The organism is Roseivivax halotolerans (assembly GCF_900115815.1).
GTDB lineage: Bacteria > Pseudomonadota > Alphaproteobacteria > Rhodobacterales > Rhodobacteraceae > Roseivivax > Roseivivax halotolerans.
Genome location: NZ_FOXV01000002.1, coordinates 270,339 through 324,390 on the forward strand (window position 1 = coordinate 270,339; position 54,052 = coordinate 324,390).

The window sequence follows — 54,052 nt, forward strand, 5'->3', positions numbered from 1 at the left end:
CGCCTTGCCGATCTTGTGGATGCGCCCGTCCCGGAGGCCCACATCCGCCTTGTAGATGCCCGTATAATCGACGATCAGCGCGTTGGTGATGACTGTGTCGACCGCGCCAGCTTCGCGGGTCGCCTGGCTTTGGCCCATGCCGTCGCGGATCACCTTGCCGCCGCCGAACTTCACCTCCTCCCCATAGACGGGCGCGTTGCCGGTGCCGGAGGCTTCGGCGATGAGGTCGCGCTCCACCTCGATGATGAGATCGGTATCGGCGAGCCGGAGCCTGTCGCCGATCGTCGGACCGAACATCGCGGCGTAATCCGCGCGAGAGATGGTGGCGGGCATGGGTCGCGGGCTCCTTGGATGCGTCGGATCAGAGCCTTGCCGGGGCGCGTGATCTTGTCAAATCCACTCGGAGCAGCGGCACAGAAGCCCGCCTCGCGCGATAGATCACGCAAGACGCTGACAAAATTATATAATTTTGTCAGCGCGCTCGATCACTCCACGCGAAACTCCTCATCCACCGGCACCTGCATCGCCGTGACGAGGCCGTTCGTCTGCATCGCCATCCCGATGACGCGCAAAAGTTCAGCATATTGCGCCTCGCTCATGCCCTTCGCCCGCGCCGCGGCGGTGTGGGAATGGATGCAATAGGTGCAGGAATTGGCCGTGGAAACGGCAAGATAGATCATCTCCTTCGTCAGAGGATCGAGCGCGCCTGGCGCCATCACCGTCTTCAACCGCGCCCAGGTTGCGGCCAGAAGCTGGGGATCATGCGCCAGCGCACGCCAGAAATTGTTGATGAAATCGGTGCCGCGGGTGGCACGGATATCCTCGAAGACGGCCAGCGCTTCGGCGCTGGCCTCCTCGTCGCTCAAGAGCCTGACGGTCGCCATCAGACCAGCGCGAAAATGCGTGCGGGCCCGCCCGTGCCGCCGACGTGGTTGGGCGCACCGACGACAAGCGTCGCCCCGGCAGCCGGCACATTCTCGAGCCCGGCAAGATTCTCGATCCCGTAGCGCCCCTCGGGCAGCCAGGCGTAATGCGTCGCGAAATCCGCCGAGGGCCCGTGATCGAGCGAGAGCGTATCGACGGCGATCGCCCCTGCACCGGTTTCGAGCAGCATCTGCGTGGCCTCGACGTGAAAGCCCGGCCAATGACCGACACCGTCATCGTCCCGCCCCACGAATTGCTCCGCATTGCCGGACTTCGCGGCCCAGCCTGAATGCATTGCAACGCAAGCGCGATCGGGAATGTCGCCATTGGCGTCGATCCAGGCTTGCAGGTCGTCGGGCGTCACCTGCGCGTCAGGATTTTCGGCGGCCTTGGCGGCGATGTCGATCACGCACAGGGGCACAACGAGGTCCGTCACCGGGATCTCGTCCACCGACGCCCCGTCCGCCGAGAAGTGCAAAGGCGCGTCGATATGGGTCGCGGTATGCTCGTTGATCGAGAGGTTGAAGAGGTTGAACCCATCACTCTCGAAGGCGAATTCCTGCTCCATCGAGATACCGGGCGGGCCGAAAAAGGTCGGGAAGTCAGGGCTGAGCTTGTGGCTCATGTCTACGACGCTGCCATGCCCCTGGGCCATCGCGGGCGGCGCGGCCACGACCCCGCCCAGGGCCGCACCGGCGGCAAGCCCCGCACTGGCGGAAAAGAATTGCCGGCGTGACAGCATCCGCTCCTTCACGCGGTTCATCACACAGATATCACACATCTTGACGCTCCCTGTCTGGTGGATGCTCGACAGGAGCCTGCGCTGCCTCTGAGGGTCAGCCTAGCACGGATCGCCTCCGCTGGAAGATCAGACCGGCGTTGCGTGCCCCTTGCGCGGCGGCAGGCCCGGCGGCACGGAAGGCTGTCGGCGCGCGCTGCGCCGCGGCTCTGCGGGCACCGCTTCGAGCTTGCGGCGCCCGGGTGCAGCAGCTTTGCGCGGTGCTGCGCCAGGCGTCACGCCGCAGGCGTTCATCGGCATCTTCACGCCCCAGAACGCCTCGGCGGAGCTTTGCGCCATCGCGCCCAGCAGGATCTGCGACATCTTGATCTGCTGCGCCCAGATCGCGCCTGTCCAGGCGCACCAGAGCTGCGTTGCGTGGATCGGTGTCAGCATATTTCTCACTCCCTTGTCGATCTGCGGCCGCAAACTGCGCCCGCACCGGTCGGAGGCGCGAACCCGCGAGGTCCAAGCCGTCCTCGCGTCACTCCAATCCGAGGTTTCGCAGATCCTCGGTCCGTACCTCCGTCAGCCGCGTGAGGCACATGTAGAACAGCATGTTCTGCATCGTGCCGCCCCGTGCGGCCAAGCTTTCCGCTTCGCAGGCCTGGTCGCGAAACGGGATCCAGGCGCGCTGTGCGTCGCGCAGAATATCGGCGGCGGGCACCTGATCCGCGGGCAGGCCCTCGTCCATCCGCCGGGCCCAGGCCATCGCTTCGCCCCAGGCGGCGTTCAGCTCCGCATCCGCGGCCTCGTAGTCGCGGGCCGCACAGCCTGTCATCCCCACCTGGGTTTGCGGATCGCGGCAATCAAGCTCCTGTGCGTGCCCCAGCGTCGCATAGGCGGCGGTCAGCGCAATGATCCCGAGACCCGTTCGCATCAGAGCGCCCCCATGACCTTCTGGTTGAAGCCGAAAACCCGGCGGTCCCCCTGATACGGGATGAGCGAGACCTCTCGGCGCTGGCCTGGCTCGAACCTGACCGCGGTGCCCGCGGCGATGTCGAGACGCAGGCCCCGTGCCGCGTCCCGGTCGAAATCGAGCGCCGGGTTGGCTTCGGCGAAATGGTAATGCGAGCCCACCTGCACCGGCCGATCGCCGGTATTGGCGACCATCAGCGTGATCGCCTCCCGGCCTTCGTTCAGCGTGAGGCCGCCCGGCGCGGGGAAAAGCTCGCCCGGGATCATCGCCGCCGGTCCTTGCGCGTCTCGGCCCGCCTGCGCGCGACCATCAGCTTGCCCGCGAGCGCAATCACGGCAAGGGCGCCCGCGACGGCCAGCCAGCTTGCCCCGTCATGGGGGTGCAGGTGCGGGCCTGGATGCGCGGCAGCCGGACCGGCAAGGATCATCAGGGGAAGGGCATAGCGCATGAAGGTCTCCTATCGGATCGGGTTGTGAACGGTGACGAGCTTGGTGCCGTCGGGAAAGGTTGCCTCGACCTGGACCTCGTGGATCATCTCGGGCACGCCTTCCATGCATTGCTCGGCCGAGATCACCTCGGCTCCCGCCTGCATCATCTCGGCGACGCTGCGCCCGTCGCGCGCGCCTTCCACGACCGCGTCGGTGATGAGCGCGATCGCCTCGGGATGGTTGAGCTTCACGCCGCGCTCGAGACGGCGGCGGGCCACTTCGGCGGCCATGGCGACAAGCAGCTTGTCCTTTTCGCGCGGGGTCAGATTCATCAAATCATCCAGGGTCGGGGCAGTTCGCTGCCGGAAAGATATCGTAACAGAGGCACAAGTCTTTGACGGATGTCAAAACCGTCATCGGCGAGGATCCGCGCCACGACAAGTCCCGGAAGGGGCGCGGAGGCACCGCCGCGCGCGGGCAGGAAATCCCGGATCGCGGGCAGCCGCGCGTCGATCCCCGGCGCCGCGATCACCAGCGACGCCATCGCCCGCGCACCGCCCGCCACGTGAGCGCCCCCCAGCCGGGCCCGCGCATCTCCGCGAAGTGCAAGACGATCGGAATGGATAAGCCGGCCCGCGCGCCGCAATTCGATCCGGTCGCGCAAGTTCAGCTGCGTAACATCTTCCCCCATCGCGGCACGTCCGAAGATCAGCGTCTCGATCCCGAGAAAGGTCGCATCCTGAGCCATCTCCACCTGCAGATTCCGGTCGAGCGCCGCTCCCTGGAAGAAGATCGTCTCCTGCGGCAACCAGTGCAGGCGCGCGCCCGCGCCAAGGCTGAGCCGCGTCGTCATTCGCCCCGTCTCGGCGCCGCGCGCGCGGTAGATCCGCTCCGCCGCCTGGCTCGTCAGCGAGAGCGCGGCCCCGTCTTCCGCGCACGCATCCAGAGCGAACCGGTCACCCCCGGTAATCCCACCCGCGGTGTTGAGCCATGTCGTCTGCAACATCTCTCCGGCACCATGCGGAAAGAGCAGCTTCGCCGATCCCGATTGGCCCAAAGCGCGGAGTCGACTCGCGCCCCGCGCATGCCTGACCGAGAGGCTGGCCCGCCCCCTCGCGCGGGTCAGCGCCGCGCCGTCATGTGATCTGTCGTAAGGGATCGCCACGCTCCCGGCCCTGTCCTCAGCCATACCGCCTCCTCGCGGCCGCCGCGTGCAATCCACCCGGCGCAAGGCCCCGCGCGAGCCGGTTCCCTTCCGCCGCAGCGCTCAAAGAATGAGCAGTGCAAGAGCCGGATTGCCCGCTTTCCGTGCAGGCTGAGATCACGCCCGGTCTGCCGCCTTCTCGGGCGCGAGCGGCGTGTAGGCGCAACGCTCGGGCTTGATGTCGAGAAGCGGCGTGCCGTCGATGCAGTCAAGGCCGCGCACATGCAGAACCGCGTTTTCGCGCCCGATCAGCGCGACCCGCGCGAGACCGATCGGGTTTGGCCGCACCGGGGAGCGCAGCGAGAATGTGCCGCGCACCGCCCCATCCGATTTCGGGCTCTGCGTAACGAGATCCCTCCGCGACCGGTCGAGCCAGTATAGGACATCGAGTTCCGCGAATGCCTCGATCCCGTCGAGCGCCCCAGCCCAGCGCGGCAAAATCTCGAGCCTGCACACCGGCCCGTCACGCCGCCCCTGCCTCGGGCAATCGGCACGCGTGGCGAAGGGCGTCCGGCAGATCCCGATGAAATAGAGCCCCGCATCCGGCGCGTCGGGCAGATCCGTGCGCGTCTCGTTCTCTCGGATCCCGGTCATCCCGTCGCTCTCCCGCCGTGGTATTCATCCGGCACTCTAGACCGGCCCGCATCGCTTGCGCCACATCCGCTTGCCGCGCGCCGCACCTGCCGCCATAGTCCGCCCGGCCCGCCACCCAATGCAAAGCTTGCCGCATGCCCGAATTCCTGACCGTGAAAGAGCTCGCCGAGCTTCTGCGTATCAAGGAGCGCAAGGTCTACGACCTCGCCGCTTCGGGGTCCGTTCCGGTCTCGCGCGTCACCGGCAAGCTGCTGTTTCCCGAAAACGAGATCCGCGCCTGGATCGCGGGCGAAAGCACCCGGCCCGAACCCGACCGCACGCCGCGTCCGCCCGTCTTCCTCGGAAGCCACGATCCGCTGCTCGAATGGGCCCTTCGGCAAGCGCGGCCCGGTCTTGCGACGCTGTTCGACGGCTCGGGCACGGGATTGGCCCGGTTCGCGCGCGGTGACGGGTCGGCGACGGGTCTGCATATCCCCGGCGCGGACGGCGATTGGAATATCGCCGCGGTCGAAGACGCGGCCGCCGGGTGCGATGCGGTGCTGATATCCTTCGCGCGCCGCCGCCGCGGCCTGATCCTGCGCCCTGACATGGCCGGCCGCGTGACATCGCTCGCGCATCTCAAGGATCTCTGGATCGCGCCGCGTCCCTCGGGCACCGGGACCGACACGCTCTTTCGCCAGACGGTCGAGGAGGCAGGCCTCGCCCATGACGCCCTCCTCTTCACCGGCGTCGCCCAAAGCGAGGAAGACGCGGTCTTCGCGGTCAAGCACGAGGAAGCCGATACCGCATTCGGCCTCGAGGCGCTCGCCGCGACGCACGGGCTTACCTTCCTGCCCATCGCCGAGGAACGCTTCGACATCCTCGTCGACCGGCGCGCGGCCTTCGAGCCACCGCTTCAGGCCCTCTTCGCGGTGATGCGGTCGGAGCCGTTCCGCGCCCATGCAGCGCAATTGGCCGGCTACGATGTCACCGGCGCCGGCGAGGTGCGCTGGAACGCCTGACCGGCGCGCCCGGGTCAGCAGACCCGCGATCCGCTCCTTGGGTTGGCGCAAATACCGCGGGGTGAATTGGCGGCTCTGCCGCCAAGAGGGGCAGCGCCCCTCAGACGCCGACATCGGGGCCGAGGCACACCATTTCCTGCGCCTCGTCCGCCTCGTAGAGTTCCGTTCCGAACTCACCACCCTCGAAGACAGCGCGCAGGCCAGATCCTTCCTCGAAGAAGCTCCAGCATTGCGGCGCGGGATCGTCCTCGTAGACAAAGCAGATCTGGTCACCCTCGGGATACCAGATACCGTCCTTGCAGCGCCCATCGAGGAAGGACCAGCGCACGCGGCGGCCGGGCATATAACGCTCGATCCCGTAGGGAACGCCCGCTTCCGAGAAGGTCAGCGTCTTGCCGGCGACGTAGTCCTGGAACTCTTGGGCGCTCATCGGGCTCTGGGCCGAGACCGGGCCAGAGAGGAGCAGGGCACAGAGGGCGGCGGCATATCTCATGGCCCTCATTCTGCCAGCACCGGCTCCGGCGCGAAAGACGCGGCGCGCGTCCAGGCCCTTGCCCGCCGGTCCATCACCCGCCGCCAGAGCGGCGGAACGAGCGCGAGGACCGCCATGACCGGCAGGGAATGCGGCAGGATGGGCATCGCCTCCCGGTCAAGGCGCAAACCGGGATAGGCCCGGCCCGGATTGGCGTGGTGATCCGAATGGCGCGGTGCGTTCAGCATGAGGCCCGAGGAAAAGCCCTGCCGCGCGTTCCACGAATGCCGAGCCCCCATCGGCTCGAGCCGCCCGCCCTCGCGCGGCGCACGCATCAGCCCGTAATGCTGCACGTAATCGGACAAGAGGAGTTGCAGCTGCGCGTAGATGCAAAGACCGACATAGGCGAGAAGGGCCGAAGGGCCGCCGAGCAGGCCCACCCCGACGAGCGCCGCCAAAGCCCCGCCTCCATAGATCGCGTAAGGATGCAGGCGGCGCTTGCGGGCCGACAATGCCTGCTCCGCCCGAAAGCCCTGCCGGAACGAGCCGGCCCAGGCCCGCGCCGCGTAGCGCCAGAACCCCTCCCCGAGCCGCGCCGTGTTCGGATCGCGATCCGTGGCCGCGTGCACGTGATGCACGAGCCGGTGCGCCGAGGCGTGATGCCCGAATAGAAGGCTGGTATAGACCGCAACCCCAAGCGCGCGCGGCGCGCGGGCGCCGCGATGAATGAGCTCATGAGCGTTCGAATTCGACACCTGCCCCAGAAAGAGCGCGAGCCCGAAAAAGAGCGCGATCCCCTCCCAAGCCTCGAGCCTGCCACTGCCAATCGTCAGCGCCCCGCCGAAAAGAAGGGGGAAATGCACAAGGCCCAAGACAACCGACAAGCCGAGGCCCGCGGGAAACTCCGCGCCCTTCGGCGCATCCGGCGCGGCAAGGCCCGCGATCTTGTCCATGAAGAACGTGAAGACGGTGATGTAGAAAAGGGCCGCCCCGGCATATCCCCCGCCCAGCACGAGACCGGCCGCGAGAAGCGCGACCAGCGTCAGCGTGATGATGGTGAACCGTGTCATGCCTCTGCCCTGCTGCCCCGGTATTCGCCTCGAACGTCCTCTATAGGAAAAATCCGCCGCCACTAAGACCGGATCAAGGCACCATGACGTCGCAACGGGACGGAAATTCGCCGCATCGCGCCTGACAGCCCCCACCTCGACCCTGTATTCGGGGCCGCGAGAGGCTCGTTCGAAGGACAGGTTCATGGCGCTCGATGACAGCAAGACACCGTGGAAATCCGGCCGCGGCAAGGGGCGCCCGATCCCCAAGGGCCGCGCGCTCGACGATACCGCCCACGACGAGGTCCGTGCGCTTCTCGGCGACCGGCCGCGGCGCCGCGACCTGCTGATCGAATTCCTGCATCTCGTCCAGGACACTTACGGTCATATCTCGGCGGCCCATGTCCGGGCTCTCGCCGAGGAGTTGAAGCTCGCGCAGGTCGAGGTCTACGAGGTCGCGACCTTCTACGCGCATTTCGACATCGTGAAAGAAGGCGAGACGCCGCCGCCCGCCCTGACCGTGCGTGTCTGCGATTCGCTCTCCTGCGAGCTGGCCGGGGCCGAGGCGCTGCGCGCGGCGCTCGAGGAAGGACTCGATCCGTCGGAGGTCCGGGTTGTCCGCGCACCCTGCATGGGCCGCTGCGACACCGCGCCCGTCTGCGAGCTCGGGCACAACCATATCGATCATGCCACGCCCGAGCGGGTAGAAGCCGCCATCGCGGCGGGCGAGACCCATGTCCATCTTCCCGATTACGAGGCGCTCGACGCCTACCGCGCGGAGGGCGGCTATGCCGCGCTCGGCATGTTGCGGAAAAGCGGCGACTGGGAACAGGTTCAGGACATGATGCTCTCCGCCGGTCTGCGCGGCCTTGGCGGGGCAGGCTTTCCCTCGGGCAAGAAATGGGGCTTCGTGCGCGCCGAAGCGGGCCCGCGCTACCTTGCGGTCAATGGCGACGAGGGCGAACCCGGCACGTTCAAGGACCGCTACTATCTCGAGCGCGTCCCGCACCTCTTCCTCGAAGGCATGCTGATCGCCGCCTGGGCGGTCGAGGCCGATCGCGTCTATCTGTATATGCGCGACGAATATCCGGCCGTCCTCGAAATCCTGCGCCGCGAGATCGCCGCGCTGGAAGAGGCAAAGATCGTCGTGCCGGGATATATCGAGCTGCGCCGCGGCGCGGGTGCCTATATCTGCGGCGAGGAAAGCGCGATGATCGAATCGATCGAAGGCAAGCGCGGCCTGCCCCGGCACCGCCCGCCCTATGTCGCGCAGGTCGGCATCTTCAATCGCCCTACCCTCGTCCACAACGTGGAGACGCTCTACTGGGTGGCACGCGTCTGCCGAGACGGCCCCGAGGTTCTCTCCGGCACCGAGAAGAACGGCCGCAAAGGGCTGCGGAGCTACTCGGTCTCGGGCCGCGTCGCCAAGCCCGGCGTCTACCTTCTGCCGGCGGGCTCCACGATCCGCGACATCGTCGAGGCCGCGGGCGGCATGGCCGAGGGTCACGTCCTTAAGGCCTACCAGCCGGGGGGGCCGTCCTCGGGCCTTCTGCCCGCGACGCTCGATGACATCCCGCTCGATTTCGACGTCCTGCAGGAGCACGGCTCCTTCATCGGGTCGGCGGCGGTCGTGATCCTGTCAGACAAGGACAGCGCGCGCGGGGCCGCGCTGAACATGCTGCGCTTCTTCGAGGATGAAAGCTGCGGGCAATGCACGCCCTGCCGGGTCGGCTGCGAGAAGGCCGTGAAGCTGATGCAGGCCGAACGCTGGGACCAGGACCTCCTCGAAGAGCTGAGCCAGGCAATGGTCGACGCCTCGATCTGCGGTCTCGGCCAGGCCGCGCCGAACCCGATCCGGCTGGTGATGAAGCACTTCCCGGGCGAGGTTTGATCCGGCAGTCGCCCGCCTTGCGGGCGGCATGTCTGGCGCGATGAGCCCTTGGCTCATCGCGCGGTGCGAGGGCCCTGCCCTCGCGCTCCCGCGGTATTTAGGCCAACCCAAATTATCAGATCAGCCGTATTTCGAGACCGGGGTCCCCGCCAGCGCGGCCATGTTGAGCAGCCCTCGCGTTGTGATCGAGGGAGTCACGATGTGCGCGCGGTTGCCCATCCCCATGAGGATCGGACCGACCTCGAGCCCTTGCGCGGTCATCTTGAGGATGTTGCGCACGCCCGAGGCCGCATCGGCATTGGCGAAGATCAAAACGTTCGCCTTTCCGCTCATGCGGTTGTCGGGCAGAAGGCGCTGGCGCAGCTCGGGATCGAGCGCCGCCTCGACGCTCATCTCGCCTTCGTACTCGAATTCGCGCGGCGCGGCATCGAGCACGGCCAACCCCGCGCGAATTCGCTCCGCCGCCTCGCTGTTCTGGTTGCCGAATTGCGATTGCGAACACAGCGCGATCTTCGGCTCGAGGCCGAAGCGCCGCACGTGCCGCGCCGCACCGAGGGCCGCTTGCGCGATCTGATCGGCCGTCGGGATGAAATGCACATGGGTGTCGGCGATAAAGAGCGGCCCGTCCTCCAGAATCATCATCGAGAGCGCGCCGTGCGGGTATTGCGTCTCGCTGCCGAGAACCTGCGTGACGTAGTTGAGGTGCCAGCGATATTCCCCGAACGTGCCGCAGATCAGGCTGTCGGCCTCGCCGCGATGCACCATCACCGCGCCGATCGCCGTCGAGTTCGTACGCATGATCGCGCGGGCAAGGTCGGGCGTGACGCCGCGCCGGGCCATGATCTCGTGATAGGTCTTCCAATAGTCACGGTAGCGCGGATCGTTCTCGGGGTTCACGATGTTGAAGTCGCGCTCGGGCCGGATCTCGAGGCCGAGCCGCTCGCAGCGCATGTTGATGACCTCGGGCCGGCCGATCAGGATCGGCTGCTCCGGCGTCTCTTCCAGCACGGCCTGGGCGGCGCGAAGGACGCGCTCGTCCTCGCCTTCGGCAAAGACGATGCGGCGGGAGGCTTCGGCGGCGGCATCGAAGACCGGCCGCATCAGGAGCGCGGAGCGATAGACGCTCGCGCGCAGCTTGGCCTTGTAGGCATCCATGTCCTCGATCGGGCGCTCGGCGACGCCCGAGGCCATCGCGGCTTCAGCCACCGCGACCGAGACCGTGGCCGAGAGGCGCGGATCGAAGGGTTTGGGGATGAGATAGTCGCGCCCGAAGGTCAGGCTTTCGCCGCGATAGGCCGCCGCGGCCTCGGCGCTCGTGGTCGCACGGGCCAGCGCGGCGATGCCCTCGACGCAGGCGATCTTCATCTCGTCGTTGATCGTCGTCGCGCCCACGTCGAGCGCGCCGCGGAAGATGAAGGGAAAGCAAAGCACGTTGTTGACCTGGTTCGGAAAGTCCGACCGGCCTGTCGCGATGATCGCGTCGGGCGCCACCTGGCGCGCGAGATCGGGCAGGATCTCGGGATTGGGATTGGCGAGCGCGAAGATGATCGGTGTCTGCGCCATCTTCTCGACCATCTCGGGCTTGAGGACATTCGGCCCCGACAGCCCGAGGAAGAGATCCGCGCCCTCGATCACGTCACCGAGGGTCTTGGCGGTGCTGCCCTGAGCATAGGCCGCCTTTTGCGGCGTCATCTCGGTCTCGCGGCCCTCGTAGACGAGCCCGTCGATATCGCAGAGCCAGATGTTCTCGCGCTTGACGCCGAGCTTGACGAGCATGTTGAGGCACGCGATCCCGGCCGCGCCCCCGCCCGTCGAGACGACCTTCACGTCCTCCAACGTCTTTCCCGCGAGCTTCACCGCGTTCAAGGCCGCCGCCGAGACGACGATGGCGGTGCCGTGCTGGTCGTCGTGGAAGACGGGGATGTTCATCCGCTCGCGGCAGATCTCTTCGACCACGAAGCAATCGGGCGCCTTGATGTCCTCGAGGTTGATCGCGCCAAAAGACGGCTCAAGCGCGCAAACGATGTCGGCAAGCTTCTCGGGGTCGCTTTCGTTCACTTCGATGTCGAAGCAATCGATGCCGGCGAATTTCTTGAAGAGAACCGCCTTGCCTTCCATCACGGGCTTCGAGGCGAGCGCGCCGATATTGCCGAGGCCGAGGACCGCTGTTCCGTTGGACACGACAGCGACGAGATTGCCGCGCGAGGTGTAATCACGCGCGGCTTTCGGGTCGCTTTTGATTTCGAGACAGGCCTCTGCAACGCCGGGCGAATAGGCCCGCGCAAGGTCGCGGCCATTGGCGAGCGGCTTGGTCGCGCGGATTTCGAGCTTTCCGGGTTTCGGAAACCGATGATAATCGAGCGCCTGCTGGCGCAGCGTGTCGCTGGTCTGGTCCGACATGAAAGCCCTCGTCCTCGTGTATCGAAACGAGGGCTAGCTCAATTCCCGCGCGACGGGAAGGTCGGGCTTACTTCGCCAGTTCCTCGAGATACGCAATGCGCCGTGCGGCTTCACGCTTGGTCAGCGCCATGTCGAATTCCTCACCGGTTTCGTCGGTGAGCTGGCGCAGGGTCGCGGCCTGCTTGTCGGTCATGGGCTCGCGGGGATCGGCGGGAAGGTCCGCGCCGGGGTCGAGAACGAGATGGCTCTGGGTCATGCAAGCCTCCTTTCGATTGAAATGGAAACGCGCTTACCGCGCGCCGGTTCCCCTTGCTCTTGCTTCGCGCCGCAGCCACGATGACCGTTACCAATAGCCCCCGGAGGACCCGATGACCTTACGCGATGATGCGCTTGCCGTCCGCGAAAACGCCTATGCCCCCTATTCGGACTTCAAGGTCGGCGCGGCGCTTCGGTCAGCATCGGGCGCGGTCTTCAGCGGCTGCAACGTCGAGAACGTGGCCTATCCCGAGGGCACCTGCGCCGAGGCCGGGGCCATCGCCGCGATGGTCGCAGCGGGCGAGACCGAGATCGCAGAGCTTTACGTCGTCGCGGGCAGCGCGGCCCCGGTGCCGCCCTGCGGCGGCTGCCGCCAGAAGATCGCTGAATTCGCGGCGCCCGCCACGATGGTGACGCTCGCCACGCTCGACGGAACCGAAACCCGCCTCTCCGTGGGCGAGCTTTTGCCGGGCGCCTTCACGCAGAGCCACATGGACGGCAGCTGATGGAGCCCGCGCGGCTCATCGCGGGTCTTCGGCGCGGGCAAGAACCGGACGGTGCCGCGCTCGCCACGTTCGCGGCAGGTCTTGCGGACGGATCCGTCTCTGACGCGCAAGCCGGGGCCTTCGCGATGGCCGTCTGCCTGCGGGGCCTGAGCGAGGCAGGGCGCACCGCGCTCACCGAAGGCATGCGGGATTCGGGGCGGACGCTGAGATGGGATCTGCCGGGGCCCGTCCTCGACAAGCATTCCACGGGCGGTGTCGGCGATTGCGTGAGCCTCGTCCTCGCCCCGGCGCTCGCGGCGCTCGGCGTCTACGTTCCGATGATTTCGGGGCGCGGGCTCGGTCATACCGGCGGCACGCTCGACAAGCTCGAGGCGATCCCCGGCTTTCGCACCGCGCTCAGCGAAGCCGAGTTCGACCGCGCCGTGCGCGAGGCGGGCGCGGCCATTGTCGGCGCATCGGCCGATATAGCGCCGGCCGATCGGCGGCTCTACGCGGTGCGCGACGTGACCGGCACGGTGGAAAGCATCGACCTCATCACCGCGTCGATCCTGTCGAAGAAGCTGGCGGCAGGACTCGAAGGGCTCGTGCTCGACGTGAAGGTCGGCAGCGGCGCCTTCATGAAGACCGAGGAGGCCGCGACGGAGCTCGCCGAGGCGCTGGCAGAGACGGCCAATGCCGCCGGCTGCCCGACCGTTGCATGTCTGACCGACATGAACGAGCCCGCCGCCCCGGCACTCGGCAATGCGCTCGAGGTGCTGGAGGCGGTGCATGTCCTGAAAGGCGGCGCGCCCGAGGGGCGTCTGGCTGGGCTTACCGCGCTACTCGGCGGCGCGCTCCTGGCGCGCACGGGCCAGGCCGAAGACGCCGGGCAAGGTGCGGACAGGCTGCGCGCAACGCTTGCGGATGGGCGCGCGGCCGACGCCTTCCAGAAAATGGTCTATGCGCAGGGCGGACCGATCGGATTTGTCGAGACGCCTGCCCGCTTCTTGCCGGAAGCGCCGGTCATTCGCGAGCTTGCCGCGCCTGCCACGGGCCATATCGCGGCGATCGATGGCGAAGCGCTCGGCCACGTTGTCGTGCGTCTCGGCGGCGGGCGGCGGGTGGAGACCGACAGCGTCGACCCGGCTGTGGGCCTGTCGGATGTTCTCGGCCTTGGCGCGGAGGTGGCGCGGGGCCAGCCGCTTCTTCGCCTGCACGCGGCCCGGATCGAGGATGCCGACGCGGTCGAGGCAGCGCTCACCCAGGCGTTCTCCATCGCCGATCACGCACCGACGCCGCGCCCTTTGGGCCGGATCGCGACCGGCCTCTGACGCCGGACCTGCCCTTGCCGTGACCCGCACACCGGGCTAGGCCCTCAGATCATTCGGTCCAGAGGAGCTGCCATGCCCCGCGCCTTTCTCGTCGTCATGGATTCCGTCGGCATCGGCGGCGCGCCCGATGCGGATCGGTTCTTCAACGACGGGCTTCCGGATACCGGCTCGAACACGCTCGGCCATATCGCGGAGGCCTGCGCGGCGGGCCAGGCCGAAGAGGGGCGGAGCGGCCCCCTGCATCTGCCCCATCTCGACACGCTGGGCCTGTCGCAGGCGGTGGCGCTCGCATCCGGGCTGACGCTGCCCGATCTCGGGGGCGGTGAGACCTCGGGCTACTGGGGCGCGGCTACCGAAACCTCTCCCGGGAAGGACACGCCGTCCGGCCATTGGGAACTCGCGGGCCTGCCCGTACCGTGGGACTGGCACTACTTCCCCGATACACACCCCGCTTTCCCGGAGGATCTCGTTGCCGAGGTCTGCAAGATCGTCGGCACGGACGGCATCCTCGGGAATTGTCACGGCTCCGGCACCGTGATGCTGGACCGCTTCGGCGAAGAGCATATCCGCACGGGGCGGCCCATCTGCTACACCTCTGCTGACAGCGTCTTCCAGATTGCCGCCCATGAGGAACACTTCGGGCTCGAGCGGCTGCTCGATCTGTGTCAGCGCATCGCGCCGCGCCTCCATGATATGCGCGTCGGCCGCGTCATCGCCCGGCCCTTCATCGGCGCTCCGGGCACTTTCCAGCGGACAGCCAACCGTCGCGACTACGCGATCCGCCCGCCGCAGCCGGTCCTGACCAACTGGGCGCAAGATGCCGGACGCACCGTCCGCGCCATCGGCAAGATCGGTGACATCTTCTCGATGGAAGGGATCGACGAGCTGAGAAAGGGCGCGGATGCGGATCTCATGCGCCATCTCGGCGAGGCCATCGACGAGATGCCCGAAGACAGCCTGACCTTCGCCAATTTCGTCGAGTTCGACAGCCATTACGGCCATCGGCGCGATGTGCCCGGTTATGCGCGTGCGCTCGAGTGGTTCGATCGCGAACTCGGCGCGCTGCTGCCACGCCTCCGCCCCGGCGACATGCTCGTTCTCACCGCCGATCATGGCAACGATCCGACCTGGACCGGGACCGACCACACCCGCGAACGCGTTCCCGTGCTGATCGCGGGGCTCGGGACCGGCAGCCTCGGCCAGATCGCCTTCGCCGATGTCGCGGCCAGCATCGCCGCGCATCTCGACATCCCCTCTCAAGGCCCCGGAGCCTCCGCCCTATGATGAAATACGACACACCCCATACCGAGGAAAGCCTCGCCGCCATCGCTGAGATGCCGAAGCTGGAACTGCACCTGCACCATGAGGGCGCAGCGCCGCCGAGTTTCATTCGCGGGCTCGCGAAGGAAAAGGGCCTGAATCTCGACGGTGTCTTCCGCTCCGATGGAAGCTACGCTTTCTCGGGATTCGAGCACTTCCTGAGCGTCTACGAGGCAGCCACCACCGTCCTCAAGACACCCGAGGATTACCATCGCCTGACCGTCGCCCTTCTGGAGGAGAGCGCCTCCAACGGCGTGATCTATACCGAGAGCTTCCTCTCTCCCGATTTCTGCGGCGGCGGCGATCTTGGCGCGTGGCGCGAATACCTCGCCGCGATCCGCGAGGCGGCGGAGCTGTGCGAGCGCGACATTGGCATCACGCTCAGGGGCATCGTCACCTGCGTACGCCATTTCGGGCCCGACAAGGCCAAGAAGGCCGCCCGCTGCGCCGCCGAGACGGCGGGCGACTTCATCACCGGCTATGGCATGGGCGGGGACGAGAACCGCGGCAGCCTGAAGGATTTTGCCTATTCCTTCGACATGGCGCGTGAGGCCGGACTGCAGCTCACCGTCCATGCGGGCGAATGGCGCGGGCCGCGCGAGGTGGCCGAGGCGGTCGACGATCTGCGCGTCTCGCGCATCGGACACGGCGTGCGCGCGGCAGAAGATCCCGCGCTGATGGACCGGCTCGCCGAGAACGGCATCTGCCTCGAGGTCTGCCCCGGCTCCAACGTGGCGCTCGGTGTCTATCACCGGCTCGAGGCGCACCCGATCGAGACGCTGCGCGACCGCGGCGTGCCCATCACCGTCTCCACGGACGATCCGCCCTTCTTCCACACCACGATGCGCGACGAATACGTCTCTCTTGCCCGCACTTTCGGCTGGCAGGCCGAGGATTTCGCGCGACTCAACGCAACCGCCCTCGCCCATGCCTTCTGCGACGAGGTCACCCGCGATGCCATCGCCAAACGCCTGGAGGCCCAATGACACCCGATACGCTCAAGATCGTCGATCACCCGCTCGTCCAGCACAAGCTGACCATCATGCGCGAAAAAGAGACCTCGACCGCCGTGTTCCGGCAGCTCCTGCGCGAGATCTCCCAGCTCCTGGCCTACGAGATCACCACCGATCTGCCGATGACCACCAAGACCATCGACACGCCGCTGCAGCCGATGGAAGCGCCGACGCTCGACGGCAAGAAGCTCGCGCTCATCTCGATCCTGCGCGCGGGCAACGGCCTTCTGGACGGCGTGCTGGAGCTGATCCCCTCGGCGCGGGTCGGCTTCGTCGGCCTCTACCGCGACGAGGAGACGCTGGAGCCCGTGCAATACTACTTCAAGGTGCCCGAGGGCCTGTCCGACCGTGTGACCATCGCTGTCGATCCGATGCTCGCCACCGGCAACAGCTCGGTCGCGGCGATCGACCTTCTGAAACAGGCGGGCGCGACGAATATCCGCTTCCTCTGTCTTCTCGCCGCACCCGAAGGGGTGCGCCGCATGGCCGAAGCCCATCCCGATGTGCCCGTGGTGACCGCCGCGCTCGACGAGCGGCTCAACGAGAAGGGCTATATCGTGCCCGGCCTCGGCGATGCCGGAGACCGCATGTTCGGAACTAAATAAGCGCATGCAGAGCTTTACAGGCGCAACTTGTTGCTGCATCGTCGGCCTAATACGCCTGTGGGGGGCTTTGAGATGAAGAAACTGACTTTCACCGCGGTGGCCGCGATGGCCGCATCCGTCGTCTTCGGAGATGCCGCTATCGCGCAGCAGCGCTCGACCGATGTGCCGCAGGAATTTCCGCCGGCCTCCTACCAGGGCCGTCAATACGTCGACAGCCGCGGATGCGTCTATATCCGGGCCGGTGTCGACGGCGCCGTGAGCTGGGTGCCGCGCGTGAACCGCGCGCGCCAGACGCTCTGCGGCCAGACGCCGACCTTAGGGGCACAGGCGACGCGGACCGCCGCACCCGAGGCGCGCGGTGCCGAACAGATCACCATCGACAACGCGCCCACCCCTGCCCCGCAGCCCGCGCGCACCGCAGCGCCAGCCCCGCAGCCACAGCCACAACCACAGCGCGTGGTCCGGCAAGCGCCGCCGCCCGAGCCGCAGGCGACCAAGCCCGCGCCCAGGATCGTGCGGACCGCACCGGCCCCCGCCCCGACGCCTGCTCCGCAGCGCGTCGTCCGCCAGGCCGCGCCCGCGGCGACCGCCGCGGCACCGACAACGGACGGATCACGCTGCCAGGGCGCATCGGCCATCTCGCAGCAATATATCGGCAACAACCGGGGCCTTGCGGTTCGATGCGGCCCGCAAGCGGCAAGCCCGGTGACGGTGATCCGCCGCGGCGAGGCTCCGACCGGCAAGAACGTCTACATTCGTGAGGGCTACGACGAAGGGAACCTTCGGATGGCCCCGGAGACGCCGCGCGGCCCGGGCCCGACGATCGTGCCCGACCAGGTCTTCGCGACGCTCTCGGCCGAGCAGGAGACGATCGTGCCCGCCGGCTACGAACGCGCCTGGGACGACGACCGCCTGAACCCGCGCCGCGCCTTCCAGACGCCCGACGGCTATTACGCCACCCAGCAGGTCTGGACCAACACGGTCCCGCGCCGGCTTGTCGCGACGGCGGACCGGCACCGGGTCAAAGACCCGATCATCGTTATCCCGCAATGATACAGCGGCAGCTCTAGCTGCCGCAAATCCCCTGAAGGCGGACCCATTCGGCATCCGTCAGCACCGGCGTGCTGCCTTCGTCGCGGCGCGGATCGGCCTCGATCAGGGGCAGAGTCGTCTCGCCCGTCATGTCGAGCGCATAGGCATAGGGGCTCGATCGCAGTTCAGCCGCCGCGAAGGCCGCGAGCAGCGCATCATTCGCAACAGGCGGCGGCGGCATGCTCATCAACGCCTCGGCATGATCGTCGAGCGCCCCCTCGGGAAGCTCCCCCGTGGTCAGCAGCTTCATCGTCGCGAAAAGCCCCGCCCGTTCGAGAAGATCGACCAGCGGATCACTGGCGCGGGCCCGGAGCGCCTCGGCCAGCACGTAGCCTGCGGTCACGTCCGGATCTTCCGGATCTTCGACGATCTGCGAGTTGATGAGGATGAACCCGCCCGGCAGGTGGGCGGTGTCGGGCACGCCCCCGCGCAGAACGGTCAAATCACCGCCGCGGCCCTCGCCCAGAACCCGGCGGCCGAGCGCGCGCAGCGGCTCTTCGGCCTCGGCGGAGCGGCAGGGCTGACCCGCGACCCGCTCGATCCGTTCAAGAAGGGCCGCACCGATCTCGTCGCGCTTTACATCGGGAACGACCTCGACCGAATAGGCCAGCAGCGCGCCCGGAAGCCAGAGCGCGGCCGCGAGGACCGCCGTCGCGGCGATACCGCCGCCGATCCAGAAGCGCAGCTTGCCAGGATGCGGCCGCCCGCGCTCGATCGCGCGCAACACGCGGTCGATGGCCTCGGCCATGTCGCGCGCATCCTCGCCCAACTCGAGCGTCTCGCGCGGATCGCCGTCGGGATGATAGATCGCTGGGATCTCGCCGCGCGGCGTCGCGCGTTCGATGGCGGCAAGCGACCAATGCGCCAAGGCGCGCTCGGTGAAATCGGAGATCGTGACGCTCGCCTCGCCCATGGAGACCACGACCTCGCGCCGCTGCGCCTCATCGCTCTCGCGCCAGAGGCCCGTCGCCTCGAGACGCTGGTATTGGGTTAGGGCTGTCATGCGCTCCGGTGCTGCTCTGCCTGCTTGGCGCGACGCTACACTCAGGCAACGGGATCGGCAATCGACTGCGTGTCGCGGCGTCCGGCTACAGCTCTTTCGCCTGCGCCCGCAGCTGGAACTTCTGGATCTTGCCGGTCGAGGTCTTGGGCAATTCCTCGAACACCACCTTCTTCGGTGTCTTGAAGCCCGCAAGCCGCTCGCGCGCGAAGGCGATCAGCGTGGCCTCGTCCACATCGGCCCCGGCTTTCAGTTCCACGAAGGCGCAGGGCACCTCGCCCCATTTCTCATCCGGCTTGGCGACCACCGCGCAGAGCGAGACCGCCTCGTGCTCCATCAGCACGCCCTCCACCTCCACCGAGGAGATGTTCTCGCCGCCCGAGATGATGATGTCCTTGGCGCGGTCCGCGATGCGGATATAGCCATCCTCCTCGAGGATCGCGATATCGCCGGAATGGAAATAGCCGCCCGTGAAACTCTCGCGCGTCGCTTCGGAGTTCTTGTAATACCCCTTCATGACGCCGTTGCCCCGGAACATGATCTCGCCCTTGGTCTCGCCGTCACGCGGCACCTCGGCCATCGCCTCGTCCGTCACGGTGACATGGTCGAGGAACGGCATCGCCACACCCTGCCGGGCCTTGAGATCGGCCCGCGCCGCGCCTTCGGTGCCATCCCATTTCCGCTGCCAGGTGCATTCGGTGCCGGGACCGTAGGTTTCCGTCAGCCCGTAGACATGGGTGACGTTGAAGCCCATCGGCTCGATCTTGGCGAGCGTCGAGGGCGCGGGCGGCGCACCGGCCGTGAAGACCTCCACAATCTGCGGGAAGTCGCGCCGCTCGTCCTCAGGCGCGTTGATGAGCGTGTTGAGCACGATGGGCGCGCCGCCGAAATGGGTGACGCCCTCCTCGGCGATGGCCTCGAAGATCGGCTTCGCGGCGATCTCGCGGCAACAGGCGAGCGTGCCGCCCACGGCAGGCATCATCCAGGTGTGGCACCAGCCGTTGCAGTGAAAGAGCGGGACGATCGTGAGGTAGACGGGGTTCAGCACCATCCGCCAGGACAGAACCTGCCCCATCGCGTTCAGATAGGCCCCGCGGTGATGATAGACGACACCTTTGGGCCGACCGGTCGTGCCGGAGGTGTAATTGAGCGCGAGGCTCTCCCACTCATCCTCCGGCATGATCCAGCGTGCCTGCGGGTCGCCCGTCTCGAGCAGATCCTCGTAGGTCATGTGCCTGCCCGTGGCGCTGCGGCCCGCGACCTCGTCGACGATCTCGACGATCTCGGGGCCCCCGCCCTCCATCTCCTCCCGCGCGGCCTCGGCTAGCGGAACGAGGTCGCTGTCGACGAGCGCGATCTTCGCGCCGCCATGCTCGAAGATATAGGCGACCGTGCCGGTATCGAGCCGCGTGTTGATCGCGTTCAGAACCGCACCCGCCGCGGGCACGCCGAAATGCGCCTCCGCATGCTGCGGGATGTTCGGCAGAAGCGTAGCCACCACGTCGCCGGAACCGATCCCCTTGCCGGCGAGCGCCGAGGACAGCCGGGAGACGCGCGCGTGATACTCGGCGTAGCTCTTGCGCCAGGATTTGTAGACCACCGCCAGATGATCGGGGAAGACATCCGCCGCGCGCCTCAGGAAAGACAACGGCGTCAGTGGCGTGTAATTCGCCTCGCAGCGTTCAAGCCCCGTCTCGTCCGGCAACCAGCCCATATCTCTCTCCTCCCCTATCCAGTGCCGTGCAAGGTGACCAATCCCCGCGCGGCTGGCAAGGTCGCACAGACAGGGGCGCTGCCCCTCTTCGGGCCCTTGGCCCGAATTCACCCCGCGGTATTTGCGCCAACCCAAAGACCAAAGGCGCGCGTCCCCTCTTTGGATTGGTAAAAATACCGCGGGGAGCGCGAGGGGCTGGCCCCTCGCCGGCGCAACCTCGCCCAAAGGCGTCGGCCCCGGATCAGCGTCGTTGCGCGGCACCAAGCTTTGGCTATCAATGGTTCCATGATCATTTCGCCCGGGCGCGGCTACATCTTCGTGCATATCCCAAAGACCGGCGGCACGTCGTTGGCGCTGGCGCTCGAAGCGCGCGCCCATCGCGACGACATCCTGATCGGCGACACGCCAAAGGCGCAGGCCCGGCGCAACCGGGTCAAGACATTGAATGGCGCGCAGGGGCGCATCTGGAAGCACAGCCGCCTTGCCGATATCGAAGGCGGGGTGCCGCAGGACACGCTCTCGCGGCTTCAGGTGGTCACGCTCGTGCGCAACCCCTGGGACCGGATGGTGAGCTATTATCACTGGCTGCGGGCGCAGGATTTCGATCATCCGGCCGTCCATCTCGCCAAACGAACCCATTTCGAGGGGTTTCTCTCAGATGAGGCAAACGCGGCGGCGATCGCGGCGCAGCCCTATCCGTCCTATGTCACCTGGTCTAACGGCGCGGTCGCACCGGCGCTCTATCTGCGCCTCGAAGCGCTGGACGAGGATCTGCCCGCCTTCGAAAAGGTGCTCGGCTTCAAGCTCGACATGCCGCATGTGAACCGCTCGACGCGAGAGGCGGAATGGCAAGGGTATTACACACCGGAGCTGCGCGACCGGGTTGCAGAGCTCTGCGCGCCCGACATCACGCGATTTGGCTATAGGTTCGAGTCGACCTGACCGAGACGTTGCAAAGCGCGAATTTGCAAACTTCTCTGGATCAAGCACAAAACTTCGCAATGCAAGCGGCTTTGCAAAAATTTGCAAGCGCTAACAGGCGATTTCTGCAAACTTTTTGTCGCAGAGCGCCGCGAATGTTGCCGCGACGCTTGCCAGACCCGCCTGACGCTCCGTAACACGTGACCGCAGGGACCAAGGAGCGAGGGAGGCCATCACATGAGCTACGCCGAGATATATGAAAGCTGGAAGCGTGACCCGGAGGCCTTCTGGCTCGAACAGGCCGGCGCCATCGACTGGGACGAAGCGCCGACCCGCGCGCTCTATGACCGGGGCGATCATCTCTACGAATGGTTCGCCGAGGCGAAGGTGAACACCTGCTACAACGCGGTCGACCGTCACGTGGAGAACGGGCGCGGCGACCAGGCGGCGATCATCTATGACAGCCCGGTCACCGATACCAAATACGCAATCACCTTCGCCGAATTGCAGGAGCAGGTCGCGCGGCTTGCGGGCGCGCTTCGCGCCAAGGGCATCGAGAAGGGTGACCGCGTCATCATCTACATGCCGATGATTCCCGAGACCGCCGTTGCGATACTGGCCTGCGCGCGGCTCGGCGCGATCCATTCGGTAGTCTTCGGCGGCTTTGCCAGCCATGAGCTGGCCGTGAGGATCGACGATGCCGAGCCGAAGGCGATCATCGCGGCCTCCTGCGGGATCGAGCCGGGGCGGACCGTCTCCTACAAGCCGCTTCTCGACGGGGCCATCGAGGAGGCAAAGCACAAACCCGACTTCACCGTGATCTTCCAGCGCGAGCGCGAGGAGGCCGCATTGATCGACGGCCGCGATCACGAATGGCACGCTTTCCAGGACGGGGTCGAGCCTGCGCCCTGCGTGCCCGTCGAGGGCAATCATCCCGCATACGTCCTCTACACCTCGGGCACGACCGGCGCGCCCAAAGGGGTCGTTCGTCCGACCGCAGGCCATCTCGTGGCGCTGCACTGGTCGATGAAGAACATCTACAACGTCGATCCGGGCGAGGTATTCTGGGCGGCGTCCGATGTCGGCTGGGTGGTCGGACACAGCTATATCGTTTACGCGCCGCTCATCGCCGGGAACACCACCGTCCTTTTCGAGGGCAAGCCGGTGGGCACGCCCGACGCCTCGACCTTCTGGCGCGTGATCTCAGAGCACAAAGTGCGTTCTTTCTTCACCGCGCCGACGGCGTTCCGGGCAGTGAAACGCGAGGATCCGGAGGCCAAGATGCTGGCCGATTGGGATATCGGCCATCTCCGTGCGATCTACCTCGCGGGCGAGCGCGCCGATCCCGACACCATCGAGTGGGCGCAGCGCGTCACCGGAAAACCGATCTATGACCATTGGTGGCAGACCGAGACCGGCTGGACCATCGCGGGCATGCCCGCGGGCATCGAGACGATGCCGGTCAAGATCGGCTCGCCCTCGGTCGCGATGCCCGGCTACGATGTGCAGATCCTCGACGAGGGCGGCACCCCGGTCGCGCCCGGCAATCTCGGCGCGATCGCGATCAAGCTGCCGCTGCCGCCGGGCACTCTGCCGACCCTCTGGAACGCGCCCGAGCGGTTCCGCAAGAGCTACCTCGCGCATTTCCCCGGCTATTACGAGACGGGCGACGCGGGCATGATCGACGAGGACGGATATCTCTACATCATGGCGCGCACCGACGACGTCATCAACGTCGCGGGGCATCGCCTCTCGACCGGCGCGATGGAAGAGGTTCTGGCCGGCCACCCGGACGTTGCCGAATGCGCGGTGATCGGGGTCGCGGACGACTTCAAAGGGCAACTTCCCATGGGCTTCGTCTGCCTCACGAAGGGCGTGAACCGCCCGCATGACGAGATCGAGAAGGAATGCGTCAAACGCGTGCGGGACCAGATCGGTCCCGTCGCGGCCTTCAAGCTCTGCAAGGTGGTGGACCGCCTGCCGAAGACGCGCTCCGGCAAGATCCTGCGGCGCACGATGGCGTCCATCGCCGATGGCGAGGACTTCAAGATGCCTGCCACCATCGACGATCCGGCCATCGTCGACGAGATCCGCGAGGCCGTCGGCACGATGGGCTATCCCAAGGGCTGAACGCGCACGAGATGCCGGGGCTCAATGCGTCCCGGCCAGGCGGCCGCGTTTCCCTTCTGTGCGGATATCCTGAAGGAGATAGTCGTCGATCTCAGCGTGGTCCGGGCCGGACATGACGCTGACGACACCCGTGCTTTCCACGATCACGGCGCGCACCTCCGCCATGTGATGCACGTTCGCCTGGCGCAGCTTTGCGAGCAAATCGTCATGGGTCATGTGCGCGGCCTTCATGTTGTCCCACAGCACCTCGCCGTCGCGCATCACGAGAAGCGGTGTCGTATCGACGAGACGACGCACCCAGTCGAAGCGCGTTCGCAGGGGCGCCATCGCCATCTTCCACGCATAAAGCGCCGCAATGGCTCCGATCCCGATCCAGAAATTCTGATCGGGTGTGGTCAGCACGCTCGCCAGCACCGAGCCGATGGCAACCGTGACGGCGAAGTCGAAGGCCGACATCTTCGAAAATGAGCGCAGCCCCAGAATGCGCGTGAGAAGGATGATCGTCGCCATGATCGCGACGACCTTGATCAGCATGTCCAGAAATTCCATGACCGCGCACCTTTCGCCAATACGGTACAACGACGCTCGGACGCAGGTGTTCCTGCAGGCTTCGACGTCCGTCTCCGCTTATCCGTGATCGTGGCCGGTATTGCGCGGATCCATCATGCCTTCCTTCACGCCGAAACGGATGAGCGCCACGTTCACGGGGTAGGCCGCCAAAAGACCGCAGGACAGGGACAGGATCAGGGCAGTCCAGAAGCGCACATCGCCCAGGCCCGCATCGCCCCCGGCCCAGATGCTGACGCCGATGGCAGTGACCTCCATCACGGTGATCGAAGGCGTCTCGGCCAGCGCGGCATCCTTGAACGCCTGGCTCGCGGCCATGCCGCCCTGCATCAATGGGCCGACGGTCAGCGCAAACCCCGCCACATAGGCGAGGCAGAAGGTGGTGACAGCCACCCAATGCGTCGCCAGGGACAACACGCCGGCGGCGAGGACGACGCCCGCGATCTCGCCCATCCCGCAGCCCGAATAACAATGCGCCACCGAGCGCGCCGCGCGGCGCCAGAGACCGTCGGAGGCGATCTTCTTCCTGCCCGACCAGCGATAGATCATCAGGCCGAACGGCCCCGAATAGAGGACGGTCAGTGCCCAGACCACCTTCATCAGCGGCATCAGATGCGCGTTTCGAACGCGCAGGTCCCATACCGTCCATGCGAGGCAAGGCACCATCACCAGAAGCCAAAGGGTCAGAAGCCGTTGGGACTCAAGAAGCTCGGTCATGAACGCGAAACGAACGCCGCCTTTGCGTGTTCCTCATCGCTTGATGCGGTGATCTCTTCCAACGGATAGCGTCCTGGCCGGACCCGCGCCCGGCCAGCGCAATACCCACAGCTCGTCACCCTGCAGCTCGCTCGAAAATGCCTGCATCGTCATCGCAGTCATTCAATGACGGCGTTATCTTTTCGAGGACTGACTCCAAATACCGGGAATCCGGCGAGCCCTTTGCAAACAATGTTCACTTAACGGATGCAGCGGCTCAGACTTATAACGAGTGTGACATGTATTCAGATTGGTCAGCCTAGCACGGTCTATATCCGGGTTTCTCCAGACCCGATCCCCGTCTTTAAATGCAAAGCGTGATATTAGTTCCCACGACCTCCCCTGCTATCATCGCAGTTGACATCGCGAGAGAACGGCCATCTTTTGGATGCCGGTGCAGCGGAAACCTGCGCGCCTCAGGGGGCAGGATATCGTGAAGAAAGAAGACTTTACTGGCGCCGTATCAGCGACAGAACCCGACTGGAGCCGAGAGCGCGCCGAAAGGCTCTGGTCACCGTCGCACCGTCTCTTGAAGTCCATCCGCCGTTACCAGGCAGCATCCGGCCCGTTCAAAAAGATCATCCAAGCCTATTGGGTGTTTCAGCATCGTTTCTGGTCCATCGTCACTGCAGCGGATATCCCGATCAACTCGCGCATTGGCGGAGGTCTTTTGCTGCCGCACCCTACAGGGGTCGTCGTGCATCCCGAGTCGATCATTGGGCCGAATTGCCTGCTGTTTCAGCAAGTCACCGTTTCAGGCGGGGTCGAAATTGGCGGTCATGTCGATATCGGGGCTGGCGCCAAGCTGATTGGGCCTCTCAAGATCGGGGACCATGTTCGGATAGGAGCCAACGCGGTCGTCACCTCTGACGTGGCATCCGGCACCACCGTCGCTGGCGTTCCTGCACGCGTTCTCAACACAGGCGCAATCGACTGACGATCGCGGCCGATTGGGCAATCATTCTCCGATCTGCACGAGGCACAGACGCAATTCACCCGCGCGCATCGCCCGTCCCCGGCCTCGCCTCAGGCGCTGCCTTCGGAGCGATAGACCGTCACCTCCGGCAGATCGGTGAGCGGGATGTTCAGAAGCCGCATCGCCGGCAAGGACAGCCGGCTGCCGCTGCCTGCGGGCGCGGGGCGCAGCTCGACCTGCGCCGATTCGCCGTTCGCCAGTTCAACCCGTCCCGGCGTCACCGCATCGACGAGCGGAGTCTCGAGCCAGAAACCGGGCTCCGCCGCCGCGCCCAAGGACACGACCACCTGCCCGAGCTCGGCATCACCGCCCTGCGCGGGCGCTGCCGCGGCCTGCCGCTCGGCATCCGTCGAGGTATCGAAATCGTCCGCTGTCACCGCGTTTGCCGGAGGCCGCACCGGCCCGCCCGTCGCCGCCGGAGCGGCGCTCTCGGCAGGTGCAGCGGCGCTTGGCCCCGGATCCGACTGTCCGGCCCCGAAAAACCCTTCGACCTGGCTGCATCCGGCCATCAGGGCCGGAACGGCGAGGAGTGCGATGCGCGATAGCTGCATGTGTCGAGACCTTTGTCCTGTCTGTCTTTCGGCGCCGATACTTGCTGGCGACGCCGCGAATTACTAGACTCTGACACATGAATACGCCGCTTATCGACCCGTTCCAGCGCCCGATCTCGTATTTGCGCGTCTCCGTGACCGACCGATGCGATTTCCGCTGCGTTTATTGCATGTCCGAGAACATGCAGTTCCTTCCCAAGAAGGAGCTGCTGACACTCGAAGAGCTTGACCGCATGTGCTCCACCTTCGTGCGACTCGGTGTCGAGAAGCTCCGCATCACCGGTGGAGAGCCGCTGGTCCGGCGGGACATCATGACCTTTTTCCGGTCCATGACGCGCCATCTCGAGGCGGGCGATCTGAAAGAGCTCACGCTGACGACCAATGGCTCGCAGCTGGAGCGCTTCGCGGACGATCTCTACGCTGCGGGTGTGCGCCGCGTGAACATCTCGATGGACACGCTCGACGAGCAGAAATTCGCGGATGTCACCCGCTGGGGCCGCCTGCCCCAAGTCATCCGCGGCATCGATGCGGCCCAGCGAGCGGGCTTGCGGGTGAAGATCAACGCGGTTGCGCTCAAGGGCTTCAACGAGGACGAGCTTTTCACCATGACCGAATGGTGTGCGGCACGCGACATGGATCTGACCTGGATCGAAGTCATGCCGATGGGCGATATCGGCAACGAGGACCGGATCGGCCAGTACTGGAAGCTCACCGATCTGCGCGCGCGTCTCGCCGAGGAATACACCCTGACGGACCTGCCCGAGCGGACTGGCGGCCCGGCCCGCTACGTGCGGATCGAGGAAACCGGCCAGAAGATCGGCTTCATCACGCCGCTCACGCATAATTTCTGCGAAAGCTGCAACCGCGTGCGCCTGACCTGCACCGGCGAGCTGTTCATGTGCCTTGGGCAAGAGGACAACGCGGATCTGCGCTCTGCCTTGCGCAACCATCCCTCCACCGACGCGCCGCTCGAAGAGGCCATCCGCGCGGCCATCGCGCTCAAGCCCAAGGGCCACGATTTCGACTATTCCCGTCAAAGCGTGGATGGTCGGGTCTCGCGCCACATGAGCCATACCGGCGGGTAGAGCGCGATCGGCGCCTTGGTCCAAAGTCATCCTCAGGCATGTCCCGAGGGTCGACCACCCCACGCAAAAGGCCGGCCCCTCGGGACCGGCCTTTTTACGTCGCGCGCCGAAAAGCTCAGCCGTTCCAGGCCTTGTCGGTTCCTCCAAGCCCACCTTCCAGGACCCGCGTCGGCAGTCCGATCCGGTCGAGCACGGTAAAGAAGGGTTTGGGGTCCATCTCCTCGACGTTCTTCATCGTCTTGGCATCCCAATCGCCTTGCGAGATCAGGATCGCCGCGGCGACCGGCGGCACGCCCGCGGTATAAGAGATCCCCTGGCTGCCGACCTCCTCGTAGGCCTCCTTGTGATCGGCCACGTTGTAGACGAACACCTCGGCGGGCTTGCCGTCCTTGGTCCCCTTCACCAGATCGCCAATGCAGGTCTTGCCGGTATAGTTCGGCGCAAGGCTCGACGGGTCCGGGAGGCAGGCCTTCACGACCTTGAGCGGAACGACCTCCTGCCCTTCGGCCGTGGTGACCGGATGCTCCGACAAAAGCCCGAGGTTCTTCAGCACCGTGAATACCGTGATGTAGCGCTCGCCGAAGCCCATCCAGAAGCGCACATCGGCCTCGGGGTAGTTCACCGCCAGCGAATGCACCTCGTCATGGCCCGACTGGTAGGCGCGCTGCGTGCCCACGATCGGAAGATCCCAGTCACGGCCCGAGGCGAACATCTCGGTCTCCTTCCACTGGCCGTCTTCCCAGTAATAGACCACCCCGGTGAATTCCCGGAAGTTGATCTCGGGGTCAAAATTCGTGGCGAAATACTTGCCGTGCGAGCCTGCGTTGATGTCCACGATGTCGATGGATGCGACCTCATCCATGTATTCGTCGATCGCGTGACGCGCGAAGGCGTTCACCACGCCCGGATCGAAGCCCGCGCCAAGGATCGCGGTCACGCCTTTCTCGGCGCAGAGATCGCGCTTCTTCCACTCGTAATTGGCGTACCAGGGCGGCGTTTCGCAGATCTTGTCCGGCTCTTCGTGGATCGCCGTGTCGATATAGGCGGCACCCGTCTCGATGCAGGCGTCAAGCACGTACATGTTGACGAAGGCGGAGCCCACATTGATGACGATGTCCGCCTTCGTCGCGCGGATGAGGTCCGCGACCGCCGCGCTGTCGCGCGCATCGACCTGGTGCGGCTGGATCCGGCGATCCTCTTTCATCGCGCCCTTCTCGCGGACGTTTTCGATGATCGCCTCGCATTTGGAGATCGTCCGCGAGGCGATATGAATATCCCCCAGGATGTCGTTGTTCTGCGCGCATTTATGCGCCACGACCTGCGCGACACCGCCTGCGCCGATAATCAATGTGGATTGGGTCATCTCGAAACCCCCTTGGTCTTCCGGGTGGGTTTGGCCGCTCAGGAGAGCGCGGCGCGAAAATCGTCGTAGGTGAAATCACGGACCAGCCGCTCCGTGCCGTCCAGCTCACGGATCGCGATGGCGGGCATCTTCACCCCGTTGAACCAGTTCTTCTTGACCATCGTGTAACCGGCCGCGTCCTCCACGGACAGCCGGTCCCCCGCCTTCAGCGGTTTCGGAAACCGGAATTCGCCGAAGATATCGCCCGCGAGGCAGGACTTGCCGCAAATCATCCATTCCTCGGGGCCCTCGTCGGGGCTCATCTTCGCGCTCTCGCGATAGATCAGCAGATCGAGCATATGCGCCTCGATGGAGCTGTCGACGATGGCGAGGTTCTTGCCGTTATGGAGGGTGTCAAGCACCGTCACCTCGAGCGTCGTCGATTCGGTGATCGCCGCCTCTCCCGGCTCGAGATAGACCTGCACCTCGTTTTGCCCGGCGAAGCGCTTCAGCCGCTCTGCGAACTTCTCGAGCGGGTAACCCTCGCCGGTAAAATGGATGCCGCCGCCGAGGCTGATCCAGTCCATCCGGCGAATGAGATGGCCGAAGCGTTGCTCGATCATGCCGAGCATGGCGTCGAAGCGCTCGAAATCGGCATTCTCGCAATTGTTGTGGAACATGAAGCCCGACACCATGTCCGCCACGGGCTCGATATCCTCGGGCGCGTGTTCTCCGAGCCGCGAGAAAGGCCGCGCGGGATCGGCGAGATCGAAATCGGAGGTAGACACGCCTGGATTGACGCGAAGGCCCCGCACATGGCCCGCGCTCTGGCTCTCGAAGCGCTTCAGCTGCGCGGCGGTGTTGAAGATCACCTTGTCGGAGACCTGCATCACCTCGTCGATCTCGTGATCGGCCCAGGCCACGGAATAGGCATGCGTTTCCTTGCCGAAGGTCTCGGCGCCGAGCTTGACCTCGAAGAGCGATGACGAGGTCGTTCCGTCCATGTACTCGCGCATGAAGTCGAAGACGCCCCAACTTGCGAAACATTTCAGGGCCAGAAGCGATTTCGCGCCCGAAGTCTCGCGCAGCCAGGCGATTTTCTCCATGTTCGGCAAAAGCCGGGACTTGTCGATCAGATAATAGGGCGTCTGCATGGCGGGCGCTCCTCGAGGCCGGTCGGTCGCGTTCGGGGGCGATATAAAACCGCGCCCCCCCCGGGGCAAGCCGACGGACCAAGGCCCGCCCCATCTCCTTGGGTTGGCGAAAATACCGCGAGGGGTGAATTCGCGCCTCCCCGAGGCGCGAAGAGGGGGCTCGCAGCCCCCTCACCGCCCGATGATCGGCACGATCAGCGGGCCAGAGACGCGCGCGGCCCCGCCGCGCACCGAGGGGATCACGCCGCCGGCAGACGCCGTTCCACGATCTCGGCCCAGAACGAACAGCCCGCCGGGATCGCATCATCGTTGAAATTGTATTCGGGGTGATGCACCGCCGCGCTGTCGCCGTTGCCCACAAGGATATAGGCGCCCGGCCGCTCCTCCAGCATGAAGGCGAAATCCTCGCCGCCCATGACCAGCTCCGCATCCGCGCACTCGCCGGACACGGCCCGGCCCGCCTCGGCGGCATACCCCGTCTCACGCTCGGAATTGACCATCACGGGGTAATTGCGGTGATACTCCACCGCCGCCGTCGCGCCGAATGCCCGCGCGGTATGGTCAGCGATCTCCGTCAGGCGCGTCTCGGCCAGATCGCGCATCTCGGGGGCGAGCGTGCGAACGGTGCCTTTCATCGTCACCCGCTGCGGGATCACGTTGAACGCTTTCGACGAGGTCTCGAAGGAGGTGATGGATACGACGATCTGGCCCACCGGATCGGCGTTCCGCGCGGCGATGCTTTGCGTTGCCGTCACGATCTGCGCCGCCGTCACCGTGGGATCGATCGTCTCGTGCGGTTTGGCGGCATGACCGCCCCGCCCTTCGACAACGATCTCGAACACATCCGTTGCCGCGAAGAAGGCCCCGGGCCGGATCGCGAAGCTGCCGACGGGCATCCCCGGCCAATTGTGCATGCCGTAGACCTCCTCGATCCCCCAGCGCGCCATCAGCCCGTCCTCGCACATCTCACGGCCGCCGCCGCCACCTTCTTCGGCCGGCTGGAAGATCACCACGCAGGTGCCGTCGAAATTCCGCGTCTCTGCCAGATACTGTGCGGCCCCGAGCAGCATCGCCGTATGTCCGTCATGCCCGCAGGCATGCATCGCACCATCGGTTTTCGAGGCATAATCGAGCCCCGTCGCCTCGTGGATGGGCAGGGCGTCCATGTCCGCGCGCAAGCCCACCGTGCGGCCCGACGCGGTGCTCCGGCCCTGGATCACGCCGACGACGCCGGTGCGACCGATACCTTCGACCACCTCGTCGCAGCCGAACTCGCGCAGCTTTTCGGCGACGAAGGCCGAGGTGCGATGCGTGTCGAACAGGATCTCTGGGTGCTGATGCAGATCGCGCCGCCAGGCGGTGATCTCGTCATGCATCTCGGCAAAGCGGTTCTTGACCGGCATGGGGGCTCTCCTTGGGGTGAGGAAGTCGCCCGGAGAGTGCCGCAGCCTCACGGAAGCTGCAAGCACCTGCCGCGTCGCACCCGGTCAGAGGTTCGGGCCAGGCACCATCTTTGATCCGTCCGAGAAACGCGCGAGCCGGAAGCGGGACATCTCGTGTCCGGTCTCGCCCCCCGTCGCCAACGCGCCGGCGATGCGCCCGAAGGCAGGGCCGATGCCGAATCCGTGCCCGCACATGCCCGTGGCGACGGTGAGACCCGGCAGAGCGGCGACATTGTCCACGACCGGAACGACATCCGGCAGAACGTCGATCATGCCCGCCCAGGCGGTGCGAACGGTGACCTCGCCCGCCTCCGGAAAGGTCTTCGCAAAGGCGCGGGCGGCGTCTTCGGCCTTGGCGCGGTTCGGCTCGGGATTGAGGATCCGCATCGCCTCGAAAGGCGAGGCCGAATCTTCCGCCCAGTTTCGTGGCGTGAACCAGGCGTCGGGGAAGCCTTCGGGCGCGCGGACGCGCAGCTTCACCTCGAAGCCGCCCTGGCGCAGCACGGGAATATATTTCAGCGCTGCGCGGATCGCGTCCGGCCCGACATGAAGCTCCGACAGGGTGGAGGGCGCCAGCGTGTAGCCGCCATCCTCCCGCGGGCGAAAGGCAAGCCGGTCGTCGACCCCCGCGGTGCCCGTAACCTGAGGCAGCGGCCCGGTCTCGAGCGCGGTGGAACGCACGGAGAGTTGCGGAATCGAAATGCCGTGCCGCCGCAGCAAGAGCGAGGACCACGCACCTCCCGCGAGAATGACCGCATCCGCTTTCACGCGGCCACGTTCGGTCACGACGCCGGTGACGCGCCCGCCCTCGATCTCGAGCGCACGGGTCGCGCAACGCTCCACGATCCGTGCGCCGGCATCCCGCGCAAGCCGCGCCAATTCGGGCACCGCGACCCAAGGTTCGGCCTTCATGTCCGATGGCGTATAGAGCCCGCCGACCCAATCGCCTTGCGCGCCCGGCACCGTCTCGGAGATCTCCGCCCGGCTCAGCATCCGCGTGGAGACGCCATGCGCCTGCGCCTCGGCGAGCCAGCCTTCGTAATTCTTCAGGCTCTTCTCGCTGCGGGTGAGGTAATGCACCCCGATCTCCGCAAGGCCGAGCCGACCCTTGCAATCTTGGTCAAGCTCCTGCCAGATCCGCTGGGCTTCCTGCGCGATGGGGATCTCGGCCATGTCCCGGCCCTGCACGCGGATCCAGCCCCAATTGCGCGAGCTTTGCTCGGCCGCGATCCGCCCCTTTTCGAGAAGCGCCACGTCGTGACCCGCACGCGCCAGCGACAGCGCCGCCGAGACACCGATCACGCCGCCGCCGATCACCACGATCCCGACGCGGCCCGGCGGCACGCCGCCATGTTCGGCAGGGGTCTGAAGCGTGAAGGGAAAGCTCATGCCGACAGGTGCTCCACGAGGCGGCGCATGAAGTGCCGCCCCTTCTCGAATTCCGCAACGGTGATGTATTCGTCGGGCTGGTGCGCCACGGCGATGTCGCCCGGGCCGCAGACAACCGCCTTGTAACCGGCCGCCTGGAAATGGCTCGCCTCGGTGCCGTAGCTGACATGATGCGATGCGTTGTCGCCGGTCAACTGGCGGACCAGAGCCTCGGCACTGTTGTCCTCTTCGGGCACGAAGGTCGGCAGCGAGAACGTATCGACCACTTCGATCGAGGCTTCGGGCCGTATGGCTTTCATCCCCGCCTCGATCTCGGCGACCTTGTCGAGGAGCCGCTCCCGCCAGGACAGCGGATCCTCCCCCGGAACCACGCGGAAGCCGAGGCCGAACTCGCAGTCCTTCGCCGTGATGTTGTGCGCCGTTCCGCCGGAGATCTGACCGATATGCACGTTCGTGTAGGGCGGATCGAAGAGCGCGGCCAAATCGGACGGCTTCGCCGCCGCCTGTTCGGCATTGACCTCGTTCGCCCAGGTGATGAGCTTGGCGCCCTCCATGATGGCCGAAACGCCTTTATAGAGGATCGAGGAATGCACTTCGAACCCGTGGACATGCACCCAGAAGCTGATACCGCCTTTATGGCCGGTCACCGCCTGCATCGTCGTCGGCTCACCGACGATGACATCTCGCGCACGCGGAACCACACCCTGCATCGCCGCGATCAGCGGCGGCGCGCCGGTGCAGCCGACCTCCTCGTCATAGCTGAGCGCGATCTGCATCGGTCGGCGCACACCGGCATGATGCGCCTCCACCAGGGCCCAGATCGCCAGCGCGTCGAACCCTTTCATATCGGTCGTACCGCGCCCGAAAAGCTTGGCGTCCGCTTCCGTGAGTTCGAAAGCGGGCCGCGTCCAGTCCTGCCCGTCCGTCGGCACGACGTCGGTGTGGCCCGAGAGAATGACGCCGCCCTCCTCGTCCGGCCCCACATGTGCGAAGAGCGCGGCCTTGCTGCGGTCCTCGTTCCAGTGCCGATGCGCCGCGATGCCGTGCGTGCCCAGATACTCCTCCACCCAGTCGATCAGCGGCAGGTTGCTGTCGCGCGAGACGGTCGGAAACTGGATAAGCGCCGCGAGGATCTCGCGGGCCGAAAGGCGGTCGGTCATGGGAGGGCAGCTCCTTTGCAGGCGAGCCTAGCGCAGGTCAGGGCTCCGGGCGAGCCCCGGACGCGGGGTCACGGCGCAGACAAGCTCAGCCCTGTGGCCGCGACACCTCACCACCGCCGACCGCCGCGCGCACGCCCGTCGTCGACGGCCCGCTCGTCGGCAAACCGCGCATGACGCGCACGGCGAGATAGGCGAAGGCTTGCGCCTCGAGCATGTCGCCATCGAGCCCGACGGCCTCCACGGGTTCCACCGGGCAATCGAGGCCGGCCCGCAGCATGCCCATCATCACGGGGTTCTTGCGCCCGCCGCCGGTCACGAGCAACCGCTCGGGCGAGGACGGACAATGCTCCATCCCCTGCATGACCGCGGCAGCCGCCATCGCGGTCATCGTCGCGGCGGCATCCGCGTCATCGAGCTCGCGCACGAGGTCCAGCATCAGAGAGAAATCGTCCCTGTCGAGCGATTTGGGCGGCATCTTGAGGAAATAGCCCTCTTCGAGAAAGAGCTCGAGCGCTCCATCGACGACCCGCCCGCCCGATGCAAGTGTGCCGTCCTCGTCGAAGGGCAGCCCGCGCCGCTCCATCATCAGATCGTTGAGCGGCGCATTCGCCGGCCCAGTGTCGAAGGCGAGACAGGCGCGGGGATCCTCGGGCGCGGCGCAGCGCGGATCGAGCCAGGTCAGGTTTCCGACGCCACCAAGATTGAGGAAGGCCATCGGTCGCTCCGCCTCGATCCACTTGGCGCAGGCGAAATGGAAGAACGGCGCCAGTGGCGCGCCCTCCCCGCCGAGCCGCACATCGGCGGAGCGAAAATCCCAGACCACGGGCAGGCCCAGCGCCTCGGCGAGCGCCGCTCCGTCACCGACCTGGTGCGTTCCGCGTCCGCGCGGCTCATGGGCGAGCGTCTGACCGTGAAAGCCGACGATCTCGGCCCCTTCGAACCGGGACAGGAGCGCCTCGTGCGCCGCCTCGATGACGGCTTGCGCTTCGGCGACGCCCGCCTCGCCCGGCCAGCGCCCCAGAGCCGCGCGCAAGACGCGCGCCTCCTCCGCCGAATACACGCGATAATCACTGTCTCCGAACGCTTCGATGCCGATCCCGTCGGTCAGCAGCATCGCCGCATCCACCCCGTCGAGCGAGGTGCCCGACATCGCGCCCAATGCCCAGATCGGCTTGCCTGTGCCCCGTCTCACGCCCACCTCGAAAACCGGTTTTCAAACCCTGGTTGCGAGCCTTATATCGCACCGTCCCGTGCGGAAAGGAAAGACCATGGCATACCACCCGAAATCGGACTTCATGCGCGTCATGATGGAGCGCGGCTTTCTCGCCGATTGCACCGATTACCAGGGCCTCGACGAGGCGTTCATCGCAGGCGTGGTGCCAACCTATATCGGCTACGATGCCACGGCCAAGTCGCTGCATGTGGGGCATCTTCTGAACATCATGATGCTGCGCTGGCTGCAGCAGACCGGTCACAAACCGATCACGCTGATGGGCGGCGGCACGACGAAAGTGGGCGATCCCAGTTTCCGCGCCGATGAGCGCCCCCTGCTCACACCCGAAGCGATCGACGCGAATATCGATGGCATGAAGCAGGTCTTCGCCAAGTACCTCACCTATGGCGACGGGCCGACCGATGCCTTGATGCTCAACAACGCCGAATGGCTCGACGGGCTCAATTACCTCGAGTTCCTGCGCGATATCGGCCGGCATTTCTCGGTGAACCGCATGCTGAGCTTCGAAAGCGTGAAGTCGCGCCTCGACCGCGAGCAATCGCTGTCCTTCCTCGAGTTCAACTACATGATCCTCCAGGCCTACGACTTCCTGGAGCTCAACCGTCGCTACGGCTGTCTTCTGCAGATGGGCGGCTCAGATCAATGGGGCAACATCGTCAACGGTATCGACCTGACGCGCCGCGTTCTCGACCATGAGATCTTCGGCCTGACCTCGCCGCTCCTGACCACCTCGGACGGGCGCAAGATGGGCAAGAGCCAGGGCGGCGCGATCTGGCTCAACTCGGATATGCTCAGCCCCTATGAATTCTGGCAATTCTGGCGCAACACCACCGATGCCGATGTCGGCCGGTTCCTCAAGCTCTATACCGAGATCCCCGTCGAGGAATGCGAACGCCTCGGCGCGCTCGGCGGGGCCGAGGTCAACGAGGCCAAGATCGTGCTGGCCGACGCGGTCACGACGCTCTGTCACGGAGCGGAGGCTGCCGAGACCGCAAAGGCGACCGCGCGCGAGGTCTTCGAGAAGGGCGGCGCGGGTGACGATCTGCCGACGCTCGAACTCAGCCGCGCCGAGATGGCGGAGGGTATTTCCGTCGTGCAGCTCATCGTGCGCGCGGGCCTTGCCAAGTCGGGCAAGGACGCCAAGCGGCTGATTTCCGACAATGGCGCGCGGCTCGACGATGCGCCGCTGACCGATCCCGGCCTCGTCCTCGACGCGGGCGCGCTGGCATCGCCGGTCAAGCTGTCGGCGGGCAAAAAGCGGCATGCGCTGGTGAAACTCGGGGATTAACCGGCTCTTCATGGGCCGCGCGCAAGATGCGGCCCATGACGCAGCTGCCTCTTCAGCAATCGCCGGAATTTCACAATGCCGCCCGCGCCCTCGGCTGGCCCGTCATGCGCCGGGTTCTGGGCGCCCGCGAGGTGAATCTGATCGGTCGTACCACCCCGTTCGGCCGGGTGACGCTTCTGTCTCGCGCCGATCCTCCCCTACCGGAGGAGCTGCGCACGATCGGCGGACTGATCCTCGTGAATGCCGAAACCGGTCCGTGCCACCCCGGTCTGATGGCCTTGCGCGCCCCGCGCCAGCACGCCCTTGTGGAACTTGCGCCCAAGGGCGCGATGCGCGCGGGCCTCAGGCAGAAATGGCGCAATCGCCTGAGCGCGGCCGAACGCAGCCGTCTTTCCACGACGCATGGCGCGCTTCCCCCGAACCCCGACCATTGGCTTTTGAAGGCGGAGGCCGCGCAGGCGCGGCGGCTGCGCTATGCAGGCTGGCCCCCGGCACTCTCCTCGGCCTGGGCAAAGGTCAACCGCGGGGAGGCCCGCCTGTTCGAGGCGCAGCTCGGCGGACGCCCGATCGCGGGGCTGGTCCTTCTCCGGCACGGCCCTTCGGCCACCTACCAGATGTCCGTCACGACGCCCGAGGGGCAGCGCATGAACGCGATGACACTGCTTCTGTGGCGGGCGATGTGCTGGGCGTCGAAGGTTGGCTGCCACGATCTCGACCTCGGCCATATCGACCCCGCCAATGCCGGGCTGACGCGGTTCAAGACCGGAACGGGCGCGAGGATCCGCACGCTCGGCCCAACCTTGCTTTGGCATCGCAGCCTGAGCGCCCTGCCCCTGGGCCGCTCACACGACACGCGGGGTCAGGCGGCATCGCCTCATGTATGAGCCGGCCGGAAATACTCGCGGGGGTGAATGCCGTGCCCCGCACGGCAGAGGGGGCCGCCAGCCCCCTCTCACTCAAGAACATGCGTGCAGGCGGCCTTGCTGCCTGCACTCCGCTGGATCACTCGATGACGCGCGCCTCGGTGATGCGGTCGGGCTGGCCGATGACCGCACCGTTCGCGCCCTCGCCGCGCTTGATCGCGTCGACCACGTCCATGCCGTCGGTCACTTCGCCCACGACAGTGTATTGTCCGTTCAGAAACGGACCCGGCTCGAACATGATGAAGAACTGCGAATTGGCGCTGTCGGGCGATTGCGACCGGGCCATCCCCACGACCCCGCGCTCGAAGGCGATGTCGGAGAATTCCGCCTCGAGGTCGGGCATGTCCGACCCGCCGCGACCAGCCATACGCATATCGCCGCCCATCTTGCCGAATTCCACGTCGCCAGTCTGCGCCATGAACCCCTCGATCACGCGGTGAAAGACCACGTCATCATAGGCACCCTCTTCGGCGAGCGTGGCGATCCGCTCGGCGTGCTGGGGCGCCACATCCTCGAACAGGTCGATGGTGACGGTGCCATTGGCTCCTTCGCCCTCGATATCGAGAGCCAGGCTGGTGGCGAAAGCGGGCGTCGCGGCGACGAGCGCCAGGATCGAGACGAGTTTACGCATCTGCGGCCACCTTCACGCTGATCATCCGGTCGGGATTGGCAGGCGGCTCGCCGCGCGTGATCGCATCGACATGTTCCATGCCTTCGATCACCCGGCCATAGACCGTGTATTGCCGGTTGAGGAAGTGGTTGTCGTTGAAATTGATGAAGAACTGCGAGTTGGCGGAGTTCGGGTTCTGGCTGCGCGCCGCACCGATCGTGCCCCGGTCATGCGGGATGCCGCTGAACTCCGCGGGCAGATCCGGCAGCTCCGAGCCGCCCGTTCCGGCCATGCGGAGATTGAAATCCTTCTCCGCGTTGCCGTTCGACACATCGCCCGTCTGCGCCATGAAACCGTCGATCACGCGATGGAAGACCACGTTGTCATAGGCCCCGGCGCGCGCCAGCTCCTTGATGCGCGCGACGTGCTGCGGCGCGATATCGGGCAGAAGCTCGACCGTGACGGTCCCGTCCTTGAGCTCGATGAGAATGGTGTTTTCCGGATCCTTGATCTCGGCCATGCGCCGTCTCCCTTTGGCATTGTCACGCACTAGGTAGCCTTGCAGGCGAGGCCTCGCAAGCGAGAGCCGTTGACGAACGGGCTCGTGCTTGCCATGCCTCGCGCAAGCGTCAGAACGAAAGGATCCGCATGGCCTGGAAAACGCTCGATCAGATGGACCTCGCCGGCAAGCGAGTCTTGACCCGCGTCGATATCAACGTGCCGCTCGAGGATGGCCGCGTCACCGACGCCACCCGGATCGAGCGTATCGTGCCCACCATCCGCGATATTCTGGACAAGGGCGGCAAGCCGATCCTTCTGGCGCATTTCGGCCGCCCAAAGGGCCAGCGCGTGGACGACATGAGCCTCGCCCCGCTCGTTCCCGCACTTGAAGAGGCGTTCGGTACCAAGGTCGTCTTCGTCGCCGACTGCCGTGGCCCCGCCGCCAAGGCCGCCAGCGATGCACTCGCGGACGGCCAGGTCCTTTTGTGCGAGAACACCCGCTTCCATGCGGGCGAAGAGAAGAACGATCCAGCGCTCGCCGCCGAGATGGCCGAACTCGGCGATGTCTACGTGAACGACGCCTTTTCCGCCGCGCATCGCGCCCATGCCTCGACCGAGGGCGTCGCCCATCACCTGCCCTCTTGCGCGGGCCGATTGATGGAAGCCGAGCTCTCCGCGCTCGAAGCTGCCTTGGGCGATCCGAAGCGTCCGGTGGCGGCGGTAGTCGGCGGGGCGAAGGTCTCTACCAAGCTGGAACTTCTGTCGAACCTCATCTCGCGCGTAGATATCCTCATCATCGGCGGCGGCATGGCCAACACGTTCCTCGCGGCCCAAGGTATCGATGTCGGCAAGTCGCTTTGCGAGCACGACATGGCAGACACGGCCCGCGAGATCGCCGAGAAGGCGGCGTCGGGCGGCTGCGAGATCCTCCTGCCGCGGGACGTCGTCGTCGCGCGCGAATTCAAGGCGGGCGCACCGAGCGAGACCGTCAAGGCCGAGGACTGCCCGCCCGACGCGATGATCCTCGATGCAGGCCCCGACAGCGTCGCGCATGTCAAGGAGGTGCTCGACCGTGCGAAGACGCTGATCTGGAACGGCCCGCTCGGCGCGTTCGAGATCGCGCCCTTCGATGCTGCCACGAATGCCGCCGCGGATTACGCCGCCGAGTTGACCGCGGCCGGCGATCTCGTCTCCGTCGCGGGCGGCGGCGATACCGTCGCGGCGCTCAACAAGGCCGGCGCGGCGGAGCGGTTTTCCTACATCTCAACCGCCGGCGGCGCGTTCCTCGAATGGATGGAAGGCAAGACCCTGCCCGGCGTTGCGGCATTGGAGTAACAGTCGGGAATATCGGGATTCCCTCAGCCCGGACGGCGTGTCATAGTCGTCCGGCAACGCGCCCGCCAGAGGCGCATTCGAGGCAGAGCGATGACCCAACGCACCCGTCCGGCCCTTGGCGGCCTTCTCATCTTCGCCTTCCTGATCTCCGTGGGCGCCTATTTCGCCTTCGCGGCGATCCAGGGCGATTACGGCATCTTCCGCCGCGCCGAGATCGAAGTGGAGGCGCAGGAACTCCGCACCGAACTGGCCGCACTCGAGACCGAGGTCGCGCGGATGGAGAACCTCACCCGCCGCCTCTCTGACGATTATCTCGATCTCGACCTTCTCGATGAACGCGCCCGCGATGTGCTCGGCCTGCTGCGCTACGACGAGGTGGTGGTGCGCTAGGGTCGCGCCTCTGGCGTTTTTCACGCCGGATCCGGTTTTCCTCCGCGCAGGCAGGCATATACTCGGTCAGCGAAGCGAAAGGCAGACGTTGAGCCATGCAGGTCATCCTCCATAGCGGTGTTCATTTTACCGACGAGGGCCGGTTCCTGAAGGCCATGCAGCGCAACGCGCCGCTCCTGCGGGAGGTTGGCGTCGCGATACCGGGGCCGAGCCGCTATCGCACACTCCTCTCCGAAGCCGCCCATCGTCTTGCTGGCGGCACGCCCGCCCCCGAAGCGCGCGAAGTCTTGCTCGACGGGCTTCTCGACGAGGATTGGGGCGGGATCGACCGGATCATCCTCAGCCATCCCAATTTCTTTTCCGTGCCGCGCCTCGCCATGCAGGGCGGCGTTGTCTACCGCAAGGCAGAGGAGCGCATCGACGTGATCAAGACGCTCTTTGCGGGCGACAGCGTCGAGGTGTTTCTCGGCCTCCGCGATCCCTCGGGCTTCCTGCATTCGGCCTATCGCGAGGGCGACTTTCCCGATTTCGCCACCTTCCTTGACGGCGCGGACCCCGATGCCTTTCGCTGGTCCGGCCTGATCCGCCGCCTGCGGACGGCGCATCCCGATGTCCCGTTGACGTGCTGGTGCAACGAAGACACGCCGATCATCTGGGGCCAGATCATCCGTGAGGCCGGCGGTTTTGAGTCCAACCGCAAGGTCAAGGGCGCCTTCGATCTTCTGCACGAGATCATGGATCCCGAGGGCATGAAGCGCTTCCGGGCCTATCTCCACCAGCACCCCACGATGACCGAGCGCCAGAAGCGCCGGGTAATGGTGGCCTTCCTCGACAAATACGCGATGGACGAGGAGATCGAGGAAGAACTCGATCTGCCCGGATGGGACGAGGCCCGCGTCGACCGGCTGAGCCAGGTCTACGAGGACGATGTCCAGGAGATCGAGCGGATGCCCGGCGTGACCTTTATCGCCCCATGAGCGCCAAGGCCCGCCATCCCCGCGACGTGCCCGCCTTGCGCGCAGCCCTCGCGCGCCTGCGTCTGCCTGGCGGGCAAGGCGGCGCGGTCGCTCGCGCCCGCGCTTTGCTCGACGTCTATCTCGAGACCGCCGAGGCTCACGGCGAGAGTTTCGAGGCCACGGCGCGGGCCCTCCGCGCCGGTGTTCCAGCCATCCGCCTTGGCGGCGCGGAATTGTCTGCCCAGACCTCCCAACCCGGAAACCCTGCGGAGAGTGCCGCCTGCGCGCCCGGCTGCGCCTGGTGCTGCGTCCTCTCCGGCCCCGACGGCGGCGTCATCCTCGAGGCCGAGGCACGTCGTGTTCATGCCGCGCTCGCACCGCTCACAGGGCAGCCTGACGGGCGCGAATGGATGGACGATGCCTGCCCGGCGCTCGACCCCGACACCCGCATGTGCCGAATCTACGAGGCACGCCCGATGATCTGCCGGACATATCTCTCGGACGATGCCGAGGCCTGCCGCGCGATCGCTCACGGCACACCCGCTTCGGGTCCGGGCGTTCTCGGTGCGCAAAGCGTCTATCTTGCAGCGCATTCCCTGGCCCGCGCGGCGCTCAAGGGACTCGCACAGGTGCCGACCTACGCGCTGGCGAAGGTCGCGGCGGAAGCGCTCGCCGGGTCGGACGAAGAGGCCGCTTTGAAGGCCGCGCGGCACAAGCCCAAGGTTCTCGAAGACGAGCGCGCGCGGATGGGCGGCAGCCTCTGAGGTTACTCTGCGGGCACGAGCGTCACGTCATGCCCGGCCCCGGTCAGAACGACCACGCCAGCGACCAGATCAGCGTCGAGCGTCACGGGCCCCGACAACATCTCGAAGATCGCGGTCTCCTGCGCGGCGCGCTGGCCCAGGCAGGCCATCTTCGTGGCGGCGAGCGCGGGGCCCGCTGTCAGAATGCCGTCCGCGACTTCCGCCTGCCCCGAGAACCGATTGCACCCCGTGCTGCCCGAGAGCCGCCCCTCGGCATCGAGCGACAGGGCCGCGCCTTCGCCCGCCGCGGCGCCATCCACCGCCTGGATGCGCCACTCCGCCGCCTGACCGAGCCCCGCGCAAAACATCAGCGCCGCTGCCACTCCGAGTATCCGCATCGCTCCGCCCTTCCCGCGCGGCTCAGCCCATGCCGAGCGCGGCCTTGTACATATCGAGGATCGCCTCTTCCTCGGCGATGTCATCGGGCTCGCGCTTGCGCAGCGCGATCACCTTGCGCATCACCTTGGTATCGTAGCCGCGCGCCTTGGCCTCGGCCATAACTTCCTTCTGCTGCTCGGCAACGTCCTTCTTTTCCTGCTCGAGCCGCTCGAACCGCTCGATGAATTGCCGCAGCTCACCCGCCGCGACGCCGTAGCCGTCAGATGCCTGAGAGTCGTCCATGAATGCCTCCTTGGGGAATTGCCGAACCGGGTAGCGCGCGGGCGCGAGGCGGGCAAGGGGTTGCCTGTGCAAGCAGGCTCCTTTACCGCGCGGTCCAGGTCGTATCGGCAAAGGATCGCGGAATGGATATCTTGATCTGGGTGGGCGTGATCGTCTCCGCCGCCGGGCTTGGCGGCCTTGTCTGGACCATTGTCCGCGTCGCCTCCGCACGCCGCCGCAACCTGCCCGATGCCGAGCTGCGCGCAGAGCTGCAGAAGGCCCTGCCGCTCAATCTCGGCGCGCTGTTCCTGTCGGTCATCGGCCTGATGCTGGTCGTGGTCGGCATCTTCCTCGGCTGACGCGCCCCTCTTTGGATTGGGACAAATACCGCGAGAGCGCGAGAGCTGGCTCTCGCCGGGGCGCACCGGGGCTCAATGCCCCGGAGCGACCCGTCACTCCGCCGCGATGCCGTCGGTGAATTGCAGCCGGGCGAGGCGCGCGTAAAGCCCGCCTTCTGCGACCAGCGCATCGTGACGGCCCGTCGCGACGATCCGGCCCTGGTCCATAACCACGATCCGGTCGGCCTTCTTCACCGTCGCGAGGCGATGCGCGACGATGATCGTCGTGCGGCCCGTCGCCAGGTGATCGACGGCGTCCTGCACCGCGCGCTCGCTTTCGGCATCGAGCGCCGATGTCGCCTCATCCAGGAGCAGCACCGGCGCGTCGCGCAGGATCGCGCGCGCGATGGCGATGCGCTGCTTCTGGCCGCCCGACAGCATCACGCCGCGCTCGCCGAGATAGCTGTCATAGCCCTCGGGAAGCGCCGCAATGAAATCGTGCGCCGCGGCGGCCCGCGCCGCCGCCTCGATCTCGGCCTCGCTCGCATCGGGCCGCCCGAAACGGATATTGTCCCGCGCCGAGGCCGCGAAGATCACCGGATCCTGCGGGACGAGCGCGATATGCTTGCGAAACGCCTCGCGGCTCATCTCGTCGAGCGCAACCCCGTCGAGCCGCACACGGCCCGAAGCCGGATCGTAGAACCGCAAGAGAAGCTGGATGATCGTCGTTTTCCCCGCGCCGGACGGCCCGACGAGCGCAACGGTCTCGCCCGGCGCGACATCGAGGCTCACACGATCGAGCGCGGCGATATCGGGCCGCGCGGGATAGGCGAATGTGACATCCTCGAACGAGATCGCGCCGCGCACCGGCTGGGGCAGCTGCACCGGGCTCTCGGGCTCGCTGATGGAATCTTCGCTGTCGAGCAGCTCCACCAGCCGCTCGGTCGCGCCTGCCGCGCGTTGCACCTCGCCAATCACTTCCGACAAGGCCGCGACGGAGCCTGCAACCATTACCGAATAGATCACGAACTGCACGAGCGCCCCCACGCTCATCTCGCCACCCCGAACCTGCGCCGCGCCCATCCAGAGAACACCGACGATGCCCGAGAAGACGAGGAAGATCACGATCGCGGTCATCAGCGCACGCGTCCAGATCCTGCGGCGCGCGGCATCGAAGCTCTCTTCGGTGACATCGGCAAAGGTGCGTTGCGAGATCGTCTCGTGCGTGAAGGCCTGCACCGCCTGTACCGACAACAGCGCCTCGGAGGCATTGCCAGACGACGCCGCGATCCAGTCCTGGTTCTCGCGGCTCAGGACGCGCAGACGCCGCCCCAGGACAAGGATCGGCACGATCACCGCCGGCACGATCAAGAGAACCATCAGCGTCAGCTTCCACGACGTGAAGAGCATCAGCACGAGCCCGCCCACGAAGATCAGGATGTTCCTGAGCGCGATGGAGATCGACGAGCCGATGACCGACAGGATCAGCGTCGTGTCCGTGGTGATCCGGCTCAGCACCTCGCCGGTCATGATGCGTTCGTAGAAGGCGGGCGACAGGGTGATGACGCGATCGAAGACCGCCATGCGGATATCCGCCACGACACGCTCGCCGAGGCGCGTGACCAAAGCATAGCGCAGCGCAGTGCCCACCGCGAGCAGCGCGGCGATCCCGAGCGCGGCCGCGAAATAGCGGTCGAGCAAAGCGGCCTCGCCGCCCTCGAAATTATCGACGACACGGCGCACGGCCATCGGAAGGATCAGGGAGACGGCGGCGGTCAGCACGAGCGCGAGGATCGCAGCGCTCATCAAGGCCCGGTAAGGCGACAGGAACGGCCACAGACGCGCCAGCGCGCCAATCTTGCGCGATTTCGCACGATCCTGCGCGCTATCGTCTTTTGCGAGCCCCCGCGCCATGCATCCTCCTCAGCCGGTGTCGGGTCAGGTTTTGGCAGCTTGGCACGAGAGCCGCAAGCGCGACACGATTGCACGGGCCCGGATCGGCTTTGGGGAGGAAGCTGGAGCGGGCAGCGGGAATCGAACCCGCACCAAGAGCTTGGAAGGCTCGTGTGATACCATTTCACCATGCCCGCCCAGTGACTTCAGCGTGTATGATACCGGATTTGCGTGGTCAAGCATTCCGCGCCTCTTGTGGCATATCGGCGCCGGGCGCGGCCAGCCAAGGCGATGAAACCACGCCTCCTTTTCGTCAAGAGGTGGATAGAGCGGCGCTTGGTGACTACGTCTGCTCCAACCGTGACATAAAGACGAAACCGCAAGGATCCTTCCCAAAGATGCCTCCCGAGCTCGACAACAGCCTGATCGTCCACGTCTTCGGCGAGACCGATTTTACCTCGCTCAGCATAGACAAGAGCCGGTTCGAGGACCGCGAAACACCGGTGTTCGACAGTCCCGAGGGCGATGAATACGTGCAGGTTCTGGGCGCGCTCTTCGGCAACGAGCGCTGGGAAGAGCTGAAGGACAAGACGGCCGAGAACGGCATGAGCTATCACGACCTCGTCGCGGGCACTGTCGCGAGCCTTCTTTCCGGCACCGAAGCCGTGAAATTCGCCCTGGCGCGAGGCTACAACCTCGTGGCGCTCGGCGTTTTCCGCGCGAACAAACGCAGTGGCGCACAAACCTATTCCGCGCGTTTTCTCGGCACTTCGATGACCAGCAGCCTCGAGCCGCGCGCGCATCTCGAGCTTGTGCGCGAAGGCAGCAAGGCGATGGCGCCCTTCGTGGTCGAGGATATCGACAACGGCAAGATTGCCGAGGACAGCATCCTTGCGCGCCTCATCACCGGCGAGGAGGATATGGGCATCACCGAGGAGACCGAGGACGAGCCGGAAGACGCCCTGCCCGTATCCACCTTCTTTCACGAGATGGTCACCGAGCGCGGGCTCGAGACCGTGATCGTCTGCGCCTGCGACAGCGCCGTTGCGGGCGATATCGCACAGGTCGGGCAAATGTCCGTGGGGCTCGTCTCGGGCATCATTCCGACACCGCATGGCAGCGTCGGCTATTGGCTATGGCATGTCTGCCCGGACACGCCCGCAGGCTTCTTGCAGGAGCAATTCATCGATCTCGGCTCGCTGCCGAGCTCGCTTTACGACCGTATGAAACGATCCGAGACGATCCGCTTTCTCGTCGTCGACCGCGCCACCCAGGAAAACACCGGCGGGGTCTTTCTCGCGACGCGGAGCATCGGTCTCGAGGAATTCGAGGCAATGGCGGTCGAGATCGCCGCCTCCGAAGAGAATGCCGATTTCGAGGCCGCCTGCGAGCATGTCATGGCGACGGTGGAGCCCGAGGACTTCCTCCGCCAAGCCGAGAAGAACCAGGGCTCGGGCCACAGCAACCTGCACTGACCGGGCCAAAGAGCGGCGCTGCCGCTCCCACTGCCTCACTTTCGCCCCAATCACCCTCTATTAACACGATCAGCCAAGCGGTGGGGGCCCTTGTGCGAATGATAGGGAGCAGCCTCATGCTTCGCAGAACGCTGACCGCCGCAATTCTCATTGCGACGTCCTCGACCGGAACGGTCGCAACCGCCCAGGATGGCGTGAATACCGTGTTCGAGATCACGATGCTCGGCAGCGGATATTTCCCTGAAGTCGCTTACGTCGATCCGGACGATACGATTCGCTTCTACAACGCATCCAACGTCGCGATGGCAGCCACCGCACTCGATCTGTCCTGGTCCACGGGTCTCGTTAGCCCCGGTGAAACGGTAACGCTGAGCGTGACAAACGAGGATGGCGAGATCATCAGCGCCGATTTCGACAACAGCGTGCCCGAAATGGGCGGCGACGGGCTGATCGCGGCCGTGCTCGACCCGCTGGTCGACACGGTCTCTGCCGAGGGCCGGATCGAAACCTCCTCCGTCGTGCCGGATTTCCGCGACGCCTTCGGTCGCCCGATCAGCGACGAGGAAGCGGTCGAACTCTTCGGCGAGCCGACGGTCGATACGGACGGCGATGGTGATCCGGACGGGTATGACTGGTATGCCCTCCTCACGCCCGAGAAGACGACGGATCCCGCAGCGACCTCCCTGCTCGGCGGGGAAGACGAGGCATCCGGCAGCGTCGAGCCGTAAGGCGCCCTTTCCTCCGCCCACACGGTGGATCCGAGATGGCTAAAGGGGCTCGACGCGATCGGGCCCTTTTGCGCGATCCGTATTCATTGCGGGAACGTGCGGTCGAACCCGTGTATTCTGACAGGCGAGGGTAAACCTTCTGCTCCGCCGGATCAGACGAATTGCTCGCGGATGAGACGCTCTTCGAGGCCATGACCGGGATCGAAGAGCACCCGGTGCGAGATCTCGGGCGCGGAGCGGATCTTCACCTGAACCACGTTTCGTACGGAGCGGCTGTCCGCCTCTGCCATGACGGGACGTTTCTCAGGGTCGAGCACCTCGATCTCCACCATCGCGGTCTTGGGCAGGAGCGCGCCGCGCCAGCGCCGGGGGCGAAAGGCCGACATCGCAGTCAGGGCCAGAACATCCGCGCCGATCGGCAAGATCGGTCCATGCGCCGAGTAATTGTAAGCGGTCGAACCCGCCGGCGTCGCCACCAGCGCGCCATCGCAGACAAGCTCCGCCATCCTGAGCCGGCCATCGACCGAGATCTTGAGCCGCGCCGCTTGCGGGCCTGCGCGCAGCATGGACACCTCGTTGATCGCGAGCGCCTCGTAGATCTCGCCGTCCGTCTGTTCGGCCTCCATCGCGAGCGGGTTGATCTCCGCCTCCTCTGCCGCCGAAAGCCGGTCGATGAGGTTATGCTCGGAATATTCGTTCATCAGAAAGCCGACCGTGCCGCGATTCATGCCGTAGACGGGCGCGGGAATGTCCTGGGTGCGGTGCAGCGTCTGAAGCATGAACCCGTCGCCGCCGAGCGCGACGATGACATCCGCATGGGTCTCGGCATGGTCGCCATAGCGGCGGGAGAGCGCGGCCTTGGCCGATTGCGCAATCGGCGCATTGGAGGCGGCAAAGGCGATCCTCATGGGCGCGGCGCTCCTGTTTCCTGTCCGGCACGCAATACGCCGAAAGAAGCACAGGCTTTCCCGAAGCGCCAGCGGGGGACGTCATATTGTCCCGAAACGCCGCTTCCGGGCTTTGAGCGCGGCGGATTTGTCGATACATGAGCCGAAATACGGACACTGCGGCGGCTTCTGCCCGCCCCGACCCAGGAGATGCGCTCATGAACGCCCCCCATCGCGATGACGGCTTCTTCACCGAAACGCTTGAAAGCCGAGACGCAGAGCTGTTCGCCGCCATGAAAGGCGAGCTCGCCCGCCAGCGCGAAGAGATCGAACTCATCGCCTCCGAGAACATCGTCAGCCGCGCGGTGATGGAAGCCCAGGGCGGCGTGATGACCAACAAATACGCCGAGGGCTATCCCGGACGCCGCTACTACGGCGGCTGCGACTGGGTCGACATCGCCGAGAACCTCGCGATGGAGCGCGCCTGCAAGCTGTTCGACTGCGCCTTCGCGAACGTGCAGCCCAACTCGGGCAGCCAGGCCAATCAGGGCGTGTTCACCGCACTCCTCAAGCCCGGCGACACCATCCTCGGCATGAGCCTCGATGCGGGCGGGCACCTGACGCACGGCGCCAAGCCGAACCAGTCGGGCAAGTGGTTCAACGCCATTCAATATGGCGTCCGCAAGCAGGACAACCTGATCGATTACGACCAGATCGCGGAGCTCGCGACCGAGCATCAGCCGAAGATGATCATCGCCGGCGGCTCGGCCATCCCGCGCCAGATCGACTTCGCCAAGATGCGCGAGATCGCCGACAGCGTCGGCGCCTACCTGCTCGTCGACATGGCGCATTTCGCGGGGCTGGTTGCAACGGGCGAATATCCCTCGCCTTTCCCCCATGCCCATATCGCCACCACCACGACCCACAAGACCCTGCGCGGCCCGCGCGGCGGCATGATCCTCACCAATGACGAGGACATTGCGAAGAAGGTCAATTCGGCGATCTTCCCCGGCATCCAGGGCGGCCCGCTGATGCATGTCATCGCCGCCAAGGCCGTCGCCTTCGGCGAGGCGCTGGAGCCCGGCTTCAAGACCTACCAGAAGCAGGTCATCGCCAACGCGCAGGCGCTGTCGGACCAGCTCATCAAGGGCGGGCTCGACACCGTGACGCACGGCACCGATACCCACGTCGTGCTCGTGGATCTGCGCCCCAAGGGCGTGAAAGGCAACGCGACCGAGAAGGCGCTCGGCCGCGCGCACATCACCTGCAACAAGAACGGCGTACCCTTCGACCCCGAAAAGCCGACCGTGACCTCGGGCATCCGCCTCGGCTCGCCCGCGGGCACGACCCGCGGCTTCGGCGAGGCAGAGTTCCGCCAGATCGCGGACTGGATCATCGAGGTCGTCGACGGGCTCGCGGCCAATGGCGAGGACGGCAATGCCGCCGTCGAGGCCAAGGTGAAGGCTGAGGTCGAGGCGCTCTGCGCGCGCTTCCCGATCTATCCGCACCTTTGACGGCTCTAGAGGCCGGGCCGTCTGGCCCGGTCTCGCCATTTCCGGGCAGATGACTGCCCTTGCATGTTCCGCGCGCTATGGTCTTGTCTGACGACAGGAACAGGAGCCCGAAGATGCAGATTTCCCGCGCCGGATCACGCCCCTCCCAGACCCCCTCGCCCGAATACTTCACCGGCCGCGTTCGCATGGATCCGATCGGCGCGGCGGATGAGCCGGGCCGCCATCGCGTTCTTCTCGTCACCTTCGAGCCCGGTGCCCGCACCAACTGGCACACGCATCCGCTGGGCCAGACGCTGCACATCGTCTCGGGCCTTTGCCTCGCCCAGATCGAGGGCGAACCCGTCGAGGAACTGCGTCCGGGCGATTCCGTCTGGTTCCCGCAAGGCGTGCGGCACTGGCACGGGGCCGCGCCCGATGTCGCGATGAGCCATCTTGCGATCCAGGAAGCGCTGGACGGCGAGACCGCGGTCTGGGCCGAGCCGGTCCCGGAGGCCGATTACGGCGGCCCCCGCGCGGGCTAGACGAACCCGCGCCAGCGCAGAACCGCGATCAGCGCGGAGAAGACCAGAAGCACGTTGAGTGCAATCGCCCCGGTCAGGTGCAGGATCCGAGTCTTGCGCCGCTCCGCCACGTCGACGGATTTCAGCCAGGAGGTCGCCCGCGTCGCCGCCTTTTCCGCGGCCGCGAGGTCGAGTTGCCGGCCGATCTTGGGATGCCCCATCAGCTTGCGCGTCTCGGCGACGGTCTTCAGGTCACGCCGCACCCAGCGCGGCAGCATCCGTCCGGGCTTCGCGATGCGTTTCTCGAACGGTCCGCGCGAGACGCCGAACTTCTCCTCGAGCAGCGTCTCGAGCTTGCGTACCTGCTTTTCCAATTGGTCACCGCGCGTCATGACGCTCTTGCTATCCCGCCTGCGCGCAAAGGAAAAGCCGCTGGAAGCCGCGCGCCGAGGGCGCTATCCCTCAGCTCATGTTGAACACGATCCGTCACGGCGATGCCGCCCTGCCTCCGCTCGTCATCGTGCATGGCCTCTATGGCCAGGCCCGCAACTGGACCCGGATCGCCAAGGACCTTTCCGACATTCGCCACGTCATCGCCGTCGATCAGCGCAATCACGGCGCATCCTTCCGGGCGGACAGCCATTCCTACGAAGACATGGCCGGAGATCTGGCGGAAGTGATCGAGAGCCTCGATCAACCGGCCGACGTCGTGGGACATTCGATGGGCGGGAAAGCCGCGATGCTGCTGGCGCTGACGCGCGGCGATCTCGTCCGCCGTCTCGTCTCGGCGGACATGGCGCCCGTTGCCTACGATCACGACCACCAATCCGGGTATATCGATGCGATGCGCGCGGTGGACCTTTCGACTGTTACCAAGCGCTCCGATGCCGCCAAGCAGCTGGCGGAGCACGTGGACGACCCCACCTTGCAAGGTTTCTTCACCCAATCGCTGGACGTCGCCGAGAAGCGCTGGCTGCTGAACCTCGACGTGCTCGCCCGCGATATGCCGAAGATCCTGGGATGGCCGGAGATCGAGGCACAGTTCGAGGGGCCGACCTTGTTCCTATCGGGCGCGCAAAGCGACTATGTCACGCGCGAGATGCGCGACGCCATTCGCGCACTGTTCCCGCGCGCCCGCTTCGCGAAGATCGCAGGGGCGGGGCACTGGCTCCATGCCGAGAAACCGGACGAGTTCGCGGCGACGCTGCGCGCGTTCCTGACCGCTGAGGGCTAAAGCCGCTGGCAGGAGCGTTCGGCGGTGTCCACGAAGCGCTCGTAGCGGTCCCAGAAATCGTCGTCCCGCTGAGTCTGGGAATATTTCACGTCATGCGCTTCCTGCGGGTCCTTGAAGAACCTCGAGGCGCGCCGCGCATCTCCCCTATCGAGCGTCCGGTCCGCCGATGCCTGCACGCAGCCGCAGAGCGCCCTGTTGCGTGCCTTCCGGTCCGAGCTCATGCAGGCCGAATAGATCGGTCCCGTGGCGAATTGGACCACCGGAGCCGACGGGCTGGTTCGCCCGCCACCGCATGCTGCAAGGAAAAGGGTTGCCGTCATCGCCCCAGCTAGGGCTTTGGAGATGCCCGTCATATCGTCCGCCTGCTCTGTTCTGCCTGCGGGTTCGCCCCGCTTGGGCTGGATGATGCACGAAGCGGGGCGCGCGCGCAATTCACCACTCTGTAGGGGTCAGCCGGTGATCTCGAATCCGGTTGGCGGCGGACCTTCTGCTTCGTTCACGTCGATCGCGGAGACCTGCGCCATGCGCGGCCCCTGCTTCAACCGTCCCAGCATAGTCTGGACCGCCTGATCGGGCCCGGAGAAGACAGCTTCGACATCGCCGCCCGCGAGGTTTCTGACCCAGCCCGACAGCCCGAGTTCCTGCGCGTTCTCCTGCGTCCAGGCGCGATAGGACACGCCCTGCACGCGGCCAGAGATACGTGTGCGGATATGGCGGTCGGGCATAGCGGCTCCAGTACTAGTTTCAGGCAGGACTCTGCGTGTCCGGCCCGCGCTCCGTCAACCACGCCATGTGCCGGCAGGAACAATGCCGCGCTGAAGCCGTTTGCCATGCAGCGACGGTGGTGCCGATGCCCCACCTGCCATTCTGCACCGGAGACACGGATGAAAACCACCCTCACCGTCAATGCGCGCGAATATGATGTGGATAACGATCCACGCCGCACGCTTCTTGATACCTTGCGCGACGATCTCGGCCTGCCCGGCACGAAGAAGGGCTGCGATCACGGCCAATGCGGGGCCTGCACGGTTCTGCTTAACGGCGAGCGCGTCAATTCGTGCCTTTGCCTCACAGCGATGCATGACGGCGACGAGATCACCACGATCGAAGGCATCGGCTCGCCCGACAAACTCTCGGCGCTTCAGGAAGCCTTCGTGAAGCATGACGGCTACCAGTGCGGCTATTGCACGCCGGGTCAGATCATGTCCGCGACCGCGATGCTGAAGGAGATCTCGGACGGTGCGCCCTCTTACGTGAGCGACGATCTTCAGACCGCATCCCTGAGTGATGCCGAGATGGCGGAGCGCATGTCCGGCAATCTTTGCCGTTGCTCGGCCTATCCGCTTATTCGTGAGGCCATCGCGATGGCGTCGGAGGTCAAGAAATGAAGCCATTCGATTACATTCGCGCGGGCGAGATCGAGGACGTCGCCGGCGGGCAGATCATCGCAGGCGGCACGAATCTTCTGGACTTGATGAAGATCCAGGTCGTCGCGCCCGATGCTCTCGTGGACATCACCCGGCTCGACGGTCTGTCGGACATTGCCGAACACGAAGGCGGCCTTCGTATTGGCGCGCTCGTGACCAATACGACGGTCGCGAACGATGCAAGGGTTCGTGAGGGCTGGCCGCTGTTGTCGCGGGCAATCCTCGCGGGCGCTTCGGCGCAGATCCGCAACAAGGCGACCACCGGCGGCAATCTCTTGCAGCGCACCCGTTGCCCCTATTTCTATGACACCTCGCAGGCCTGCAACAAACGCGCCCCAGGCTCGGGCTGCGCGGCGATGGGCGGCGCGGGACGGATGCTCGCAATCTTCGGCACGTCCGAGCATTGCCTCGCCGCGCATCCCTCCGACATGGCGGTCGCGATGGCGGCGCTTGAAGCCGAGGTGGAGATCACCAATGCCAGCGGAGAGACCCGCTGCGTGCCCATGAACGACTTCTATCGCGGCCCGGCAGATCGACCCGATGTCGAAACGGTGCTTGGGGACGGTGATCTCGTCACCGCCGTGATCCTGCCAACGCCGCGCGCCGGGGAACGCCAGACCTACCGCAAGGTGCGGGATCGCGCGTCCTACGCCTTCGCGCTCGTTTCCGTGGCAGGTTCCGTCCGTATGGAGGGTGACACGATCAAGGATGTGGCCCTCGCCTATGGCAGCGTCGCGCCGCATCCGTGGATGGATCAGAAGGTGGTGGAGATGCTCGAGGGCGAGACCGCTTCGAACGAGCTGTTCCAGCGCGCGGCAAAGACCCTTGTGCCCGAGACCGCGCCGCATCCGGACACCGAATACAAGATCACCCTGCTGCGCCGCACCTTCATCGCCGCCATGCGGCAATTGACCGGGCTCGCAGACAGTGCCGGCACCGATATTTCGAGGGCTCACTCATGAAAGATCACTTCACGATGGACGCGCCGCAGCCGCGGCTGCTGGACGAAATGAAACAGGGTGTCATCGGCACGCCGATGGACCGCCCGGACGGCCCGCAGAAGGTGTCAGGCACCGCCGGCTATGCCGCGGATCACACCACCGAGAACATGGTTCACGGCGTCCTGGTGCGCGCGACGATCACGCGCGGCCGCGTCAGGCAGATCGACAAGAGCAGCGTCGAAGCAATTGACGGCGTGATCGATGTCATCACCGATGCGCGCATGATCCGCAATCCGGCGCAAGGCATGGCCGGGTCCGCGCCGGTGCAGCCCGGCGATGCGGTGCATTACCACGGTCAACCTATCGCGGTTGTCGTGGCGGAGACCTTCGAGGCCGCCCGCGATGCCGCGCAGCGTCTAGCCGTGCATTACGAGACCGAAGAGGCCGCCGTCACGCCTGAAACCAGCACCGATGTCGAAACCGGCGAGCCGGAGACGGCGGGCGATTTCGAGGCGGCATGGTCGGGT

General features: G+C 66.0%; 61 protein-coding genes and 1 tRNA gene (2 of these 62 only partly in view). 27 read left to right on the top strand and 35 right to left on the bottom strand.

Annotated elements, in window-relative coordinates; genetic code table 11:
- From ureC to tsaA, 10 genes are all read right to left on the bottom strand, one after another.
- A protein-coding gene (gene ureC, locus BM171_RS04240) for an urease subunit alpha (RefSeq protein ID WP_093009575.1) crosses the window boundary here: on the bottom strand, positions 1-333 show its 5' end (the start). It extends 1,407 nt beyond the left edge of the window; only the first 333 of its 1,740 coding nucleotides appear in the window; it begins with the start codon at positions 331-333; its stop codon lies off the left edge, out of view.
- 152 nt (positions 334-485) lie between these two features.
- Positions 486-884, bottom strand: a complete 399-nt coding sequence (locus BM171_RS04245) for a carboxymuconolactone decarboxylase family protein (protein ID WP_093009576.1) — start codon at positions 882-884, stop codon at positions 486-488.
- Positions 884-1,705, bottom strand: coding sequence for a cyclase family protein (locus BM171_RS04250; RefSeq protein WP_093009577.1), 822 nt, complete (start codon positions 1,703-1,705; stop codon positions 884-886). Before BM171_RS04250 ends, BM171_RS04245 begins: the two co-directional genes overlap by 1 nt.
- Before the next feature lie 87 nt (positions 1,706-1,792).
- Positions 1,793-2,098: a hypothetical protein gene (locus tag BM171_RS04255; RefSeq protein ID WP_093009578.1), complete on the bottom strand. Its 306-nt coding sequence runs from the start codon at positions 2,096-2,098 to the stop codon at positions 1,793-1,795.
- Positions 2,099-2,186: 88 nt separating this feature from the next.
- Entirely contained in the window at positions 2,187-2,582 is a 396-nt protein-coding gene (locus tag BM171_RS04260) for a lysozyme inhibitor LprI family protein (protein WP_093009579.1), read from the bottom strand.
- The gene (locus BM171_RS04265) at positions 2,582-2,887 is read right to left on the bottom strand and encodes an urease subunit beta (protein WP_093009580.1); all 306 of its coding nucleotides are present in this window, start codon (positions 2,885-2,887) and stop codon (positions 2,582-2,584) included. Before BM171_RS04265 ends, BM171_RS04260 begins: the two co-directional genes overlap by 1 nt.
- Positions 2,884-3,069: a hypothetical protein gene (locus BM171_RS04270; protein WP_093009581.1), complete on the bottom strand. Its 186-nt coding sequence runs from the start codon at positions 3,067-3,069 to the stop codon at positions 2,884-2,886. The genes BM171_RS04265 and BM171_RS04270 overlap by 4 nt, the downstream gene beginning before the upstream one ends.
- Before the next feature lie 9 nt (positions 3,070-3,078).
- Positions 3,079-3,381: an urease subunit gamma gene (locus BM171_RS04275; RefSeq protein ID WP_093009582.1), complete on the bottom strand. Its 303-nt coding sequence runs from the start codon at positions 3,379-3,381 to the stop codon at positions 3,079-3,081.
- Positions 3,381-4,238 (bottom strand): urease accessory protein UreD, encoded by an 858-nt coding sequence (locus tag BM171_RS04280; RefSeq protein WP_093009583.1) that lies wholly within the window; start codon positions 4,236-4,238, stop codon positions 3,381-3,383. Before BM171_RS04280 ends, BM171_RS04275 begins: the two co-directional genes overlap by 1 nt.
- A 132-nt stretch (positions 4,239-4,370) precedes the next feature.
- Positions 4,371-4,847, bottom strand: coding sequence for a tRNA (N6-threonylcarbamoyladenosine(37)-N6)-methyltransferase TrmO (gene tsaA / locus BM171_RS04285; RefSeq protein WP_093009584.1), 477 nt, complete (start codon positions 4,845-4,847; stop codon positions 4,371-4,373).
- Between the two features lie 134 nt (positions 4,848-4,981).
- Between tsaA and BM171_RS04290 the strand changes: the two genes are divergently transcribed.
- Complete coding sequence (locus tag BM171_RS04290; RefSeq protein WP_093009585.1) at positions 4,982-5,848, top strand: helix-turn-helix transcriptional regulator; 867 nt, start codon at positions 4,982-4,984, stop codon at positions 5,846-5,848.
- 100 nt (positions 5,849-5,948) lie between these two features.
- On the opposite strand, the gene BM171_RS04295 is transcribed toward BM171_RS04290, so the two are convergent.
- Together BM171_RS04295 and BM171_RS04300 are read right to left on the bottom strand one after the other, a co-directional pair.
- Positions 5,949-6,341, bottom strand: a complete 393-nt coding sequence (locus tag BM171_RS04295) for a hypothetical protein (RefSeq protein WP_093009586.1) — start codon at positions 6,339-6,341, stop codon at positions 5,949-5,951.
- A gap of 5 nt (positions 6,342-6,346) precedes the next feature.
- Positions 6,347-7,390, bottom strand: coding sequence for an alkane 1-monooxygenase (locus tag BM171_RS04300; protein ID WP_093009587.1), 1,044 nt, complete (start codon positions 7,388-7,390; stop codon positions 6,347-6,349).
- Between the two features lie 184 nt (positions 7,391-7,574).
- On the opposite strand from BM171_RS04300, the gene BM171_RS04305 reads away from it, so the two are divergent.
- Complete coding sequence (locus tag BM171_RS04305; RefSeq protein ID WP_093009588.1) at positions 7,575-9,260, top strand: NAD(P)H-dependent oxidoreductase subunit E; 1,686 nt, start codon at positions 7,575-7,577, stop codon at positions 9,258-9,260.
- 120 nt (positions 9,261-9,380) lie between these two features.
- Here BM171_RS04305 and BM171_RS04310 read toward each other — a convergent pair whose 3' ends face one another.
- Both BM171_RS04310 and BM171_RS04315 read right to left on the bottom strand, forming a co-directional pair.
- Positions 9,381-11,660 (bottom strand): NADP-dependent malic enzyme, encoded by a 2,280-nt coding sequence (locus tag BM171_RS04310; protein ID WP_093009589.1) that lies wholly within the window; start codon positions 11,658-11,660, stop codon positions 9,381-9,383.
- Between the two features lie 67 nt (positions 11,661-11,727).
- Positions 11,728-11,916 carry a DUF3072 domain-containing protein gene (locus BM171_RS04315; protein ID WP_093009590.1) on the bottom strand — a complete coding sequence of 63 codons (189 nt, stop codon included), beginning with the start codon at positions 11,914-11,916 and terminating at the stop codon, positions 11,728-11,730.
- Positions 11,917-12,028: 112 nt separating this feature from the next.
- On the opposite strand from BM171_RS04315, the gene BM171_RS04320 reads away from it, so the two are divergent.
- The 6 genes from BM171_RS04320 to BM171_RS04345 all read left to right on the top strand — a co-directional run bounded on the left by BM171_RS04320 (position 12,029) and on the right by BM171_RS04345 (position 17,722).
- Positions 12,029-12,421, top strand: a complete 393-nt coding sequence (locus tag BM171_RS04320) for a cytidine deaminase (RefSeq protein ID WP_093009591.1) — start codon at positions 12,029-12,031, stop codon at positions 12,419-12,421.
- Entirely contained in the window at positions 12,421-13,731 is a 1,311-nt protein-coding gene (locus tag BM171_RS04325; protein WP_093009592.1) for a thymidine phosphorylase, read from the top strand. The genes BM171_RS04320 and BM171_RS04325 overlap by 1 nt, the downstream gene beginning before the upstream one ends.
- 72 nt (positions 13,732-13,803) lie before the next feature.
- Complete coding sequence (locus BM171_RS04330; protein WP_093009593.1) at positions 13,804-15,015, top strand: phosphopentomutase; 1,212 nt, start codon at positions 13,804-13,806, stop codon at positions 15,013-15,015.
- Positions 15,012-16,037, top strand: a complete 1,026-nt coding sequence (locus BM171_RS04335; protein ID WP_245760179.1) for an adenosine deaminase — start codon at positions 15,012-15,014, stop codon at positions 16,035-16,037. The genes BM171_RS04330 and BM171_RS04335 overlap by 4 nt, the downstream gene beginning before the upstream one ends.
- Positions 16,034-16,669, top strand: a complete 636-nt coding sequence (gene upp, locus BM171_RS04340; protein ID WP_093009594.1) for a uracil phosphoribosyltransferase — start codon at positions 16,034-16,036, stop codon at positions 16,667-16,669. The genes BM171_RS04335 and upp overlap by 4 nt, the downstream gene beginning before the upstream one ends.
- 72 nt (positions 16,670-16,741) lie before the next feature.
- The gene (locus tag BM171_RS04345) at positions 16,742-17,722 is read left to right on the top strand and encodes a hypothetical protein (protein WP_093009595.1); all 981 of its coding nucleotides are present in this window, start codon (positions 16,742-16,744) and stop codon (positions 17,720-17,722) included.
- 13 nt (positions 17,723-17,735) lie between these two features.
- On the opposite strand, the gene BM171_RS04350 is transcribed toward BM171_RS04345, so the two are convergent.
- Both BM171_RS04350 and BM171_RS04355 read right to left on the bottom strand, forming a co-directional pair.
- Positions 17,736-18,764: a hypothetical protein gene (locus BM171_RS04350; protein ID WP_093009596.1), complete on the bottom strand. Its 1,029-nt coding sequence runs from the start codon at positions 18,762-18,764 to the stop codon at positions 17,736-17,738.
- 85 nt (positions 18,765-18,849) lie between these two features.
- The gene (locus BM171_RS04355) at positions 18,850-20,475 is read right to left on the bottom strand and encodes an AMP-binding protein (protein WP_093009597.1); all 1,626 of its coding nucleotides are present in this window, start codon (positions 20,473-20,475) and stop codon (positions 18,850-18,852) included.
- Between the two features lie 285 nt (positions 20,476-20,760).
- Here BM171_RS04355 and BM171_RS04360 point away from each other — a divergent pair, with 285 nt between their 5' ends.
- Together BM171_RS04360 and BM171_RS04365 are read left to right on the top strand one after the other, a co-directional pair.
- The gene (locus BM171_RS04360; protein WP_093009598.1) at positions 20,761-21,417 is read left to right on the top strand and encodes a sulfotransferase family 2 domain-containing protein; all 657 of its coding nucleotides are present in this window, start codon (positions 20,761-20,763) and stop codon (positions 21,415-21,417) included.
- A 216-nt stretch (positions 21,418-21,633) separates the two neighbouring features.
- Positions 21,634-23,526: a propionyl-CoA synthetase gene (locus BM171_RS04365; RefSeq protein WP_093009599.1), complete on the top strand. Its 1,893-nt coding sequence runs from the start codon at positions 21,634-21,636 to the stop codon at positions 23,524-23,526.
- Between the two features lie 21 nt (positions 23,527-23,547).
- Here the strand turns inward: BM171_RS04365 and BM171_RS04370 are convergent, their stop codons facing one another.
- Both BM171_RS04370 and BM171_RS04375 read right to left on the bottom strand, forming a co-directional pair.
- Positions 23,548-24,075 carry a DUF421 domain-containing protein gene (locus BM171_RS04370; protein ID WP_093009600.1) on the bottom strand — a complete coding sequence of 176 codons (528 nt, stop codon included), beginning with the start codon at positions 24,073-24,075 and terminating at the stop codon, positions 23,548-23,550.
- Positions 24,076-24,153: 78 nt separating this feature from the next.
- Positions 24,154-24,810 (bottom strand): DUF4396 domain-containing protein, encoded by a 657-nt coding sequence (locus BM171_RS04375; RefSeq protein WP_093009601.1) that lies wholly within the window; start codon positions 24,808-24,810, stop codon positions 24,154-24,156.
- 472 nt (positions 24,811-25,282) lie between these two features.
- Between BM171_RS04375 and BM171_RS04380 the strand changes: the two genes are divergently transcribed.
- Entirely contained in the window at positions 25,283-25,786 is a 504-nt protein-coding gene (locus tag BM171_RS04380; RefSeq protein ID WP_152463050.1) for a serine O-acetyltransferase, read from the top strand.
- An 89-nt stretch (positions 25,787-25,875) separates the two neighbouring features.
- Here the strand turns inward: BM171_RS04380 and BM171_RS04385 are convergent, their stop codons facing one another.
- Positions 25,876-26,376, bottom strand: a complete 501-nt coding sequence (locus tag BM171_RS04385) for a hypothetical protein (protein WP_245760180.1) — start codon at positions 26,374-26,376, stop codon at positions 25,876-25,878.
- A gap of 77 nt (positions 26,377-26,453) precedes the next feature.
- Between BM171_RS04385 and moaA the strand changes: the two genes are divergently transcribed.
- On the top strand, positions 26,454-27,461 hold the full coding sequence (moaA, locus tag BM171_RS04390; protein WP_093009603.1) for a GTP 3',8-cyclase MoaA: 1,008 nt from the start codon (positions 26,454-26,456) through the stop codon (positions 27,459-27,461).
- 115 nt (positions 27,462-27,576) lie between these two features.
- Here moaA and BM171_RS04395 read toward each other — a convergent pair whose 3' ends face one another.
- From BM171_RS04395 to BM171_RS04420, 6 genes are all read right to left on the bottom strand, one after another.
- On the bottom strand, positions 27,577-28,824 hold the full coding sequence (locus BM171_RS04395) for a saccharopine dehydrogenase family protein (protein ID WP_093009604.1): 1,248 nt from the start codon (positions 28,822-28,824) through the stop codon (positions 27,577-27,579).
- A 38-nt stretch (positions 28,825-28,862) separates the two neighbouring features.
- Positions 28,863-29,957: a carboxynorspermidine decarboxylase gene (locus tag BM171_RS04400; RefSeq protein ID WP_093009605.1), complete on the bottom strand. Its 1,095-nt coding sequence runs from the start codon at positions 29,955-29,957 to the stop codon at positions 28,863-28,865.
- 239 nt (positions 29,958-30,196) lie between these two features.
- Positions 30,197-31,360 carry a M20 aminoacylase family protein gene (locus BM171_RS04405; RefSeq protein ID WP_093009606.1) on the bottom strand — a complete coding sequence of 388 codons (1,164 nt, stop codon included), beginning with the start codon at positions 31,358-31,360 and terminating at the stop codon, positions 30,197-30,199.
- An 84-nt stretch (positions 31,361-31,444) separates the two neighbouring features.
- Positions 31,445-32,788 carry an NAD(P)/FAD-dependent oxidoreductase gene (locus BM171_RS04410; RefSeq protein ID WP_093009607.1) on the bottom strand — a complete coding sequence of 448 codons (1,344 nt, stop codon included), beginning with the start codon at positions 32,786-32,788 and terminating at the stop codon, positions 31,445-31,447.
- Positions 32,785-33,948 (bottom strand): acetylornithine deacetylase, encoded by a 1,164-nt coding sequence (gene argE, locus BM171_RS04415; RefSeq protein WP_093009608.1) that lies wholly within the window; start codon positions 33,946-33,948, stop codon positions 32,785-32,787. Before argE ends, BM171_RS04410 begins: the two co-directional genes overlap by 4 nt.
- Before the next feature lie 85 nt (positions 33,949-34,033).
- Entirely contained in the window at positions 34,034-35,098 is a 1,065-nt protein-coding gene (locus tag BM171_RS04420; protein ID WP_093009609.1) for an anhydro-N-acetylmuramic acid kinase, read from the bottom strand.
- Between the two features lie 118 nt (positions 35,099-35,216).
- Here BM171_RS04420 and tyrS point away from each other — a divergent pair, with 118 nt between their 5' ends.
- Positions 35,217-36,470, top strand: coding sequence for a tyrosine--tRNA ligase (gene tyrS / locus BM171_RS04425; protein WP_093009610.1), 1,254 nt, complete (start codon positions 35,217-35,219; stop codon positions 36,468-36,470).
- 35 nt (positions 36,471-36,505) lie between these two features.
- The gene (locus tag BM171_RS04430) at positions 36,506-37,354 is read left to right on the top strand and encodes a GNAT family N-acetyltransferase (RefSeq protein WP_175497485.1); all 849 of its coding nucleotides are present in this window, start codon (positions 36,506-36,508) and stop codon (positions 37,352-37,354) included.
- A 118-nt stretch (positions 37,355-37,472) separates the two neighbouring features.
- On the opposite strand, the gene BM171_RS04435 is transcribed toward BM171_RS04430, so the two are convergent.
- Positions 37,473-38,024 (bottom strand): peptidylprolyl isomerase, encoded by a 552-nt coding sequence (locus BM171_RS04435; protein ID WP_093009612.1) that lies wholly within the window; start codon positions 38,022-38,024, stop codon positions 37,473-37,475.
- Positions 38,017-38,523, bottom strand: a complete 507-nt coding sequence (locus BM171_RS04440) for a peptidylprolyl isomerase (RefSeq protein ID WP_093009613.1) — start codon at positions 38,521-38,523, stop codon at positions 38,017-38,019. The genes BM171_RS04435 and BM171_RS04440 overlap by 8 nt, the downstream gene beginning before the upstream one ends.
- 128 nt (positions 38,524-38,651) lie before the next feature.
- Between BM171_RS04440 and BM171_RS04445 the strand changes: the two genes are divergently transcribed.
- From BM171_RS04445 to BM171_RS04460, 4 genes are all read left to right on the top strand, one after another.
- A complete protein-coding gene (locus tag BM171_RS04445; RefSeq protein ID WP_093009614.1) occupies positions 38,652-39,839 on the top strand; it encodes a phosphoglycerate kinase in 1,188 nt (395 codons plus the stop codon).
- 90 nt (positions 39,840-39,929) lie between these two features.
- Positions 39,930-40,229, top strand: a complete 300-nt coding sequence (locus tag BM171_RS04450; RefSeq protein WP_093009615.1) for an FtsB family cell division protein — start codon at positions 39,930-39,932, stop codon at positions 40,227-40,229.
- 95 nt (positions 40,230-40,324) lie between these two features.
- Complete coding sequence (locus tag BM171_RS04455) at positions 40,325-41,206, top strand: hypothetical protein (protein WP_093009616.1); 882 nt, start codon at positions 40,325-40,327, stop codon at positions 41,204-41,206.
- Positions 41,203-41,949 carry a YkgJ family cysteine cluster protein gene (locus BM171_RS04460; protein WP_175497486.1) on the top strand — a complete coding sequence of 249 codons (747 nt, stop codon included), beginning with the start codon at positions 41,203-41,205 and terminating at the stop codon, positions 41,947-41,949. Before BM171_RS04455 ends, BM171_RS04460 begins: the two co-directional genes overlap by 4 nt.
- A 2-nt stretch (positions 41,950-41,951) precedes the next feature.
- Here BM171_RS04460 and BM171_RS04465 read toward each other — a convergent pair whose 3' ends face one another.
- Both BM171_RS04465 and BM171_RS04470 read right to left on the bottom strand, forming a co-directional pair.
- Positions 41,952-42,326: an META domain-containing protein gene (locus tag BM171_RS04465; RefSeq protein WP_217646673.1), complete on the bottom strand. Its 375-nt coding sequence runs from the start codon at positions 42,324-42,326 to the stop codon at positions 41,952-41,954.
- Between the two features lie 22 nt (positions 42,327-42,348).
- Complete coding sequence (locus tag BM171_RS04470; protein WP_093009619.1) at positions 42,349-42,609, bottom strand: DUF2312 domain-containing protein; 261 nt, start codon at positions 42,607-42,609, stop codon at positions 42,349-42,351.
- 122 nt (positions 42,610-42,731) lie between these two features.
- On the opposite strand from BM171_RS04470, the gene BM171_RS04475 reads away from it, so the two are divergent.
- Positions 42,732-42,947 carry a hypothetical protein gene (locus BM171_RS04475; RefSeq protein WP_093009620.1) on the top strand — a complete coding sequence of 72 codons (216 nt, stop codon included), beginning with the start codon at positions 42,732-42,734 and terminating at the stop codon, positions 42,945-42,947.
- A gap of 93 nt (positions 42,948-43,040) precedes the next feature.
- On the opposite strand, the gene BM171_RS04480 is transcribed toward BM171_RS04475, so the two are convergent.
- Both BM171_RS04480 and BM171_RS04485 read right to left on the bottom strand, forming a co-directional pair.
- The gene (locus BM171_RS04480) at positions 43,041-44,840 is read right to left on the bottom strand and encodes an ABC transporter transmembrane domain-containing protein (protein WP_093009621.1); all 1,800 of its coding nucleotides are present in this window, start codon (positions 44,838-44,840) and stop codon (positions 43,041-43,043) included.
- Between the two features lie 102 nt (positions 44,841-44,942).
- Positions 44,943-45,016: transfer RNA gene (locus tag BM171_RS04485), tRNA-Gly, on the bottom strand.
- A gap of 201 nt (positions 45,017-45,217) precedes the next feature.
- On the opposite strand from BM171_RS04485, the gene BM171_RS04490 reads away from it, so the two are divergent.
- Together BM171_RS04490 and BM171_RS04495 are read left to right on the top strand one after the other, a co-directional pair.
- Positions 45,218-46,294 (top strand): hypothetical protein, encoded by a 1,077-nt coding sequence (locus tag BM171_RS04490; protein ID WP_093009622.1) that lies wholly within the window; start codon positions 45,218-45,220, stop codon positions 46,292-46,294.
- Positions 46,295-46,410: 116 nt separating this feature from the next.
- Positions 46,411-47,022, top strand: coding sequence for a hypothetical protein (locus BM171_RS04495; RefSeq protein WP_093009623.1), 612 nt, complete (start codon positions 46,411-46,413; stop codon positions 47,020-47,022).
- Between the two features lie 152 nt (positions 47,023-47,174).
- Here BM171_RS04495 and BM171_RS04500 read toward each other — a convergent pair whose 3' ends face one another.
- Positions 47,175-47,930 (bottom strand): NAD kinase, encoded by a 756-nt coding sequence (locus BM171_RS04500; RefSeq protein WP_093009624.1) that lies wholly within the window; start codon positions 47,928-47,930, stop codon positions 47,175-47,177.
- A gap of 197 nt (positions 47,931-48,127) precedes the next feature.
- Here BM171_RS04500 and glyA point away from each other — a divergent pair, with 197 nt between their 5' ends.
- On the top strand, positions 48,128-49,423 hold the full coding sequence (gene glyA / locus BM171_RS04505; RefSeq protein WP_093009625.1) for a serine hydroxymethyltransferase: 1,296 nt from the start codon (positions 48,128-48,130) through the stop codon (positions 49,421-49,423).
- A gap of 113 nt (positions 49,424-49,536) precedes the next feature.
- Complete coding sequence (locus BM171_RS04510; RefSeq protein ID WP_093009626.1) at positions 49,537-49,944, top strand: (R)-mandelonitrile lyase; 408 nt, start codon at positions 49,537-49,539, stop codon at positions 49,942-49,944.
- Here BM171_RS04510 and BM171_RS04515 read toward each other — a convergent pair.
- A complete protein-coding gene (locus tag BM171_RS04515; RefSeq protein WP_093009627.1) occupies positions 49,941-50,315 on the bottom strand; it encodes a hypothetical protein in 375 nt (124 codons plus the stop codon). The two genes, BM171_RS04510 and BM171_RS04515, sit on opposite strands and share 4 nt — an antisense overlap.
- Positions 50,316-50,392: 77 nt before the next feature.
- On the opposite strand from BM171_RS04515, the gene BM171_RS04520 reads away from it, so the two are divergent.
- Positions 50,393-51,157 (top strand): alpha/beta fold hydrolase, encoded by a 765-nt coding sequence (locus tag BM171_RS04520; protein WP_093009628.1) that lies wholly within the window; start codon positions 50,393-50,395, stop codon positions 51,155-51,157.
- Here the strand turns inward: BM171_RS04520 and BM171_RS04525 are convergent.
- Both BM171_RS04525 and BM171_RS04530 read right to left on the bottom strand, forming a co-directional pair.
- The gene (locus BM171_RS04525; protein WP_245760181.1) at positions 51,154-51,477 is read right to left on the bottom strand and encodes a hypothetical protein; all 324 of its coding nucleotides are present in this window, start codon (positions 51,475-51,477) and stop codon (positions 51,154-51,156) included. The two genes, BM171_RS04520 and BM171_RS04525, sit on opposite strands and share 4 nt — an antisense overlap.
- A 129-nt stretch (positions 51,478-51,606) precedes the next feature.
- A complete protein-coding gene (locus BM171_RS04530; protein WP_093009630.1) occupies positions 51,607-51,882 on the bottom strand; it encodes an acylphosphatase in 276 nt (91 codons plus the stop codon).
- A gap of 159 nt (positions 51,883-52,041) precedes the next feature.
- Here BM171_RS04530 and BM171_RS04535 point away from each other — a divergent pair, with 159 nt between their 5' ends.
- The 3 genes in view from BM171_RS04535 to BM171_RS04545 are tightly spaced (each overlapping or abutting the next) and all read left to right on the top strand, a layout consistent with a single transcriptional unit that may run on beyond the window.
- Positions 52,042-52,545 (top strand): 2Fe-2S iron-sulfur cluster-binding protein, encoded by a 504-nt coding sequence (locus tag BM171_RS04535; RefSeq protein ID WP_093009631.1) that lies wholly within the window; start codon positions 52,042-52,044, stop codon positions 52,543-52,545.
- Positions 52,542-53,546 carry an FAD binding domain-containing protein gene (locus BM171_RS04540; RefSeq protein WP_093009632.1) on the top strand — a complete coding sequence of 335 codons (1,005 nt, stop codon included), beginning with the start codon at positions 52,542-52,544 and terminating at the stop codon, positions 53,544-53,546. Before BM171_RS04535 ends, BM171_RS04540 begins: the two co-directional genes overlap by 4 nt.
- A protein-coding gene (locus BM171_RS04545) for a xanthine dehydrogenase family protein molybdopterin-binding subunit (protein ID WP_093009633.1) crosses the window boundary here: on the top strand, positions 53,543-54,052 show its start. The gene runs 1,674 nt beyond the window's last position; only the first 510 of its 2,184 coding nucleotides appear in the window; its start codon is at positions 53,543-53,545; the stop codon falls past the right edge of the window. Before BM171_RS04540 ends, BM171_RS04545 begins: the two co-directional genes overlap by 4 nt.

Coding starts and splice junctions, on each gene's coding strand:
- BM171_RS04245 (WP_093009576.1), bottom strand. CDS start 884: ATGGCGACCGTCAGGCTCTTGAGCGACGAGGAGGCCAGCGCCGAAGCG.
- BM171_RS04250 (WP_093009577.1), bottom strand. CDS start 1,705: ATGTGTGATATCTGTGTGATGAACCGCGTGAAGGAGCGGATGCTGTCA.
- BM171_RS04255 (WP_093009578.1), bottom strand. CDS start 2,098: ATGCTGACACCGATCCACGCAACGCAGCTCTGGTGCGCCTGGACAGGC.
- BM171_RS04260 (WP_093009579.1), bottom strand. CDS start 2,582: ATGCGAACGGGTCTCGGGATCATTGCGCTGACCGCCGCCTATGCGACG.
- BM171_RS04265 (WP_093009580.1), bottom strand. CDS start 2,887: ATGATCCCGGGCGAGCTTTTCCCCGCGCCGGGCGGCCTCACGCTGAAC.
- BM171_RS04270 (WP_093009581.1), bottom strand. CDS start 3,069: ATGCGCTATGCCCTTCCCCTGATGATCCTTGCCGGTCCGGCTGCCGCG.
- BM171_RS04275 (WP_093009582.1), bottom strand. CDS start 3,381: ATGAATCTGACCCCGCGCGAAAAGGACAAGCTGCTTGTCGCCATGGCC.
- BM171_RS04280 (WP_093009583.1), bottom strand. CDS start 4,238: ATGGCTGAGGACAGGGCCGGGAGCGTGGCGATCCCTTACGACAGATCA.
- tsaA (WP_093009584.1), bottom strand. CDS start 4,847: ATGACCGGGATCCGAGAGAACGAGACGCGCACGGATCTGCCCGACGCG.
- BM171_RS04290 (WP_093009585.1), top strand. CDS start 4,982: ATGCCCGAATTCCTGACCGTGAAAGAGCTCGCCGAGCTTCTGCGTATC.
- BM171_RS04295 (WP_093009586.1), bottom strand. CDS start 6,341: ATGAGATATGCCGCCGCCCTCTGTGCCCTGCTCCTCTCTGGCCCGGTC.
- BM171_RS04300 (WP_093009587.1), bottom strand. CDS start 7,390: ATGACACGGTTCACCATCATCACGCTGACGCTGGTCGCGCTTCTCGCG.
- BM171_RS04305 (WP_093009588.1), top strand. CDS start 7,575: ATGGCGCTCGATGACAGCAAGACACCGTGGAAATCCGGCCGCGGCAAG.
- BM171_RS04310 (WP_093009589.1), bottom strand. CDS start 11,660: ATGTCGGACCAGACCAGCGACACGCTGCGCCAGCAGGCGCTCGATTAT.
- BM171_RS04315 (WP_093009590.1), bottom strand. CDS start 11,916: ATGACCCAGAGCCATCTCGTTCTCGACCCCGGCGCGGACCTTCCCGCC.
- BM171_RS04320 (WP_093009591.1), top strand. CDS start 12,029: ATGACCTTACGCGATGATGCGCTTGCCGTCCGCGAAAACGCCTATGCC.
- BM171_RS04325 (WP_093009592.1), top strand. CDS start 12,421: ATGGAGCCCGCGCGGCTCATCGCGGGTCTTCGGCGCGGGCAAGAACCG.
- BM171_RS04330 (WP_093009593.1), top strand. CDS start 13,804: ATGCCCCGCGCCTTTCTCGTCGTCATGGATTCCGTCGGCATCGGCGGC.
- BM171_RS04335 (WP_245760179.1), top strand. CDS start 15,012: ATGATGAAATACGACACACCCCATACCGAGGAAAGCCTCGCCGCCATC.
- upp (WP_093009594.1), top strand. CDS start 16,034: ATGACACCCGATACGCTCAAGATCGTCGATCACCCGCTCGTCCAGCAC.
- BM171_RS04345 (WP_093009595.1), top strand. CDS start 16,742: ATGAAGAAACTGACTTTCACCGCGGTGGCCGCGATGGCCGCATCCGTC.
- BM171_RS04350 (WP_093009596.1), bottom strand. CDS start 18,764: ATGACAGCCCTAACCCAATACCAGCGTCTCGAGGCGACGGGCCTCTGG.
- BM171_RS04355 (WP_093009597.1), bottom strand. CDS start 20,475: ATGGGCTGGTTGCCGGACGAGACGGGGCTTGAACGCTGCGAGGCGAAT.
- BM171_RS04360 (WP_093009598.1), top strand. CDS start 20,761: ATGATCATTTCGCCCGGGCGCGGCTACATCTTCGTGCATATCCCAAAG.
- BM171_RS04365 (WP_093009599.1), top strand. CDS start 21,634: ATGAGCTACGCCGAGATATATGAAAGCTGGAAGCGTGACCCGGAGGCC.
- BM171_RS04370 (WP_093009600.1), bottom strand. CDS start 24,075: ATGGAATTTCTGGACATGCTGATCAAGGTCGTCGCGATCATGGCGACG.
- BM171_RS04375 (WP_093009601.1), bottom strand. CDS start 24,810: ATGACCGAGCTTCTTGAGTCCCAACGGCTTCTGACCCTTTGGCTTCTG.
- BM171_RS04385 (WP_245760180.1), bottom strand. CDS start 26,376: ATGCAGCTATCGCGCATCGCACTCCTCGCCGTTCCGGCCCTGATGGCC.
- moaA (WP_093009603.1), top strand. CDS start 26,454: ATGAATACGCCGCTTATCGACCCGTTCCAGCGCCCGATCTCGTATTTG.
- BM171_RS04395 (WP_093009604.1), bottom strand. CDS start 28,824: ATGACCCAATCCACATTGATTATCGGCGCAGGCGGTGTCGCGCAGGTC.
- BM171_RS04400 (WP_093009605.1), bottom strand. CDS start 29,957: ATGCAGACGCCCTATTATCTGATCGACAAGTCCCGGCTTTTGCCGAAC.
- BM171_RS04405 (WP_093009606.1), bottom strand. CDS start 31,360: ATGCCGGTCAAGAACCGCTTTGCCGAGATGCATGACGAGATCACCGCC.
- BM171_RS04410 (WP_093009607.1), bottom strand. CDS start 32,788: ATGAGCTTTCCCTTCACGCTTCAGACCCCTGCCGAACATGGCGGCGTG.
- argE (WP_093009608.1), bottom strand. CDS start 33,948: ATGACCGACCGCCTTTCGGCCCGCGAGATCCTCGCGGCGCTTATCCAG.
- BM171_RS04420 (WP_093009609.1), bottom strand. CDS start 35,098: ATGTCGGGCACCTCGCTCGACGGGGTGGATGCGGCGATGCTGCTGACC.
- tyrS (WP_093009610.1), top strand. CDS start 35,217: ATGGCATACCACCCGAAATCGGACTTCATGCGCGTCATGATGGAGCGC.
- BM171_RS04430 (WP_175497485.1), top strand. CDS start 36,506: ATGACGCAGCTGCCTCTTCAGCAATCGCCGGAATTTCACAATGCCGCC.
- BM171_RS04435 (WP_093009612.1), bottom strand. CDS start 38,024: ATGCGTAAACTCGTCTCGATCCTGGCGCTCGTCGCCGCGACGCCCGCT.
- BM171_RS04440 (WP_093009613.1), bottom strand. CDS start 38,523: ATGGCCGAGATCAAGGATCCGGAAAACACCATTCTCATCGAGCTCAAG.
- BM171_RS04445 (WP_093009614.1), top strand. CDS start 38,652: ATGGCCTGGAAAACGCTCGATCAGATGGACCTCGCCGGCAAGCGAGTC.
- BM171_RS04450 (WP_093009615.1), top strand. CDS start 39,930: ATGACCCAACGCACCCGTCCGGCCCTTGGCGGCCTTCTCATCTTCGCC.
- BM171_RS04455 (WP_093009616.1), top strand. CDS start 40,325: ATGCAGGTCATCCTCCATAGCGGTGTTCATTTTACCGACGAGGGCCGG.
- BM171_RS04460 (WP_175497486.1), top strand. CDS start 41,203: ATGAGCGCCAAGGCCCGCCATCCCCGCGACGTGCCCGCCTTGCGCGCA.
- BM171_RS04465 (WP_217646673.1), bottom strand. CDS start 42,326: ATGCGGATACTCGGAGTGGCAGCGGCGCTGATGTTTTGCGCGGGGCTC.
- BM171_RS04470 (WP_093009619.1), bottom strand. CDS start 42,609: ATGGACGACTCTCAGGCATCTGACGGCTACGGCGTCGCGGCGGGTGAG.
- BM171_RS04475 (WP_093009620.1), top strand. CDS start 42,732: ATGGATATCTTGATCTGGGTGGGCGTGATCGTCTCCGCCGCCGGGCTT.
- BM171_RS04480 (WP_093009621.1), bottom strand. CDS start 44,840: ATGGCGCGGGGGCTCGCAAAAGACGATAGCGCGCAGGATCGTGCGAAA.
- BM171_RS04490 (WP_093009622.1), top strand. CDS start 45,218: ATGCCTCCCGAGCTCGACAACAGCCTGATCGTCCACGTCTTCGGCGAG.
- BM171_RS04495 (WP_093009623.1), top strand. CDS start 46,411: ATGCTTCGCAGAACGCTGACCGCCGCAATTCTCATTGCGACGTCCTCG.
- BM171_RS04500 (WP_093009624.1), bottom strand. CDS start 47,930: ATGAGGATCGCCTTTGCCGCCTCCAATGCGCCGATTGCGCAATCGGCC.
- glyA (WP_093009625.1), top strand. CDS start 48,128: ATGAACGCCCCCCATCGCGATGACGGCTTCTTCACCGAAACGCTTGAA.
- BM171_RS04510 (WP_093009626.1), top strand. CDS start 49,537: ATGCAGATTTCCCGCGCCGGATCACGCCCCTCCCAGACCCCCTCGCCC.
- BM171_RS04515 (WP_093009627.1), bottom strand. CDS start 50,315: ATGACGCGCGGTGACCAATTGGAAAAGCAGGTACGCAAGCTCGAGACG.
- BM171_RS04520 (WP_093009628.1), top strand. CDS start 50,393: ATGTTGAACACGATCCGTCACGGCGATGCCGCCCTGCCTCCGCTCGTC.
- BM171_RS04525 (WP_245760181.1), bottom strand. CDS start 51,477: ATGACGGCAACCCTTTTCCTTGCAGCATGCGGTGGCGGGCGAACCAGC.
- BM171_RS04530 (WP_093009630.1), bottom strand. CDS start 51,882: ATGCCCGACCGCCATATCCGCACACGTATCTCTGGCCGCGTGCAGGGC.
- BM171_RS04535 (WP_093009631.1), top strand. CDS start 52,042: ATGAAAACCACCCTCACCGTCAATGCGCGCGAATATGATGTGGATAAC.
- BM171_RS04540 (WP_093009632.1), top strand. CDS start 52,542: ATGAAGCCATTCGATTACATTCGCGCGGGCGAGATCGAGGACGTCGCC.